This window comes from Frankia sp. CcI49 (genome assembly GCF_001983215.1).
Classification (GTDB): Bacteria; Actinomycetota; Actinomycetes; order Frankiales; family Frankiaceae; genus Parafrankia; species Parafrankia irregularis.
The window spans coordinates 57,672-115,342 of the sequence record NZ_MOWP01000033.1 but is presented as its reverse complement, the minus strand read 5'-3'; the positions used below and the strand labels follow the sequence as shown (position 1 = coordinate 115,342).

Here is a 57,671-nt window from a genome sequence, read left to right as displayed (position 1 = left end):
CTCGCGCTGTGCCCCGGGCCGACCGACACCAGCTTCTTCGACGCCCTCGGGTCGACGATGAGCGCGGGCGGCCGGCTGCGCACCACCGAGGAGGTTGTGACCAGCGCCTTCCGGGCGTTGGAGCGCGGCCAGCCCTACGTGATCGACGGTCGGCTCAACTACCTGACCTCGAACGCGTCCCGCCTGCTGCGCCGCGGGTTCGTCGCGGGGATCACCGCGCGGGTCCTCGGCCCGCAGACCGGCCACGCCTGATTGCGCACGCCTGATTGCGGCACGGCTGACCGCGGCACGGCTGACCGCGGCACGGCTGACCGCGGCACGGCTGACCGCGGCGCGCCGACGCCGCCGTCCGTCCAACGTCAAAGGGCTCGCCGTCCGTCCAGCGTCAAAGTGCTCTGGACAGACGGCGCGTCGGCGAGAGGATGGCAGGCATGGGCGAATACCGGCGCGCGTACGACGACTGGCAGGCCGACCCCGAGGGCTTCTGGGGCGCCGCGGCGGAGGCGGTCACCTGGACCCGCCCGCCGGTCCGGGTCCTCGACGCCGGCACCCCGCCCTTCTACCGCTGGTTTCCCGACGCGGAGCTGAACACCAGCGTGAACGCCCTGGACCGGCACGTCGACGCCGGCCGCGGGGACGCCACCGCACTGGTCTACGACTCGCCCGTGGCGGGCACCACCCGCCGCCTCACCTTCGCCCAGCTCACCGACGAGGTGGCCCGGGCCGCCGGCGCGCTCGCGTCGCTCGGGGTCGGGCGCGGCGACCGGGTCATCATCTACCTGCCCATGATCCCCGAGGCGGTCGTGGCGATGCTGGCCTGTGCCCGGCTCGGTGCGGTCCACTCGGTGGTCTTCGGTGGCTTCGCCGCCCCGGAGCTCGCGGCCCGCATCGACGACGCCCGCCCGGTGGCGATCGTCAGCGCGTCCTGCGGCATCGAGCCGACGCGGCTGGTGCCCTACAAGCCGATGCTGGACGAGGCCATCGCCCTGGCCACCCACAAGCCGGCGGCCTGCGTCATCGTCCAGCGCGAACAGCAGCGCTGCGAGCTGCTCGCCGGTCGGGACCACGACTGGGAGCCGCTCGTCACCGCGGCGCCGCCGCACCCGGCGGTCCCGGTCGCGGCGACGGACCCGCTGTACATCCTTTACACGTCCGGGACGACCGGGCGCCCGAAGGGGATCGTGCGGGACAACGGCGGCCACGCGGTCGCGATGGCCTGGTCGATGCGCAACGTGTACGGCATCGGGCCAGGCGACGTGATGTGGGCCGCCTCCGACATCGGGTGGGCGGTCGGCCACTCGTACACGGTCTACGCGCCGCTGATCGCCGGTGCGACGACCATCCTGTACGAGGGGAAGCCGGTGGGCACCCCCGACGCGGGGGCCTTCTGGCGAGTGATCGCGGAGCACGGGGTGAACATCCTGTTCACCGCGCCCACCGCGATCCGTGCGATCAAGAAGGAGGACCCGGCGGGCACCCTGGCCGGCAGGTACGACCTCGCCTCGCTGCGGGCGCTCTTCCTCGCCGGTGAGCGCCTGGACCCGGCGACGTTCGACTGGGCCACGGCGGTGCTCGGGCTCCCGGTGATCGACAACTGGTGGCAGACCGAGACCGGCTGGGCGATCTGCTCCTCGCCGTTCGGGCTGGAGCGGATGCCGCTCAAGGCCGGGAGCCCGTCCGTCCCGATGCCGGGGTATGACGTCCGGGTGCTCGGCCCGGCGGGCGAGGAGGTCGCCGCCGGGGTCGAGGGCGCCATCTGCCTGCGGCTGCCGCTGCCGCCCGGCACCCTGCCCACGCTGTGGGAGGACGACGACCGCTACGTCGCGTCGTATCTCTCGGCGTTCGCCGGCTACTACCTGACCGGCGACGGCGGCTTCGTGGACGACGACGGTTATCTGTACGTCCTCGGGCGCACCGACGACGTGATCAACGTGGCCGGTCATCGGCTCTCCGCCGGTTCGATGGAGGCGGTGCTCGCCTCGCATCCGGCGGTGGCCGAATGCGCGGTAGTCGGCGTGGCGGACACCTTCAAGGGGCAGGTGCCGCGCGGGCTCGTGGTCATGAAGAGCGGCGTGCAGACCTCCTCGGCGGCGCTGGAGGCCGAGCTCGTGGCGCTGGTCCGCGCCGAGATCGGCCCGGTCGCCGCGCTGCGGCGGGTGGACGTCGTCGCCGCGCTGCCCAAGACCCGGTCCGGCAAGATCCTGCGCCGGACCATGCGTGAGCTGGCGGACGGCCGCTCGCCGGCGGTTCCGTCCACCATCGAGGACGTGGCGGTCCTCGACGCGATCCGCCCGGTGCTGGCCCCCGACTCCTGATCTTGGCCCTGGTCCCGGCCGGCCTGCTCGCGGTGCCGGGACCGCGATCGGAACAGGCCCGGCGACTGGCTGTACTGGGCTGGCCGCATCGGTCCTGCGCCGCTGGAACTCACCCGGTGCCGCGAGTACCGCCCGGATCCGTCGAAGCCGACGGGGTCTCCGCGCGTGGGCGCGCGATCTCCGCACCGATGCGTAGTACTACCAGCGCAAGCGCCAGGGAGGCGATGAGCGTCATTCCGGCCAGCGTGAGCAGGCGGACCGGTGCCTCCACACCCTGCAGAGTGTGGATCTTGTGGCCTGCGTGGATGAAGAACACGACCGGAAGTACTACGAGCACGCTTGACGCCAACAGTGAGAAGGCCTGGATGAACCTGGCCCCGGGCGGGTCGTGGGGATCCGGGAGAACGAACGAGACGATGTGCTGCGGGCGATAGAGCGCGTGCACCCGCGCGACCTCACGGGTTTCCTCGTGCCAGAACCTTCTTCGCAGCAGCTGGCGGTGCTCCAGGTCGAGGTCGAGGCAGGTGAAGGAGGAGCGGACGAAGTTCAGGTACAGATAGGCGCTCGCGACCGGCAGCAGATACCAGGTGTCGCTTGCGACCACCAGCTCGACCAGTGGCAGGTCGAAGCTCCCCTCGGTTGCCTTCTTATCCGCGAGCAACTCGAAGAGCGCGGCACAGACAAACAGCAGCGTAACGGATCTGCTCGCTGTCGCCGCAGCGCGCTCCCACACCGCCCGGACGGCTTCGAGGGTCGCCTCGTCGGAATCCTGGGCCGTCTGGCTCACGTGAGAATCCTTGTCGGGGAGTTCGGGGTGCCCTTCTCCTCGGGGCGCGCCAGAAGTACATATGACCCGCCATCGGCGAGATCGGACGAGCAGCTCAGGAAGAGGTCTCCCTGATTATCCCTGGCGAGGCCGTTGAGCTGGGAGCACGCCCGTCCTACTCTCCACACCTCCGCCTCGCCGGAGGCGCTGACGGTGTATATCATCCCGTCTCCACGTTCGGTGGCGAGTACGGCTGACGGATCGTTGCCAGCGGCGCCGAGATCGCGGATCTCACGCCCGGGCGGCCAGGACAGGACTGTCCTGATCGAGCCGTCGGGTTCGACGAGGTGCAACCGGTCCGTGCCGAGCGGAGTCTTCTCCCTGTTCATCTTGCTGAGCAGCCATATATTGCCGCTCTGGCTGACGGCGAGGCTGAAGACGTGGTCCAGATCCGCATCCGTGGCACTGGTCTCGCCGTCGAACCCGTCGAGAGACTCGTTGGATTCGGGACCCGCGTACATTGTCCCGGCGACCAGTTCGAGAGTACTGGCATAGGGGATCCGTTCCGACCATTCGCCGGTGGTCCGGCGGAGCTTCCAGACCTGGCCCGCCGGCCCCGTCGCGATATACAGATTGTCGTCGGCGTCGACGGCCACATCAGTCGGGGTTCCGATGTCGGCCGTTCTCCGCAGCTGCAGGTTCCTGCCGGGCTCGGCGCCGCGGTCGGTGCAGCCATCGCTCTCCGACGTCCGCCCATCGCCGGCGATGGTGTTCGTGCTCCAGCTCTTCCCGATCTTACGGACGACGCGTACGACGCAGTTCCCGGCATCCGCCACGAAGATCGCGCCGTCGGAGGTGGCCGCCACACCCGTGGGCCCGTTGAGATGGGCCGAGCTGGCTTCCCGCCACGAGCCGGGCTCGCCCTCCGCCAGACCGCGCGAGGGCTCGTCACTGTCCTGGATCCCGATGATCGTCTCGAAGTCCTCCTGCGGAGTCACCCTGATCAGGGTTCCTTTCACCTGATCGGTGAGCAGCAGGTTGCCGCCCGGGTCGACGGCGAGTGCCACCGCTCCGATGAGTCGCACCGACCGGGTGGTGCTCCACGGCTCGGGCCGACCCGGTGGCCAGACCGCGGCCACCAGAGTGATGACGGCGGTGATGACCGCGAGCAGCCCCGTGAGCGTGTAGGCCCACCGCCGGCCGGGGTACGGCTGGAACGCCCGGTCCCCGCTGGCCGGATCAGCCCTCCGCCCGTCCCTTGCCACCCGGACCGTCTCCCTCGTGTCCTGCTCGCGGATTGTCCTGGACAACGGATCCGGTACGGCCCTGTGGAGGTCCGGGACCCGCACCGTGATCCCGGCGGAGTCCGCCCAGTCCGCGCCGAGCGCATCGCCGGCCGCACTCATCAGTTCCTCGGCGAACATTCCTGCCGTGCTCTGACGGTCCCGAGCCTCTTTGCTCAACGCACGAAGGATGACATCCGCGACCGGCGCCGGAGCACCGGACAGGGGAGGTACCGGCCCGAAGACGTGCTCCTCGCTGATTCGCTGGCTCTCGGGTGGTGCGAGAAAGGGCGGCCGACCGGCGAGCAGCTCATAGAGGACGGCACCCAGTGCGTAAACGTCGGTGGCCGGAGCGAGCCGGCCGAGCGTGTACTGCTCGGGTGCCATGTAGGGAGTCGAGCCGATGATTCTGCTGGCCGTGGCATGGGCGGCGGCAAGGACCTTCGCGATCCCGAAATCGGTCAGTTTGGGCGCCCGGTCGGCCGCGAACAGAATGTTCGCCGGCTTGATGTCACGGTGCAGAACTCCGCTGGCGTGCACATCGTCCAGCGCCCAGGCGAGCGCGACCCCGACCGCGCACACCGCTGCCGGGGTGACACTCCCGCGTCGGGACCATTCCCGCAGGCTTCCCCCGGAGAGCAGCTCCATCACGATGTACGCGACGTCGTCCCGCTCCACATAGTCGTAAACTCGGACCACATGCGGATGGTCAACCCCGGCGATCACCCGTGCTTCTCGGGCGAGATCGCCGTCCACGGCGTCATCCAACAGGATGGTCTTGATGGCCACCGGTCGGTCGAGATTTCGATGGCGCCCGGCGACAACAAATCCGAAACGGCCGCTTCCGAGTGGCCTGCCCAGCTGGTAGTTGGGTAGTGCGGCCTGCGCTTGCTCCCGATCAAAAAACAAGTAGCATCCCCCGCACTGGATCGTAGTACAGGGGTGCGGCTTCGGGAACACGCTGAGAACGGTTATTGGTTGGCTGATTCTCCGGCGTGGCGTCATGGGCGGTCGGCCGCGCGAAACCTGGCCGCAGCACGGAACGAACTTGTTGACCGGCCTAGTTGACGGAGCGCTCGGCCACCTGCTCCTGGTGGTCGACGTAGGCGTCGGCGATCAGGTCGAGCTCGTCGAGAGGGTAGTCGAGCTTGCGTCGCATCGTGCGGCGCCCGACGAGCAGCAGCTGAAGCAGGTACTCCGGGACGTCGGCGCGCTGGCACCGCTGGAAGCCCATCGTGTACCAGGTGTGCGCCTCGACGAGCTGGTCGTGCTCCGCCAGGGTCTCGGCAACCGCCGCGTAGACGTCCGGGTCCCTGGGCCGGCTTGCCTTGATCTCGGCCAGCAGAGCTGTGGCCTCGGTGGCGCGCTCGAGCCGCTCGGTGGCGTCGGGCGTGGCGGTGGCGTCGGCGCCGCGGTCCGGCTCGTCGGTGACGGGCGCTGCGGTCGCCGTACTGTCACTGTTCCAACGCAGGAGCGCGTCGTGCAGCCAGACCCTGGGATCGAACTCCTCCCGCCCGCTGTCGCGTGAAGCGACCAGGGCGGCGCGGTAGCAGCGCACGGCCTCGTCCCACCGGCGGGCGAGGCCGTACTGGCCTCCCGCGTGGACCAGCAGCGTCGTGGCGCTGATCTCGCCGTGAAGCGCGGGCTGGCCGGCGAGGTCCTCGAACTCGGCCGCCGCCTGTTCGTGCCGGCCGTCACCCGCGGCACGGATGGTGATGTCGTCGATGTCGTCCTCGGTGAGCACCCGGCCATTCTGCTCCGCCAGCCGGAACGTGGAGCGTGAAGGCCCGCTGTTGCTACCGATGCTGCTGAGCAAGAAGTGAGGATTCTGGCTGCTGCAACAACCGAGATCCGCACTTCTTGCGGATTGTCAGGCGCCGTTTGCGGCTGTTGGTAGGAATTGATGGCGTTGTGTGGCGGTGCGAGATCCTCGGTGGGTCGCCAGGCGGCGGATCCCGGGGCCTAGTCCGGGAGGCGGCGCCGGGCGGCGAAACCGAGGTCGGCCCGGTGGTACCAGGCGAGCTCGGGCTCGCCCTCGATCCAGCAGAGGAGCACGCTCTCGCCGTCGAGGACAGAAGGGAAGTCGATCAGGAGCGGAGCGGCCCCCTTGACCTGGATGCCGTGGGCTGGAAACCAGGCCAGCGCTTCGGACAGCCAGGCCTGCAGGGCCTTCATCTCGGCGAGGCCGCCCTTCGGCGATGACGCGCCTTCGGAGAGGGCCGCGCTGAGCTCCGTGAGATCAGCCCGACGCGCCACGAATTCGGCGGCGCGTTCGTGGATTTCGGGCATCAGGGCACGGGCCTCGTCAACGGAGAAGATCTGGTCCACGTAGCCAAGTCCATCACGTCGCGGCTGGCGCCGAGCCGGTTCGGGGCACTGACCGGCAGGCGCGTCCGGGGGTTGCGGGCGGTGGCGCCGGTCATAGCGCTTCCCGTGGTTCGCCGCGGCCCACCGTGGTCCCTCGTGGTCCGTCGTGCCGGCTGTGGCGAAAGGGCGGGTGCCCGCCGATCCGCCGGAATCAGGCGCGGCGCGCCATCTTCAGGGTCTTCTCCAGGTGTTCCCGGTCGGCCTCGGTGGAGCGGCCGTTCGTGGCCACGGCGGGAATCTGGTGCCCACCGCCGAGCACGAGGTCCGTGGTGTGCCGAAGCCCCATGTCCCGCTGCTCGACGTCGAGGATCGCCTCCTCGACCCGGTACAGCTTCTCGATTTTCGCCACCTTCGCCTCGACCTGCGCCGCGACGATCCGCAGCCGTCGCTCCGCCTTCGCGAGGCGCCGCTCCAGCCGCCGGTCGACGAAGTTGGGCATCGGCTCGTCCCGCTCGGTCGGGTCGTGCAGGGACAGCTCGACGACGACCGCCACGAAGGGGATCAGCGCGGTGAACAGGATCGCGGGCCCGTCGCTTCCGTCGGTCGCCGCGCCCTGGATGCGGACCATGATTCCCGCGATCGACAGCAGCAGGAAGACGATCGAGGTCAGGGCGAGTGCCAGTGCCGAGGACTGGGTGGTGACGAGCTGCTCGCGGGTCTCGGCATCCACCTTCACGGTGCCGGCGTCCGCGGCCTTGAGCAGCTGGACCTGGGCACGGGCCAGGATCGCGCCCTTGATCGCGTGGGCGAGCACCATGCCGGCGATGAAGACCGCGATGCCCAGGATGCCGCCCAGGAACCAGCTGACGCCGTAGTCCGCGGCGTCGGTGAGCACGCCGTAGGCCTCGGCGAAGACGAAGAAGTCGAGGGAGGCGAGCACGGTGAGGACCAGGGTCCGGATCAGCGGGGCGAACGGCATCAGGGGAATGCGCTCCTGGATGCCGACGGTGCGCCAGAGCCGGCCCTGCTCGACCCGGTTCCTGATCAGCTCGGTTCGCCGCTCACGGCGTTCCGCCCGCGAGTCGATCTCCATCCGAAGCTCGGCGATCAGTTCCTCAAGGGTTCTCGCGTCCGCGCGGACGGCCGCTCGGACCTCCTGGACCTCGGCTTCTTCCAGGCTCTTGAGAACCTTCGGCCGCGTCTCGGCCCCCGCCAGCGCGATATCGGCGTCCCCCACCTGCCGGATGAGCTTCTTGGCGAGACGTCCTGGCCGATTTCCCCTGCGCAGCACCTGAGGGTCTCTCTTTCCGTGTCTTCGTGCGGACGGCCTCGGTGGGCTGGACGGCCTCCCAGTTCCGGTCGGCCGCAGAAATCAGAAAAGAAATCAGAAATCAGGCGGAGAGGGCTCGGTGAGCCTGTTTCGTCTCACGGTCCACGGTCAGGCGTGCGGCGAGTCCGGGCCGGCGACGAGAAAGGCTCAGTCGATGGGGCGGGCAAAGGTCCCTCCCACGAAGCAGAGCATGGCGCAGACGATGCCGAGAACGGAGGCGACCATGGCCTCTCGGGCGCCCTCCGTCTCGTCGCCGGCGAAAATCATCGTCAGTACCAGCGTGCCGACCCCGACGACGGCGCCGATAGCGCCGAGCATGAAACGGCGGGCGATGGTCTCCCGGGGCGGCAGGGTGGAGAGCGCGTCAATGGGCGCGATCCGCCCGGCGCGGGCCCGGTTGCCGACCCGGCGGCGGATGTCGCGCAGGCGGAAGGTGTTGCCGGCGATGAAGAAGCTCACCGCGGTGACAATCATCGAGCCGGTCACGGAGACCCGGGCGAACGGCGACGACAGGGTCACCCAGACCCAGACCTCCAGGACCGCGAGCAGGACGACGCAGGTCAGGATGACCACCGTCGACCGCATCAGGGCCGGGCTGAAGTGCTGTTCCTCGGGCTCGAACAGGACGCCCATCGGTCGCCTCCTCGCGGTGGTGGCTGTTCCGGCGGTGGCAGCGGCGGTGGACGTGTTTCCTGCGTTCCCTGCGTTCCCGGCCGTGGTTCCGGTTCCAGGGGCGGCGGCGCGGGAGGACCGGATACCGGCGGTGAACGCGGCGCCGGCCGGGAGCGGCCCGGTCGTGGTTCCGGCGACGAACGCGGCGCCGGCCGGAAGCGGCCCCGTCGAGGCGATCCCGGTGGAGGCGATCCCGGTGGGGAAGGCGGCTCCGCCCGGCATGGTCGCCGCCGTCCGGGCGGCCGGGCCGGTGGCCGGCCCGGTGTCAGCCGCAGTCACTGCTGATCCGTCGGCACAGCTCACCCTTGAGATAGCGGGCGATGTCCTGTTGTGGCTTGGTCGCGGGGCCGGCGTTCACTCCGATGAAGCGGACCTTGCCATCGGTGATGGGGGTCAGCTGCTGGGCCTCGGGGGAGAAGCAGCGCCGCACCATCGCCTCCGCGATCTGCACCGACGCCTTCTTGCCGTCGACGTTGAGGCAGTCGGAGGCCCCGCCGGAGCCCAGCAGGTCGGTCCAGACCACGACGGTCACCGCGCCGATCCTGGCGCCCGGTGCGGCGCGCAGCGTGGCGATCTCGTCGTTCGTCCCGGACAGCAGCTTGGTGACGCTGCCGGTGGGGCTGACCCGTTCACTCTGGACGATGTGGTCGACCTCCTCGGTGAGGGCGTCCACCGCGGCGTTGCGGTCCTTCTCCTCGCGGGTGTCGTTGTTCCGGTCGATCTTGAAGAGCGCTCCGCCGTCGAGGCAGTCCGAGCTGGTCAGGCCCGCGTCTCCGCCGCCGCTGGCGAGCAGGCGGATGTACTGGCCCTCCCGCAGCGCCCCCTCGAAGTAGGGGCGCAGGTTCTCGGAGATCCGGGACGCGCTCTCCGGTGAGTTGTCCGAGATATCCAGATAGATCAGCAGCAGCGGGGCGTCGCTCTTGGGCGGGTCGTCCTGGTAGCTGGTGCAGTCGATGGGGCCGTCGGCCTTCTTGCCGAGCATCGTGTCCATCGTCTGGCAGCCGGCCAGCGCGGGCGCGACGAGCAGCGCCGCGGCGAGCAGGCTGGTCGCCCGCGGCCGGGACGAGCCCGGTAGCCGGGAGGAGCCTCGCGGCCGGGAGAAGCGCAGGCGGGTCATCCCGGTCACCTCAGCACGATCTCGACCCGGCGCCGGCTGGCGTCGGCAACGTTGTCGGCGGCGCCCGCCTCGCCCTTGGCGACGACCTCGAGCATGGCCGCGGGGATGTCCTGACTCGTGAGATAGGTCTGGACGGCGACCGCGCGATCCCGGGAGAGCTCCAGGTTGTGCTCCGTGGAGCCGAGGCCGTCGCTGTAGCCGACGACCTGGACCTTCCCGTCGTGCTCGCGGATCTGGGGCACGATGCCGGCGAGCGCGGTGGCCGCCTCGGGGCGCAGGGCGGCGCTGTTGGCGTCGAAGAGGTAGTCGGCGCTGACCGTGGAGACCCGGCTGCCGTCGGCCTGGGTGATGAAGCTGCTCAGCGGCGGGAGCGGGTCCGCGGACACCGCCGGCGGCACTCTGGTGGCATGCGGGGCGGGGGTGAAGGTGGACGCGGCGGCGTCGTTGGAGCAAGCTGCGGTTAGCCCGAGCAGAGCAGCCAGCGCGAACGGTGCGCATACCGCGAGCCCGGGTAGCCGGCGTCCTGCGGACGCGGCGCGTCCGGCGGTGCGAAGCGCGAGATACACGGTCGGCCCCCAACAGCGAGTGCGGCGCCAACCATAACCGTGTCGATTAGCGCCGCTTCACCCAGGCTTGGGTGTTGTGTCAACAGTGGGGTGAGACCGTTTTGTGTTGACTTCATGGGAGTGCGGCGGGGCTAATCGAAGGCCGGTGCCACCGGTTGCTGAGGTGGGCTCGAGAAAGTTGAGTTTTCCGGTTCGTGGTGTTCTGTCATGTTTTGCGCCGCTCGGGCACTCGGGCGCTCGCGGCGTGACGCCYAGCCATGCCGGTGCGGAACACGGCCCGGAGCCGGCGAGGTGGGCACCTCACCGGCTCCGGGGCCGTGCGACGTCGAGACCAGCGACGTAAGTGTCAGCGACGTCAGGGATCAGCGACGTCGAGACGTGTTGACCGCGAAGACCGCCAACGGCGGAATGATCATCGCGGCCGCGGTCATGCCCAGCGCCACCGGGATGGAGTACAGCCGGACAACCGCGCCGGCCAGGACGAACAGGGTCAGGCACAGTGCCATCGAGATCAGGTACCGGTGCCGTGCCCGCCGGCTCGGGCTCCAGGCCGTCGCCTCGTCGTCCGACCAGGCGGCCCAGATGTCGGGCTGGTCCGACTGCCAGACCGTGCTGTCCGCCGACTGCGCGCGTCGGCGCGAGCGCCGCCGCCCGCTGGTGGCGCCCCGGTGCCCGGGCTCGTCCAGGTTCTCCTGGCCGCCCAGGGTGCCGTCGGCGCTGCCGAAGGGCCCTGAGTCGGCCCCGCGTGGCCCTGAGCTCGCCCCGAACGGCCCGGAGCCCGCCCCGGCGGCCCCGGCGGCCCCGGCGGCCCCGGCGGCTCCGGCCCAGGCATCGGGTGAGCCCGCGCCCGGCGCCGGTGCGCCCGATCCGCCGGCCTGGGCCTGACCCGGGGCCGTGGCATCCGGCCGGCCCGAGCGCCCGGACGGATCCGGGGCTGCCGAGCCCGCCCGCCCGCCGGAACCGGTCCGTCCGCCGGGCGTGCCCCGTCCCTGCGGCGAACGGTTGCCACCGGAACGGCCCGGCTCGTCATAGGCGTCGAGCAGGTGGGCAAGCCACAGATCATGGGCACGCCGCATACCGGGATCAGAAAGCACCCGGTATGCCGCGTTTACCCGAAGGAATGCACGTTGGGATCCGCCGGCATCCGGATGAGCGCGTTTCACCACGCGGCGATAGGCAGCGTGGACTTCCTCGTCCGAAGCCGTTGGTGCGATCCCGAGCACCTCGTACATCGAGGCCCGCAAGTACTGGGCCGACTGGCTTTTTGGCGTATCACGCATGGCGATCACCTCCCGGCGCCCGTGCATTGGGGCGTCGCGTCGACCTGAACCCCACCGTAGGCCGGATCTCGCGGATCGGCCCGTTCCAGTCGCGGTGAGCGACGCCACGGATAGCCCGAAGGTCGGTCGCCGTCAGTGCGGCTTGGCCGTGACGAAGATCGATGTGGAGGGAACGAACTGCCCTCGAAGGGGGCCCCACTGGYCCCACACCTGGTCGTGCCCCTCAGGCCATTCCGGCTCGATGACATCGACTAGTACCAGGCCAGCGGCAACGATCTCCCGGATCCGGTCGCCCATCGTCCGGTGTGCCTCTATATAGAGCGGTTCACCTGCGGCGGAATGCTCCGTATACGCGCGACGATCGAAGTAACTGTGGAAGACGACTAGCCCGTTAGCGTCGGGGGCATCCGGCAGACACCACACGAAGGGGTGGGTGGTGGAGAAGATCCACCGGCCTCCCGGTCGCAGAACCCGGGCGGCCTCCCGCATCAGCGCCAGGCTGTCGGCGACGAACGGGACGGCGCCGAACGCCGAACAGGCGATGTCGATGCTCTCCGAGCGGACCGGGAGAGTGATCGCGTCCGCCTGGACGAGCGGAACCGGCACTCCGGTGTCTTCGTTCAGCCGGCGCGCCTGGGCCAGCTGGCCCGCGGAGAGGTCGGTGGCGATCACGGTCGCGCCCTGGGTGGCCAGCCACCGCGCGCACTGGGCCCCGCCGCAGCCGATCTCCAGCACGACCCGGCCGGAGACGTCGCCCAGCAGCCGTACGTCGGACTCGCGAAGTCCCTCCGGGCACCAGCAGAAGTCGACGTCGCCGAGGAACTCGCCGTGCTCGGCGTAGTAGGCGGGGGCCTCGTTGTCCCAGTAGTGCCGGCTGGCGGCCCTGGCGTCCTCCGAGTCCATCTCGGTGTAGCCGTAGGAGGGGTCGGTCGGAATGGTCACGGCGGCAATGGTCGCACCACCCGGCCGGAGCAGGGCCGCCGCCGGCAGCGGCAGGTGCCGGCCGCGGTCAGGTGCCGGCCGCGGTCAGGTGCCGGCCGCGGTCAGGCGCAGGTGTGGGTGACCGCGGTGCCGATCACTGCCCGGTTCTCCACGATGCTCACCGGGGTGTAGACGACGGTGCCGCTGCCCTCGCGGTCGACCAGGCGCCCCCGCCGGCTCTCACCGACCTCCCTGGCGCGGCCCTTCAGGGAGTCCAGGCCGACCTCGCGGTCAGCCGGACCGAACGGGCCGGTGCCCACCAGGCCGGCCTGCTGCGGCGCCTGTGTGGCGTACACCCGGACGACGCAGCCGGGCACCGTCGTCCAGCGCAGCACCGTTCCGCCGAGGGTGTCGCGGGCCTCCAGGTCCACGACCGCGCGCGGCCGGGCGATGACCTTGGCGGCGACCTCGGTGAAGGTCTCGGGCCGCAGCCCGTCCGACTCCTCGCCGGCGGCGACCCAGACGCGGTACCGGTAGACGGCGCCGGCCTGCACGTCGCTGTCCACGAAGCTGCCCTTGAAACCGCGGTAGCGGCGCATCGCCCCCCGGACGGACGACGTCTCGTCGTGGGTCCGTTCGATGATCACCTCGTCGTGACCGGGCATCAGACGCCACGAGAGGGCCACCGCGTCGTCGGTCATGTCGGCGCGCAGGGCGGTGACCGGGGGAAGCACGGTCCGCATCGGGCTACGGGCCGCCGCGGACCTGGCCGCGCCCGCGCTGCGCGGGCCGACCGCGACCACCTCGTGCCAGACCTGGACGCCCTTGGGGACGCCCGCGTCGAACAGCTCCGTGGCGGAGGTGATCCCGAGGCTGCGCTCCCGGCGGCCGCTGTCGGCCTCGGGGGTGGCGACCACGCGCACCACCCGATAGCTCTCGGCGCCGGGCGAGGCCGTCCAGGCGATCAGCAACGCGCCGTCCTGTTCGACGACGGTCACTTCGGCCGGCGGCGGTGGCGCTCCATCGGCCGGGCTGGGTCTGGCGTCCGGGCTGGGTCTGCTGGCCGTGCTGGGGCTGCCGGCCGTGCTGGGGCTGCCGGTGGGCCGTGGAGCGGAGCTGTCGGCAGGGGCGGTAGGCCGTGAAGCGGGGCGCGCGAGGGTGGTGGGCGCGTCCGGATCCGGCAGGGTCGGTGGGAGCCGTGAGGCCGGGGTGTCGTCGGCTCGGGCGCGCCAGCCCAGACCGTCCACGCGGACCACGGGACCGCCGCTACCTGGCTGCCCAGGCTCGTCCGCCGCCGCCGCCGGTGTCGGTGTCGACTGGCCGGCACCGCCGAGGAGGGCTGTCCCGGTCCGGGAGCCGACGCCGCCCGACAGAGCGCCTAGCGCGATCGTGCCGGTCGCCTCCACGGCCGGCCTCGCGTCGGCGAGCTCGCCGAGCATCGACCGGGCCGCGCCGGCCGGGAGCCGCCGCTGTGGTTCCTTCTCCAACAGGCCGGTCAGGACGCCCGCCAGCGGACCGGCGAGTCGCATGGGTGTCGGCGGATGGAGCAGTACGGACGTCAACATGGCGCCGAAGCTCTCCCGCTCGAACGGGGGATGGCCCTCGACGGCGAAATACAGTGTTCCGCCCAGGCTGAACAGGTCGGCTTCGAACGTGGCCGGAGAGTTGTTCAGCCGTTCCGGCGCCATGTACAGCGGCGTGCCGAGCACTCCGGTCACGGTCAGCGTCGGATCGCCGTCGCCGGTCGCGATACCGAAGTCGGTGAGCACCACCCGTCCGTCCGTGCCGATCAGGATGTTCGACGGCTTCACGTCGCGGTGCACGATCCCGCGGTCGCGGGCGGCGAGCAGCGCGTCGATGACGGCGACGCCGATCTGGGCGACCGCCGGCACCGGCAGCGGCCCGGAGTCACGCACCATCTCGAACAGCGACCGCGACGGCACCAGCTCCATGACGATCCACGGCAGGCCGTTCTCCAGGACGACGTCCAGGATGGTCACCACATGTGGGTGGCCGCGCAGCTTGGCGGCGTGCCGGGCTTCGCGCATCGCGCGTTCCACCCGTTCGGCCCGCTCGTCGCTCGGCACACCGCCGGCGAACTCCATCTCCTTGAGCGCGACCTCGGTCTCCAGGACCTCGTCGAAGGCACGCCAGACCGTCCCCATCGCGCCTGCTCCGAGCCGTGCGACAAGCCGGTAGCGTCCCGCGACGAACCGTGCACGTTCCGGACCGACTGCCACCTGACCCCCTCGGCCCCACACATCACCGTGGCCAGCATCTCAGGCGACTGTTGGCAACGGGACACCGAGGACGGATCGCCGACAACGAGCTTTTCCATCTCACGGTGCGCGGTCAGGCCACCGCAGGTTCGAGCCGACGACGAAAGGGCGCAATCTCCGTCGGTCCACCGCCGGTCCTCCGCCGGATCAGCCGCGCAGAAGCCACAGCTCCACACCGTCGACCTGATTCGGCGGCGTGCCCACGATGCCGGTCATCAGCCTGGACAGCTCGGCGCGCCGCGGCGTCGGCCCCAGGATGACCGCCGCCGGCGCGAGTTGGGCGAACGCGCTGCGCACGGCGGGATCCGCGAGCGCGGCGTCGGCGTCCGCCCGGCCCTGCTCGATGGCCACCAGGGCGCTGTTCAAGGGGTCCGTCCACGCGTTGAACACGGCGCGGCCGTCCGGGCCCGGGATGGTGCAGTAGCAGCCGGGCAGGCGGAAGCGGTAGTGCGCCTCGGCCTGCCACAGCATGGCCTCGGTCCGGGACGGATAGGGGTAGGGCAGCACGAGCGCCGTCGCGTCTTCGGGAACGGCCTCCACCGCGGCACCGGTGAAGAAGGCGGGCGTGACCGCGGCCGTCGTCACGTGGGCGCGTGGCAGCAGCGGCACCACGACGGTCACGGCGGCCAGGACGGCCATGACGAGCCTGGTGCGGCCGGTGCGGCCGGCGAGGGCTGCGCTGATCGTTCCCGGTCGGCCGGCCCCTCGCCACGAGGTTTCCTGACCGGCGGTGCCTCGCCGGGGGGCGCGATGGCGCGGGGCGTGCCGAGTGTGCGGGGCGTGCTGTGTATGCGGGGTACGCCGCGTGTGCGGGGCGTGCCGAGTATGCAGGGCGTGCGGTGCGGACCCTGGCTGCCGGGCGCCGGGGCGTGCGGCCGTGGCGGCCCGGTGCAGGCCGGTCGCGACGACGATCCCCACGAACATCATCAGGTAGAGCGCGAAGCGGGACGGAAGCGCGCTGTTGATGACCGGCGCGTCTTCCAGGGCGAGCCAGGGCAGTGGAATGCCGGTGATCCGGCCGTCCACGTGCAGGTGGCCGCCGAGGGAGAGCACCGCCGTCACCACCGCAAGTGGAGCGAACAGGGCCACAAGAGGATCACGCCGTAGCCGGATGGCCACGGCAGCCGCAACGAGAACCAGCGGGAGGCCGAGGTAGCCGGTGACCTCCACCGCGTTGCCGGTGAACCGCGCGCTGTGCCGCAGCGCGATGTCGGGTGCGACAAGCTGGGCGGGGGTCGGCGTGACGAAGGTCAGCAGGTCCGACACGGCGACGTTGTGTGGCTGGATGTTGCCGTGGACCCGAAGTGGGCCCAGGAACTGGACGGCCAGCGGCCACAGCAGCAGCGCTGCGGCGACGGCCGCGCAGACAGCCAGGCCGCGCGCGAGCGCCCCGGCGCGGGCCCGTGCGACGTCGCGGTGCAGGAGCGCCGCGATGACCAGGCCCGCCCCGCCCATCAGGGCCGACGTCGCCACGATCTCCTCGGAGATCAGGGCCTGGGCGGCGACCGCGAGCCCGAGCAGGGCTCCCGTGCGGACCGGCGGCCGCCCCCGCACCACCAGGTCGTCGAGCAGCGCGAGCAGCAGCGGTGGGAAGACCGCGAAGGTGAGGTGCAGATGGCCGTAGGACTCGCCGATCATGTACGGCCCGAACCCGTAGAGCAGGCCGGCCAGCGCGGCGGCCGGCGCGGACAGCCAGCGCAGCAGCACCCGGAACAGCGTGAACGCCGACAGCGCCGGTGCCAGTGTCAGCAGAAGGTTGAGGGAGACGACCGGGCCGAACAGCGCGGTCACCGGCGCGACGAGCAGCCCGAGGAGCGGAACGGGCGTGCTCCAGAGGATGTTGGTGCCGGTGGGAGCATTCAGATGGGACGTGACGAACGGGTCCAGGCCGGACGTGAGTGCGTGCGGGATCCAGCCGAGATACCACGCGAAAAGCACCGAGTCGCTCTCGCCGTAGAGCACGCCGCCGGGCTCCGCCCACGCCGCCCGGAAGATCAGGACCGCGAGCGCGAGGTACCCGGCGAGAACGGCGAGCGATCTGGGAACCCGGCGCAGGGACCGGCCTGGACCGGCCGCGGATGTCAGAGGGCTGCCGGCCTCGCCGGGCCCGCCCGTCCCAACCGTTCCATCCGTCCCGGCGGGGCCGGCGGGAGGAGCGGCCGGCCGGACCGCCTGGGACGCCGGATCCGCGCAGGTTGCCACACCGTTCCCCCCTCAGCACGGACGGACGTAGCCGATCGCGGGCCGATCTGCGGCTGAAGCGGCATGTCTACACCTGAGGCGCTATGCGCCCTGATCCATCCGATGTACGTGGAATAGACCCTAATGCTTACTGTGGGTCCGATGCGGAGGCGGCTGGTCGCCCTGTTCGTCCCATTCGGCGACGAGTGCCGACCACCTGCGATAGCGCGCGACCGAGTAACGCGGAGAAACCCGGCCGCGCGGGTCGAAGACCGCGACGGGGTACCCGCGCTCGGCCCGGTAACCGCGTTCCGCGATGATCACGCGGCCGCCCAGCCGGGCCACGCCGACCACGCAGGGGTGCCTCGTCCACCGTGGCCGGCGGGCCGCCGCGAGAAGTGCGGAGCTGCGCCAGGCGTAAAGGCCGCACACGCAGTCATCGGCCGGTGTCCGCTCGTGCGGAGCCTGCCGGCCCGTCTCGGTGCGCAGGCAACACGCCTCGGTCAGGCCGTCGGGGCGCCACAGCAGCAGGCCGCTGGGGAACGGTGACCACGGGGTCCAGGCGGGGCGCAGCAGGCCGTCGCCGTCCACGGCCCACTGGCGCCACCCGAGCAGGCTCACGCGGGCGCCGGCTCGACCGCGGGTTCGACGGGTTCGACGGGCTGAGCTGGTTCGGCGGGTTCGGGCCGGGCCGGGACGTGCACGGGAGCCGTCAGCGGCTCCTCGTCTGGAAATCCGATCGGTTCGTCCTCGACGATGCGTTCTGGCTTGCCGACGTCGCCCATTCATGGAACGGTCCCGGGCCGCCACGGTGGGGTCAATGCCCCGATTTGCCCAAGCCGGGCCAGTCCTCGCGGGGAGTGGTCGGCCACCCGTCCGTCCTGTCCGGCTCGGCCGTCCTGCCCCGCTCGTCTGCCCCGGTCGCCCTGACCCCGGTTCACCTTGACCGGTTCGACCGGTTCACGACTTGTTCACCTTGACCCGTTCGCCGTGACCGCCCGTGGGCCGGCTGGCCGTCCTGTGCGCGGGGTCCGCCATAAGGTGCTTGTATGAAGATCCGTATCGGGATCGGCTTCGCCTCGGTGTCCGGCGGGGAGTTCGCCGAGCGTGTCGATGCGATGGAGAAGCTCGGCCTGGATTCGCTCTGGTTGTCCGAGCAGCTCTCCACCGTGGCTGTCGACCCGCTCGCGGGCATGGCCTACGCGCTGGGACGCACCAGCACTCTCAAGGTGGGAACCAGCGTCGCGGTGCTTCCCGGGCGCAATCCCGTGCTGCTCGCCAAGCAGCTCGCGACGATGGCAGCGCTGGCTCCGCGGCGGGTTCTGCCCGTGCTGGGGCTCGGCCCCGCCCGGGCCGCCGACAGGTCCGCGTTCCCGGTGCCCGCCGGGCGTCGGGGGGCGGTGTTCGACGAGGCGCTGCTGCTGGTGCGGCGGCTGCTGGTCGAGGAGTCCGTGACCTTCCACGGTGAGTTCTTCGACGTCACCGATCTCGGTATCGGTGACCGCCCGCCCCGCCCACTCGACATCTGGCTCGGCGGTGCGGCGCCGGCGGCCCTGCGTCGCATCGGCCGCCTCGGCGACGGATGGCTGGCCAGCCTGATCGATCCGGCGGAGGCCGCCGCCGGCATCTCGGCGATCAACGCCGCGGCCGCGGCGGCGGGCCGGGAGATCGACCCCGAGCACTTCGGGCTGAGCCTGCGCGTCACGTTCGGCGAGCTTTCGGCGTCGACCGTGGAGGCACTGCGGGCTCGGCGGCCCGACGGCGACCCGGCCGAGCTCGTGCCGCTGGGCTGGGCCGCGGCGCGGGATCTCATCGCGAGGTATGTGGCGGCCGGGGTGAGCAAGTTCGTCATCTACCCGGCGATCGGGCCGGCCGGCTGGCCGGAGTTCCTCGACGGCTTCGTCCGCGAGCTGGTGCCGCTGCAGACCTGACCTGCCCGGGTGGACCGGGCCGGCTCCGCGAGCGCGGCCGGACCTCCGCGAGCGCGGCCGGGCCTCCGAGATCCCGGTGGCCCGGTGGCCCGGTGGCCCGGCTTGGCGAGTCGCAAGAGTGAACGATTTTGGTCGCTCCAACGACCAAAATCCTCACTTCTTGCGGTTCACCAAGTGCAGTTTGCACCTTTTGAGGTGAATTGCCAGTTCTTCGCGGCGGTGCGGGATCCCAAGATCCTCAGATCTTGCCTGGGAGCAGTGGTCGCCCTCGCGGGTCAGATGACGGTGATTCCGCCGTCGACGACGAGCGTCTGGCCGGTGACGTAGCTGCCGGCGTCGGAGGCGAGGAAGACCAGCGCGGCGGTCAGCTCCTCGACCTCACCGAACCGCCCCGCGAGGATACGTGACTCCCGCTCCTCCACGTAGCCGGGCTGGTAGAGGTCGGTCATCTCCGTCTTGAAGAAGCCGGGCGCCAGGGCGTTGACCCGGATCCCGCGCCGCGCGGTCCACTGCTGGGCCAGGTCGCGGGTCAGGCCGATCAGGCCGGCCTTGCTGGCCGAGTAGGCGGCCTGGGGGAGCCCGCCGCTCTTGAGGCCGAGGACGCTGGAGATGTTCACGATGCTGCTGCCGGGCTGCATGACCCGGCCGGCGGCCTGAGCCATCCAGTAGCAGCCGTTGAGGTTGACGTCGATGACGGAACGGAACTGCTCCGGAGTCTCCCGCGTCGCCGGGGCCGCCCAACCCAGACCTGCGTTGTTGACCAGGATGTCAACCCGCCCAAAGGTGGTAATCGCCTCGTCCACGAGACGTTGACAGGCGGCGGGGTCGGCGACGTCCGTACCGACGCAGACGGCCCGGCGACCTTCCTTCTCCACCAGCGCCGCGGTGGCTGCCAGTCGGTCCGTGCGCCGCGCGCCGAGGGCGAGGTCGGCACCGGCCTCGGCGAGGCCACGGGCGAATCCGACCCCGAGGCCCGAGGAAGCACCGGTGAGCACGGCGACCCTGCCGTCAAGGCGGAATCTGTCCAGCACTGACATGTCAGTTCCTCGCTTCCGGTGTTCGGAGCTGCTCCGCAGCGTGAACGGCACTTCATCGTGTGGTGGGGCCACTGCGTGGAGCCACCGATTCTCGGTGTCCGTGCCGCCCGCGCGCGACTGATTCGTGTACCACCCGCGACCGATCCGAGTACAGGCCGCCGTGGCGGGGCAGAATCCCGGGACGGAAACCGGCCTCATGGTGCGAGTGGACCAGGCGGCCAGCCGGCTACGCCGAACAGCGGTGTCGCGCACCCCAGGGGGCGGTCGGAGGAAAAAGGATCCTGTTCGCCACTTCCCCTTTGTGACGTCACACATCACAATCTGGCCATCATTCTTGGTCGAGTTGGCGGCCGAGTAGGCGTCGGTGGAGGAGGAGCCGTGGAGCAGGCGGAAGGACGTCGACTCGCCACGCGGACGACGTCGGGCAGTCATGTGATCGTGGGCCTTCGCGCCGGAGACGCCGGAGATCTCGCCGATGTCCTGCTGGCGGCGGAGCTCGCGGCACGGATGGGTTCCCGGCTGGTCGTCGTGGCCGTGCGTGACCGGTGGTCGCGGTGGGCCCGCTGGTCCACGGGCATGTACGGGGCGTTCGGGATGGAAGGCGTCGCGTACGCCTCCCGCAACGCCGAGCAGGAGGTCGACGACGAGTTCCAGCAGCGGGTCGCGGACGTCGTCAGCCTCGTCAACGTCGAGTGGACCCTGGAGTGGGTCAGCGGCTCGTGTGAACGTGCCGCGATGCGCTACGCCCGGCGTAACCCGACCGCGCTCGTGATGTTCCGGCCGCCCTCCGGGCGTTGACGGGGGCTGGTGCTGGTGGGCCGGTGGGCTGAGCCGGCCCACCACCGGTTCCCGCCCGGAGGCCGGGCGTGCTCTCCGGTGGACGGCTCAGCGTCCGCCGGAGACGTCCACGATCGCGCCGGTGGTGTAGGAGGCACCGTCCGAGCACAGCCATGCCACGGCGTCGGCGACCTCGTCGGCGGTGCCGGGCCGGCCGGCCGGGATGCTGCTCGCCGCCTGCGCCGGCCGGTCGGGGTCCCCGGTGGTCGCGTGGATGTCGGTGAGAATGATCCCCGGCCGGACCGCGTTCACCCGCACCTTCTCGCCCGCGACCTCCCGGGCCAGGCCGATCGTGAACGTGTCGACCGCGCCCTTGCTGGCCGCGTAGTCGACGTAGACCCCCGGGCTGCCGAGCCGGGACGCCGCGGAGGAGATGTTGACGATCGACCCGCCCGCCCCGCCGTGCCGGGTCGACATCCGGCGCACGGCCTCGCCGGCGCACACGATCACCGAGATCGTGTTGATGGTGAACATGCGGGTCAACCGGTCGACCGTCATCTCGTCCACCCGGGCGGCCCGGTCGGTGACCCCGGCGTTGTTCACCAGGACGGTGAGCTGGCCGAGGCTGTCCGCGGCGGTGAACACCGCGGGGATGCTCGCCGGGTCCTCGACGTCCGCCGCGACGGCGATCGCTCCGGTCGGCGTCCCGGGCAGGCCGTGCGCAGCGTAGAACTCGCGCGTGGCGGCGTCGCAGGCCCGGACGACCTCCGCGGCGGCGTCCTTCTCCTTGCGGTAGGTGAGGCAGACCGTCCACCCGGATCCTGCGAGCAGCCGGGCGGACGCCGCCCCGATCCCTCTGCTCCCACCGGTCACGACAGCCACGCCACGGCCTGCCTTCGGCACTGACCGCTCCGACAGCGTCATCGCATTCCTCCTGGTCCTGGTCCGGCCGTCCTGGTCCGGCCGTCCTGTCCGGCCGTCCGGTCCGGCGGGGGCCCGGCGGTCGGGCCGAGGCCGGGCCAGGCCACCAGCGGCTCGTCTCGGTCGGCACCTCGGTCGGCTTCATCCTCTCTCGGAGCCCGACCCCGGCCACTCGACGGCCCTGGTCAGGGGGTCGGTCAAACGGGACTCAAGGGATCGAACGGGCACCAGGCGGGACCGGGCGGGTGCCGAACCAGGCCCCCCTCAGGCCGCGGGCCGCAGGAGCCTCCGACGCCGGCGCGGAGACTTGCCGGACGCGGCCCGGGATGCCCCGGGTCCGGTCGCGTCCCGTCGCGCCCCGATCGCGGGCGCCTGCGTGGGGACTGACACGGGCACCGATACCGGCACCGAGACCGGCGCTGACACCGGCGCTGACACCGGCACGGCCACGGGTACGGGCACGGGCGCCGACACGGAAGCCGTCGCCGAGGCCACGCCGGCCGGCGGGGTGGGCCAGGCGGGGTGCACCCGAAACGCGAACACATCGCCGACCCGCCCCTTCACCGGGCGCGGGTCCAGCGGGACGACGAGGTCGGCCGGAAGCACGGCCGCCGTCGCCGCGCTGAGGATCGTCGCGCCCGCCTCGGCCATGGTCTGCAGCCGGGCGGCAAGGTTCATCGTGTCGCCGACCAGGGTGTACTCCCGGCGGGCGTCACAGCCCAGCAGCGCCGCGGCCACCTCGCCCGTGGAGACGCCGACGCCCAGCCCGAAAGGCTCCAGGCCGCCGCGCCTGGCCCACTGCTCGTTCAGGGCGTCCTGGCGGCGGTGCATGGCCTGGGCGGCGTGCACCGCCCGCTCCCGGTGATCGCTGGTCGGATTCGGCGCGCCGAAGACGGCGACGACCGCGTCGCCGGCGTACTGCAGGACGCTGCCGCCCTCGTCGAGGATCGCCGCGTTCATCTCACGTCGGTGCTCGTCGAGCTGGTGCGCGAGCACCATCGGGTCCGTGCGCTGCGCGATGCCCGAGTAGCCGCGGATGTCCGACATCAGGACGGTGACGTCGAGGCGTTCCGCGCGACTGGCGGCCGTCGCGTCGTCGCGCAGCTTCTCCGCCAGGCCACTGGGCAGCAGCCGCGCGAGCTCGGCGTCCTGCTCCTCTCGTTTCATCAGCGCCTCGTGCAGCATGCGCAGTCGGCGTAGCGCCCCGGCCTGCCCCGCACTCGCGCCCTGGGCGAGCCGGAGCAGCAGGGTGTCGATCGCCGCGTTGACCGCGGCGGGGGTGTCGCCGTGACGTGCCGCGATCGCGGCGACGGGCCGCCCGTGGGCGACGTCGCGCAGCAGTTCCTCCTGCTCCGGGCTGAGCGTCCCGGACTCGCGCACCGGTGTCATGACGGCCGCGACGATGTCGGGGTCCAGCAGGGAGCCACCGGTGGCCACCTCGCGGATGGCCCGGGCCAGCAGATCGGGGTCGGCGACCCGTTCCTTCAGGAGGTAGGCATAGCCGGACGCACCGTCCCGAAGCAGCGCGATCGCGTAGTCGGGCTCGTCGTACTGGGAGAGGAGCACGATGCCCGTGGCCGGGTTCGCCGCGCGGATGAGCTGGGCTGCGCGTACCCCTTCGTCGGTGAAGTCCGGCGGCATGCGGATGTCGGTCACGACCACCTCGGGACGCAGCCGGCCGGCGGCCCGCACGAGTTCGTCGTGATCGGCGGCGACTCCGATGACCGAGATGTCCGCGACCTGGGAAAGCAGCGCCCGGACACCCTCGCGGACGATGAGGTTGTCGTCCGCGAGCAGTACGGTGATACGCGTCGTCCGGACTGTGTTGATGTTTTTCGTGTCGCCGTTCGCTGTGGTGATGTCCGCTGGCCTGGTAGCGCCGGCTGCTGCTGTCGCCGCTGTCGCCGCTGTTGCCGCTGTCGCCGCTGTTGCTGTCGCCGCGGCCGCCGTCCGGACGCCGGCGCCCGGGCCGTCGCCGCGGGCCGGGTGGTCGCGCCCGGTGGTGTGGTCGCGCCCGGTGTGGTCGTTCCCCGTGGTGTGGTCGTTCGTGGTGTGGCTGGTTGTACTGTCGCCCGCCCTGCGGTTGCGCGCCATGGCAATATTCAGCCGATTCGGCACCGTCGGCGCCAGCAGGCTGGGGTCACCCCGGCGGGGGTGCTGGCACCACCTTCGTGGGGCGGACTGGCCTCACCGCTCGCTGCACACTGCTTACCGCTCCCCGCTGGTCCCGGGTAGCCGGTCGCAGGTCGTGGTCGCCGCTGGCCGTGGCCGTGCGGCGTCCGGCACCTGGCAGGCTAGATCGTATGTTCCTTATAAGGATTCCGTTTCAATCCGTACGAGGTCGATCCTGGTAAGCGGCGCGGGCTAACATGCGTCATTGCGTGACACATCGTTCACAGTCTGGGAGTTGTCGTTGGCGGGATATGCCGACGTCCCGCCTGGCAGTCTGCTGGATGCCGCGCCGGACGCGATCGTCGGTGTTCGCCCGGATGGCCGCATCGTCCTGGTGAATGCCCAGGCCGAGTGGCTGTTCGGGTACAGCCGCGAGGAGCTGGTCGGTCAGCCGGTGGAGATCCTCGTTCCCGAGGTGTTCCGCGCGGCCCATCCGGCTCGGCGGGGCGCCTATCTGGCGGATCCGCGGCCACGGCCGATGGGCGCGGGGATGGAGCTCGCGGCCCTTCGCCGGGATGGGACCCAGTTCCCGGCCGAGATCTCGCTCTCGGCCGTCCAGACCGCCGACGGCACGTTCGTCACGGCAGCGATCCGTGATGTGACAAGTCGTAAGCGTGCCGAGGCGATGTTCCGGGGCCTGCTGGAAGCGGCGCCGGACGCGATCGTCGGTGTGCGTCCGGATGGCCGCATCGCGTTGGTGAACGCGCAGGCCGAGCGGCTGTTCGGGTACGGCCGCGACGAGCTGGTCGGCCAGTCGGTCGAGATCCTCGTGCCGGAGTCGGCCCGGCACCTGCACCCACGCCACCGCGAGCGTTATTTCAGCGATCCGCGGCCACGCCCGATGGGCGCGGGCATGCAGCTCGCCGCGCGGCGCCGGGACGGCACGGAGTTCCCGGCCGAGATCTCGCTGTCCGCGCTGGAGACCGACGACGGGCTGCTCGTCTCCGCCGCGATCCGTGACGTCACCGACCGGCTGGAAGCGCAGGCGGAGCGGGAGCGGCTACGGGCCCAGGCCGAGCGGGAGCGGCTGGAGGTGCAGCTTCACCAGTCGCAGCGGCTGGAGAGCCTGGGCCAGCTCGCGGGCGGGGTGGCGCACGACTTCAACAACCTGCTCGCGGTCATCATCAACTACACCACCTTCGTGGGTGAGGTCGTCACTGACGCCGCGAAGATCCAGGGCGGCCGCTGGGAGTCCGCCCGGCAGGACATCGAGCAGATCCAACGGGCCGCCGACCGGGCCGCGCAGCTGACCCATCAGCTCCTCGCCTTCGGCCGGCGTGAGGTCGTGCAGCCCAGGCCGCTCGACCTCAACGGGGTCGTGCACGACATGGAGCAGCTGCTGCGCCGCACCCTCGGCGAGCACGTGGAGCTGCACACCTCCGCGTACCCCGACCTGTGGCCCGTGCTGGCCGACGTCGGCCAGATCGAGCAGGTTCTGGTCAACCTCGCGGTCAACGCCCGGGACGCCATGCCCGGTGGCGGCACGCTCACCATCGACACGGCGAACGTGCGGGTCGACGAGGAGGCGGCCGCCACCCATCCGGGCTCGCGCCCCGGGCGTTTCGTGCATCTGAGGGTGAGCGACAGCGGCACGGGCATGCGCCCGGACGTGGTCACGCGGGCCTTCGAGCCGTTCTTCACCACCAAGGCGAAGGGCGAGGGCTCCGGGCTGGGCCTCGCGACCGTCTACGGCATCATCACCCAGGCGGGCGGCCACGTGGAGATCATCTCGACGGTCGACGTCGGCACCACCGTCAGCGCGATGCTGCCGGCGATCGAGGGCGCGGTACCGGCGATCGAGGAGGTCGCGGCGGCCGGTGAGCTGTTCGGCGGCGAGACGATCATGGTCGTGGAGGACGAGTCCGCGATGCGCGAGCTCACCCGGCGCATCCTCGCCCGCAACGGCTATCGGGTGATCACGGCCCGCAGCGGGCCCGAGGCGATCACGATGGCCCAGCAGCTGACGGTCGACATCCACCTGCTGCTGACGGATGTCGTCATGCCGCAGGTGCTGGGCAGGGAGGTGGCGGAGCGGATCTGCCTCGGGCGCCCGAGCCTGCGGGTGCTTTACATGTCCGGGTACGCCTATCCCGCACTCGCCCAGAACGGAACGCTCGCTCCCGGGCTCGCCCTGCTCACCAAGCCGTTCTCGGAGCGGGTGCTGCTGTCCAAGGTGCGCGAGGTGCTCGACGCCGCCCCGACGCCCCGGCCCGCGCTGGGCCAGGCCCCGACACAGGCGGGCCCGTACCCGCTCCCGTGGTCGGCTGACGGCGGCGGCTGAACCGGGCCTGCCGCTGCCGCTGCTGCCGCTATCGCTGCCGGTTGCCGCGCCGCGGCAACCGCACCGCGGCCGACCACGCGCCGGTCGCGGGGTCCGTCCGCAGCTCGGCGCCCAACAGCTGCGCGATCGGCGCGAGTCGCTCCCGCCAGCTCGCCGCGTTGTCCCGCGTGGCCAGTGGGCCGTCCTCGTCGTCGGCGCCGGCGGGCCGCACCTGGTCGTCGGCCTCGGCCGTGAGATCCGGGGCGAAGGGCTGAACCGTGTCGGCATACGCGACCCGCAGCGCCAGGTCGATGCCCTCGGGCCTCGCCCGCACCGACACGAGGGCACGCGCGGCCTGGTGTATCGGATCGCTCTCCTGAAGGAGCAACTGAACGGCGGCGAGCAGAACGGCGACCTCTCCCAGCACCGGCGGGGCGGAATCGAGGTCCAGGCTGATGTACAGCCTTTCCACGAGCACCCCCTCGACCCGTTGGGTCAGGCCGAGCTCGAGCATCTGCCGTGGGCTGCTACCCGGACGGAACGGCGACGGCGGCCGGTGCAACGTGGCCGCGGTGTCACGCAGCCTGGTCTCGATCTGAGTGACCCGTTCGGCCAGGTCCTCGGTCAGGTTGCGGCGCAGGCTCGCCAGCGACAGCAGGATGCCGGTGAGCTCCTGCATCGGGCCGTCGTGCAGGGCGTCGGTCAGCGCCCGGCTCTCGCGTTCCYGTAAGGCGATCATGAGGAACATGAGGCGTTCGGTTGCGTGGGCCGGCCCGACTGGTCTCGGCTGGCTCACCCGGTGCGCCCGGGGCGTACACCGTCCCACGGGCCGTTCTCGGCGGGGCGGTGGCCGGCAAGTCGGTTGACCGCGTCGAGGAGGTCGTCCGCCCGGAAGGGCTTGAGGAGAACCGCCACCTCGTCCGGTGTGGGGTCGGCGACGGCGCCGGTGAGCACGAGGCAGCGCCGGGAGACGAGCGGGTCCTGCGCACGGAGCAGGGCGAACAGCTCGGTGCCTCGTTCCGGGCCGAGCCGGGTGTCGATGATGATTGCGTCGAACTCCAGCGGCCGCAGTGCGAGGGCCTCGGCGATGCCGGCGGCAGTGTCCACCGCCCAGCCGCCGTCGGCCAGCACCCGCGCCGCGAGGACCCGGATCATCTCCTGATCGTCCACCACAAGCGCCCGAGGCCGGACGTGCCGGGGCGCCTCACCACTACATGGGTTCCGCACGCGCCACCTCGGTCGCCCTCAACCAGGACCTCATCGCCGCCTGTCAGCCGAACGGCGACACCATACGGCACGACCCTGATGCTGGATGGCGCAACCACGAGGTCTCGTGTCGCGATGTGCCAGCATTGGTCACCATACGTGCTCGACACCTGCTCCGGGAAGCGGGCTGCCTGCGCTGCCGACACCGTCCCGGCTGACTGTGTCGTTTGTGTGGTCCGTTCGCGTCATCGGATGCCCGGGATCCGGCGAGCGCGCGGGATCCGCCGGGTCCGCGAGGGCGATCCGGCCGGCGCGGTTGCGGCGCGCGGGAGGTGCGAGCGGTGCGGCCGGGGGGCCGCCGCCGGCCCGCTTCGCCTCGTACATGGCGGCGTCGGCCAGCCCGACGACGGCCTGCGGGTCGGCCACCCCGCGGGAGAGCGCGACGCCGACGGTGGCGCCCACCGACACCAGCTGCCCGTCCGCGAGGATGGGCCGGCGTAGCGCCGAGGTGATCCGATCCGCGGCGTGCCAGGCCACCGTCTCCACGTCCAGTCCACCGGTGGGCGCGGTGGACCCGGTCAGGACGGCGACGAACTCGTCACCGCCCACGCGGAACACCGCTCCCCGCTCGGGCCGGTACCAGGCCCGCCCCGCGATGCCGCACAGCCAGGACGACGGCCGGCGCAACCGGCGTCGTCCTTCGTCGTTCCGCTCACCGCCCCCGAGGCCCAGGGCGGCTCCGCCGGACCCGTCGCCCGCGCCGACCACCGACTGCGTGCCATCCGGCGACTGCGCGCCATCCAGTGACACCGTGCCTGCCAGTGGCAGCGCGCCATCCAGCGACAGCGACTGCGTGGTGTCCGCGGCGCAGCCACACGCGGCATCTCCAGCGGCGTCGTCGTCGCGGCTGTCGCCCTCGTGATCGATGCCGGTGTCGGTGTCGCCCTCGGAGGTGAGGATCCGCCGGATTCGCGCCGCGGCCACGCGCAGCACGTGGTCACCGACCGCGTGTCCGAAGGTGTCATTGATGGGTTTGAACCTGTCGAGATCGACGAGCAGGATCGCGAAGGCCGCCTGGTCGCGCGAGATCGTCTCCAGGTGCTCCGCGAGCGCCGCCCGGTTGGGCAGGCCGGTGAGCGGGTCGTGGCGGGCTCGTCGACGCAGCTGTTCGGTGAGACCCCGCCACTGCCCGATCTCCCGGCAGGTCAGGACGGGAACATGCGGCTGCCCCGCCGAGGCCGGCATCTCCCAGGCCGCGGCCTCGATGTCGAACCAGCGGTAGGCGCCGTCCTGCGTCTTGAGCCGGACATCCTGTAGCGATGGTCCGTCCAGCGGTGCGTTCAGGAGCATGCGTACGGCGGGCCGGTCGTCGGGGTGCACGTAGCACAGCAGGTCATGGCCGACCATCGTCGCTCCGTCCCGGCCCAGCAGGTTGCCGACCGCCGCGCTGGCGAAGGCGAGCCGCCCGCCGCGGTCGAGCAGGATGACGATGTCGCTCGCCTCGTGCAGGAGGACGCCGAGCTCGTCGAGGTCCTGGCGGATGGCGCGCTCCTGCCGCCGGTTGGAGACCGCGAGCCCGATGATCGTCACACCGATGATGCCGAAGAGCAGCCCGTTGCCGACTGGACGATGCTCCCGCACACTCTGCTCGACCACGTCGGCGGTCTGGTCGAGCAGCACGTAACCGCCGCCTTTGATCGCGGCCACGACGGCGATCGTGTCGGGTCCGCTGCGCGAGTGCACCTGCCTGGGCTTGCCGTTGCGGATGCCGACAAGCTCGGCCGGGTCGACCAGGACGCGGCCCACCAGAGTCCCGTCCCAGGCCAGGACCGCCTGGCCGTTCTGGTCGAGGATCGAGATGCCGCCCTGGCCGAGGTCACTGGACAGTCCGTCGGTCGTGCGAAGGATCCGGGCCGCCGGCAGGATGTTCGTCGGGCACATCATGAGCTGAGCGGCCGTCACGCCGTCCCGCAGGATCGGGGTGACGGCGCAGATTCGGGCACCGCCCGCGACCGGCAGCAGCGGAGTCAGCGCCCCGCCCTGACTRGAGCGGGCCCACAGCGGGTTGTCCGGAGGAATCGGCACCTCCGCCCCGGGTGGCTCGACCGCCATCGGCCTGCCGGTCCGATCGACCACGGCGAGAAGTGCGCTGGGGCCGGCGATCGGCGTCGCGGCCATGGTTCGCAGGGCTTCGGCGAGGGCGGCGTGGTTGTCGAGGTCCCACGGAAACTCCGAGACGGCACCGGTAAGCCGAGCGGGGTCGCTGACAGCGTGCGCGTACTCGGCGAAGTGCTCGACGAGCGCCGCGCCGGCCGCCAGTCGCTGCCGTTGGGCCCGGTCGCCCGCGGAGGCTTCCACGGACAGGCCGGTGGCCGCCGTGCCCAGCAGGACCACGAGCACCGTCGCGGAAGGGAAGACGGCGGTCAGCCGCCGCTGACGCCTGCCGCCCGGCCGGTACGGCGCGGCCCCGCGGCGGCCGCGGCCGCCGCGGCCCGCCCGTCCACGCCACCGTCGCGAGATCGCCCTTTCGCCGCCTGTCGGCGCTGGGACCGCTCGCGACGCTGCGGAGCTTCCCGGGGCCGACTGCGCTGTCCGTGCCGGGCTCGCTGGCTCCTGCTCCGTCCGATGCCGGCCCGTGATCGGGCCCCCGTCGACGCTCTCGCCGGCGCCTGCGCCGACGCCCGCGTCGACCGTGGCATCGCCGTTCACGCTCGTGTGGCCGTTCACGCTCGTGTGGCTGTTCGCGCCCATGCGGCTGTTTACGATCGCGTGGCTGTTTGCGCTCGTGTGGCTGTTCACGCCCGTGCCGCGGTCCGTGGTGTGGGCCTCGGCCCCGACCTCGGCCCCTGCCTCGGCGACGCTGAGCGCGTGGCAGCCGCGGCCCGCGGCCTTGGCTCGGTACATCGCCTCGTCCGCGGTCCGGACCAGGTGTTCCGGTGGACACGCGGCGCGGGTGACGCCGACTCCGATGCTGGCATCGACAGTGACCTCGGCCGTGTCCAGCGCGATCGGTTCACGCAGCACCGCGCCGATGCGCTCGGCGAGCTCGGCGGCGCTCTCCTCGCCGACGCCGGGGAGGACGACACCGAACTCGTCGCCACCGAAGCGGCAGGGCGTGGGTGTGCCGGCGGCCATCGGCGGCACGGCATCGGCCGCGGGGGCCGCCGCCTTCGCACCCGCGACAGGTACGGCGGCGAGCACGGCGGTGAGCCGCTCGGCCACGACGGTCAGTACCCGGTCGCCGGCGGCATGCCCGTAGTTGTCATTGATCGGCTTGAAATGGTCCAGGTCGATGAACAGCACGGAGACGGGCCCGGCCGGTTCCCGGTCGGCGAGTGCGGTGGCGAGGCGATCATCGAAGGTCGCCCGGTTCGCCAGGCCCGTGAGCGGGTCGTGCTCGGCCTGGAACCCGAGCTCGTCGAGCAGAACCCGCCGCCGCTCGATCGAGTGGCAGGTGAGGACCACCCGTCCTGGACGAACCGTGTCGGCGAGCCGCCGCGCCGACACATCGAACCAGTGCTCGCCGCCGGTGCTGGACAACAGCCGGACGTTCATCACCGTCGAGGGATGCGCCTCGGACAGCACCGCGGCGACCCGGGACATGTCGGCGCGGTGAACCAGCGCCGAAAGCTGCCGCCCGCGAAGCTCGGCGGGGTCGTGCCCCAGCCGGGACAGCACCGCCGGGCTCACGAACTCCAGGAGGCCGTCCGCCGAGACGGTCATCACGATGTCGCGGCTGGCGGCGAGCAGGGAGCGTAGATCGTCACGCCGGCGCAGGGCGCGCGTCTGCTCGTGCAGACCGACGGCGGCAATCGAGAGGACGGCGACGACCGTCACCACCAGCAGGGTGACCATGCGGTGGGAGTGCTGGGTCCGCAGCTGCGCGTATAACTGGCCGGTCGGCTGGGCGAGGTAGGTGAAGTACCCGGTGGTCGGCTGGGCCGCGGCGATGTGGGTGTAGCCGTTCTCACCGCCGGTGGTCCAGATCGTGGGCTCGCCGGCCGAGCGTCGAGTGTCGCCGAGCCGCACCGGGTCGAGCACCCGGGTTCCGATCAGCGCTCTGTCCGTGGAGACCAGCGCGACGCCGTTCGGATCGACTGTCGATACGGAGCCCTTGCCGGGCAGGCGCAGCAGCGCGCCCAGCGCGGTGCCGAGCTGGGCGCCGGATTCCTCGGAGGAGACGCTGACGAGGACGGCCCAGGGGCTGGCCCCGCCCACCGGGACGACAGTGGCCCGCACGACCAGCCCGTTCAGCCTGAACACCGGTGACACCGCGTTGCCGCCGCGCCAGGCGGCCGCCCATGCGGGCCCGAGGTCCGTGACGTCGAGGGTCTCGTGCGCCGGCCTGATCGTGAGGGGAGCCCCGGACCGGTCGATCAACGCGACCAACAGGGTGGTGTCGCCGCTGGTGGTGAACTGGAACCTGGCTGCCAACTGGTTGTTGAGACCGGAGTTGCCGCGCTCGAATGCCGTGCTGTCGACCAGGGCGCGCAGGCCGGCCGGGTCGTCGGTGCCGGCTTCCCAGCTCGCCAGGTTCCTGATCAGATTCGCGCGGCCCGTGAGGCGGGTGCTCTCGGCGCCGTCGAGCCAGCGCCCGCCGACGACCAGTGCGACCGCGCTCAGCACGAGGATCGCGAAGACGCCGCTCAGGAGGGGTGAACAGGCAAGCCGGACCGGGTTATGGAACCACAACCGCCGCCTGACCGGTGGCCAGGCGTGTTCGTCGGTCGCCATCGGGCGCCGCCGGCGGGCCATCGTCATCAGTCGGTTTCCGTTCCACCATCTCGCCGTCGGCATGACGGCCTCGTGCCGGAACCGACCTGGACCGTGGTATTGCCGCGGTCTGTGCAATCCCGGCAGGAAGAGCATACGAGTGTGCGTCTCGAGACTTTCGCCGGCCGGTAGGTCGCCGCGTTCTTTCGTCACCGGTGCCCGGCCGGACGAATTGCCGGTGGCCAGGAATCCGCCAGGTCATGTGTGTAGCACGGAGCCATTTCGGCCGATGATCGTTGCGCGGTCAAACTGGCGCGTGGCCGCTGATCACTGCGGGACCACGGCTGCCAATCCGTCGGTGGTGCGAGTGATGGCCCGGATGGCGGGCCGTAGGCCACTCTCGCGGCAGGGGGATGCCGTGGCTTCCGGGTGCCCCGCAGTGGTCTCTCCATGCCGGAAGGTAGCCGGGCGCCGGCCGCTTCGCAGCACGTAGCGATCATGCGGAAGCGTAGCGGTGGCAAGGTCGGACAGTCGTTGCCGCCGGGTCTCGGACGGTCGCACGCTCCGTAGTCTCGATCATGTCCTCGATCGGGATGGTGGGAGGGCGTCGCTTCCGGTGATCCGACTTGTGGTCGAGCGAACGTGCTGGTCCTCGTCTTGTCTGTGTGGAGGGCGGCAGGTTGTCGTGTGGTTTGGCTGGCATGACACAGCGCTACTGGTGCGCAGTGGGCACAGTAGAAAGGGCTGTCGGGGTGACGAGCCCGTGGGATTACGCGCGGATCGGCGGATGGTCGGTGTGGTAGAAAGGGCGTGACTCAAAGCCGCTGGTTCCAGCCGGTGTCAAATCGATTGCCGGGCCCCGGCCGGGATGGTGGGGGTGCGGTGATGGTCATGGCTGTCTGGCGTCGGGCTGTTCCGGGTGCGTCTCGCTACCGGCTCAGTCCTGAATCCTCCGTGTCCGGAACGATTTCTCGTTAAAGGGTTTCGCTGGGCGTCCGTACCTGTCGGTTCGGGTCCGCGTGCGCCGCGCCCGGTTACGGTATGCAGTAGCCTGATCGTGCTGGCCGCTCCGGGCTGAATTCTGCCCGCGTCGTGGTTCAGGGGCGTGGGCGATGGTTCACTCTCTCCGTGCCCTACCGTCGCCCTGCCGTTGTGGATGACCGGCTCGCCGCGGCCCGTGAGCGGTTGGTCGCGGCGGCCACGGATCTCGTCGCCGAAGCCGGTTGGGCCGGCGCCTCCGTCACGGCGGTCGCGGCAGCGGCAGGCATGTCGGTCGGTTCCGTCTACCAGCATTTTCCGTCCAAGTCGGAGCTGGTGTGCGAGGTCTTCCGGCGAGCCGCGGCGCAGGAGGTGGAGCTCATCCGTGCGGTGGCCGGCGAGCCCAGCCCGGCGCGGGGCGTCGGCCTCGCCGCCGCCGCGGGAGATCCGGTGGATCGCCTCGTGCTGGCGGTCGCCCTGTTCACCCGGCGGGTGCTGGCGCGTCGAGGGCTGGTCCACGCGCTGCTCGTCGCGCCGTCGGATTCCGCGCTGGAGGCGCAGCGGCGCGACTTCCGCAGGCGCTACCGGGATGTCTTCGCGGCTCTGATCCGCGCGGGGGTCGAGGCGGGGATGCTGCCCACCCAGGATCCGGTGGTCGCCGCGGCGGCCCTGACCGGTGCGATCGGTGAGGTGCTCGCCGGCCCGGTCCCGATGGCCCATGACCTGCCTCGCGATGGCAGGGAGGCCGAACCGGTGGTGCGGGAGGTCGTCGAGATGGCGCTGAGGTGCGTGGGTGCGCGCCCGATGGTCCGTGGCTGGAGCGTTGCCGAGGGAATCGGCTGACGTCGCCCGGCTGACGTCGCCTGGATGATGGCTCCCGGTGATGCTCCTGCGGGTGCACCCACTGGCGCTCGCGCCGGCCGAGGCCGGCAGCGGGTGCGCGGTCGGCAGCGGATGCGCGGTCGGCAGGCGAAGATGTCCCGGTAGCGATCGCGGGCCGGGGCTCGTCCGTCAACGGTGCCCGGGCAGACCGGGAGGTCCGACAGATGACGACGTTTGGTGGCGGTCCGACCCACCGGGTGACGAACCAGCCGCCTCCGCTGGTCGGCCACGACGTCGCCGACGACATCCCGCTGCTGGCGGCGCTGGTCCGTGAGGGTGCCGGCGATCAGGTGGAGGAGCTGCACCGGCTCGGCCGGCTCGCGGGCGGCGCCGAGGCACAGTCCTGGGGTGACGAGGCGAACCGCCATCCACCGGTGCTGCGGACCCACGACCGGTACGGCAACCGGATCGACGAGGTCGACTTCCATCCGGCCTGGCATGAGCTGCTCACCGTGGCGGTGCGGGCCGGGCTGGCCGGGTCCGCGTGGGCCGCCGACCGGCCCGGCGCGCATGTGGCACGGGCGGCCGGGATTCTCGTGTGGGGCCAGGTCGAGCATGGCCACCTCTGCCCGGTCTCGATGACCTACGCCGCGGTGCCGGTCGTGCGGACGGCACCGGACCTCGCCGCGGCCTATCTGCCCGGTCTGACGAGCTCCGTCTACGATCCCGGCCTGCGTCGGCCGGAGAGCAAGCGTGGCCTGCTGGCCGGCATGGGGATGACCGAGAAGCAGGGTGGCTCGGACGTCCGGGCCAACGAGACCAGGGCGACCCCGGTCGGGGGCGGGGCGTACCTGCTGCGAGGGCACAAGTGGTTCACCAGCGCGCCCATGAACGACGTCTTCCTGGTGCTGGCCCAGGCCCCTGGCGGGCTGTCGTGCCTGCTGGTGCCCCGGGTGCTTCCGGACGGGAGCCGTAACCCGTTCCTCATCCAGCGGCTCAAGGACAAGCTCGGCAACCGCAGCAACGCCAGCGCCGAGCCGGAGTTCGACGGGACGCTGGCCCACCTTGTCGGGGAGGAGGGCCGGGGTGTGCGGGCGATCATCGACATGGTCGCGCTCACCAGGCTCGACTCCGCGATCGGGACGGCTTCGGGCATGCGGGCGGCCCTGGTGGCCGCGGCACATCACGTGCGCCACCGCTCGGCGTTCGGGTCGCTGCTCGTCGACAAGCCGCTGATGCGCAACGTGCTGGCCGACCTGGCACTGGAATCCGAGGCAGCGGTCACGCTCGTGATGCGGGTGGCCGGCGCGGTGGACCGGGCCGAGCAGGGCGACGAGGGCGAGCGGGCGTTCCGTCGTCTCGCGACCGGGCTCGCCAAGTACTGGCTGTGCAAGCGTCAGCCGGCCATGGTCGCCGAGGCGCTCGAATGCCTCGGAGGCAACGGCTACGTGGAGGATTCGGGGCTGCCGCGGCTCTACCGCGAAGCGCCGCTGAACGGTATCTGGGAGGGCTCGGGCAACGTCAACGCCCTGGATGTGCTGCGCGCCCTCGGCCGCGAGCCGGCCAGCCTCGCCGCCTATGCGGCCGAGATCGACGCGGCGGCCGGCGGGAACCGCCACCTCGACGACGCCTGGCGCCGGCTGCGCCACGACCTGGACGCCCTCCTCGCCGCCGACGAGCCGGTCGAGCTGGAGCTGGTCGCTCGCCGGCTGGTCGAGCGGATGGCCCTGCTCCTGCAGGGCGCGCTGCTGGTGCGGCACGCCCCGCCGGCGGTGGCGGACGCGTTCTGCGTGGCCCGGGTGGGGGGTGACGCCGGCCTGGCCTTCGGCACCCTTCCGCCAGGTCTCGATCTCGACGGCATCCTGCGGCGGATCCCGCACGGTGCTGTCTGAGCGCAGTCCTCGCGGCCTGCGGTGATCGGTTGCGCGCGGCGCGACGGCGATCAGACGAGTACGGAGAGTTGCACGGACGGGTGTGACGCCAGCCCGATGTGACCTTGGTAGGTACGTCCGGTCCTATCCTGACTCTGGACAGTTTGCTGCGGTTCGAGTTTCGCACTGCTGGAAGCGCACTGTGGTTATGGCGTAGCGGAAGGTGGCGGTCGGCCTCTTAGGCTGAGCCCGTTGCCTGCCTCCGGGGGTGTGATGATCGTCTTCTTTCTTGCCGTGGCGGGCCTGGTGGTCTTCGCGGGCCTTTTTGGGCTCGTGCGCGGCGTCGCTGAATGGGCCTGGATACGTAACCGCCGGACCGCCGGGATCGTCACCGGTGCCGGTCTCGCCGCGGTGCTCGCGCTGAGCGCCATCGCGGTGCGCTTCGGTGGATCGGGCGAGTCCGTGGCGGCAGCCCGCCGGAGCACCCCGGACGACCCGGGCGCGGGCAGCGGCGCCGCCGACGCGTCGACGTCCCCGCGGCCGGCGCCGCAGGCCACCGCCAGGTCACAACCAGCGTCGGCCGGCCCGGACCCCGAGGACGATCCCGACCTCAAGCAGAGGGCCTCCGACGGCCCTGGCGGATCTGGGAGCGGCACCTCCTCCGGTGGGGTCGCCGCACCGCGCGGCGGCGCAACCGGCGGCAGCCCGCGGCCGGCGTCCACACCCGGAGGGTCGACCTGGCCTCGCTCGTCCACACCGACGAGCGTGACCGGCATCCCGGGGCTGGAGTACCCGTCCCCGACCGCGACCCGCACCTACCCGCCGACCACCGGTGCCGGGACGACCGCCGGTGGGGGGACAGCGTCACCGTCGCCCTCGACATCCTCGTCCCGCTCTCCGCGGCCGACGACGGGAACGAGCCGGACGCCGGGCGGTGCGGCATCCAGAACGACCTCGACGCCGACGCCCTCCACGAAGCCGCGGGCGACGGCCTCCGCGAGCCCGCGTGCCACGCCGTCCGCGAGTGTCCGACCTCGCGCCACGGCATCGCCGACGTCGAAGCCGGCGACCAGAACCACCTCCGGGCCGGCCTCGACGTCGACAACCCGGCCGACGACGACCCGGCCGTCGGCCCCTGCCTCGGCGGTCTCGTCCGACCCGACCTCGGCGACAGCGAGCCCTTCACCGGCACGAATGCCGACGTTCCCCTGGTGGCCCACCACCACGGCAGCGGTCGCGGCAGGGACGATCGGTTCCGCGGAGTCGGCGGGAGGCGATCGACTCGGCGCGCTTGCCACGCAGGTCCGGCGGTCGGTCGACCGGCTCGCCCGCGCAAAGCCGATCACCGGGAAGCCCTCGTCGCGGTCAGCGCGCTCGCCACTCGCCGCCCGCACCTCGGCTCAGGCAAACCAGAGCAGCACCGCGAAGCCGGCTCAGAAGCCTGTGGTGTCCAGGCCTGCCGCGTCCGAGTCCGGGGCGTCGAAGCCGGTGGCGTCCAAGCCTGGGGCATCGAAGCCTGGGGCATCGAAGCCCGCGGCGGCCAAGCCGGTGACTCAGAAGCCGTCGAAGCCTGCAGGGGCAAAGCCCGTGACTCAGAAGCCTGTTGTCTCGAAGCCGACGGCGTCCAAGCCTGGGGCATCGAAGCCATCGGCTCAGAAACCTACTGCGTCGAGGTCGGCTGGTCAGAAGCCGGCTGGGTCGAAGCCAACTGGGTCGAAGCCTGCTGGGTCGAAACCGGCTCAGAAGCCTGCCGCGTCGAAGCCCGCGGCTCGGAAGTGAGGCGGTGAGTGAGGTCGGTGCCGAGCCATCGTCGGGCAGGCCTCGAGACGCCGACACACCTGAAATTGAGACCGTCCTGCTACCCTGAGTGAGGTACGTTCCCGCGGACATCGGATCGGTGGCTGGGGGGACGCATGCGGGAAAGCGTGACGTCGCAGGGCAAGCCGTGATCGCCCTGATCAGCGGCGTGCTCGCGGCCCTTGCCATGATCGCGCTGGTGGTCGGGATCGTCGGCCTGCTCCGCGGCCGGATCGGCTTCCTGGGCATCGACGATCGCCCGATGGCGGGCCTGCTGACGGCGGCCAGCTTCACGGTCGCCGTGGCGACCTTCGGCGTGCTCGCCACGGGCGGAGATCAGCCGGACGCGACGGTGACCGCCCGGCCGCTCGGAACGGACCCCAGCCTCTCCGACGGACACCCGACGGACGGGCGCACCGGCGACCTGGGGAGCGGACTGCCGCGCGCGGCGGTCCGGCAGTTCCCCGCGCCGTTCGGCTCCGGCGGCCCGGGCTCCTACGCACAGCCGGTCGTCCCGCCGTGGCCGACGATGCCAGGGTCGACAGCGCAGGGGCAGGTGCTGCCCGGGCAGGTGCTGCCTGGTCAGGTGCTGCCTGGTCAGGTGCTGCCTGGCCAGGCGTCCCCAGGGCCGGCGTTTCCAGGGGATGGGCTCCCGGCCGGTGTCCGACCCGGCCAGGACCTGGCGGGCCCGGGTGCTCTGGTGCCGCCGGGCCTTGTCCCGGGTGGAGCGGCCCCTGGCCTTCACGGGATCACGCCGTGGCCGTCGTCGTCGCCGTCGCCCGCGGCACCGGACCGCACGGACGCCGCGGGATCGGGATCTCTGTCGACCGGTGACTCGGCTGGCACGACGGGATCGTCCACCGGCGGTGCGGACCTGAGCCCGGACCGAGGCGAAGCGGCTCAGGGCGGCCAGGCTCGCGACACGGGTGGCTCGCCACGCGGCAACCCACGGGTGCCACCGGCGGAGGGCCGCAACGGTGGCTGCTACGGCACGGACGACGGTGGCCTGGGCGTTGGGCTGCCGGACGTGTCGGTCTGGGACATCCTCGCCGGCCTCGCCGAGGCCTGCCCGTGAACGGTGACCTGGGACGTCCGGTGGTGGCCCGGGACGTCCTCTGAGGGCGCCGGTGGCGACGCCGGCGTCCTGTATCCGGCAGCGACCGACGGGTAGGCGACGGGTACAGGACGCGGGGTCTCAGCCGAGGTCCTGCGACACCGTGGCTCGGGACTCGACGAGAGCGGTGATGGCGGCCAGGTTGGCCGTCGCCCACGTGTCCAGCTGGGCGGGCAGCTCGGGAAGCGTGGAATCAAGCACGAAGACGCCACGGGTCGGGCACGATGCGCCGATCTCCACCAGCAGCGGACGCAGGTGCACCTCCACCGCCAGCGCGTGCTCGGGAGCCCCGGCGACGAGCACGGGCACGGTTGGTACCCCGCCGAGCTCGCCCTGCCCGATCTGGTCGAGCAGCAGCTTGAGGAGCCCCGTGTAGGTGGCCTTGAAGGTCGGGGTCGCCACGACCAGGGCGTCCGCCGTCCGCATCGAGGCGACGGCTTCCTTCACCGCCGGGTCACCCCAGCCCAGCAGCCCCGGACCCAGTGCGCTGACCTCGATCACCTCGGTCACGACGTCGCCCTCGGCCGGGATCGCGGCGGCCACCCGGGCGGCGACGGCCTCGGCCACCGTGCGGGTGCGCGAGTTCGGCTTGGGGTTGCCGACGACACTGAGAACTCGACGCTGCGGCATGACAGGGCCCTCCTGTGAGTTTTCGTGACTGTCGCTTCAGGAGCGTGCCAGGAACTGGCCGTAGGCGCCGCGGAAGTAGAGCAATGGCTCGCCGGTTGCGGCGGCGCCGAGCCGTTCGACCAGACCGAGAGTGATCACGTGGTCGCCGGCGTCGTATTCGCGGTGCAACGTGCACTCCATCCAGGCAAGTGCGCCGTCGAGCACGGGGGCCCCGTTCTCAGCCGGCGTCCAGCTGATTCCGCTCCACTTGTCGGTGCCACTCCTGGAGAACTGTGCGGACACCGCCTCCTGGCTGTTGTCGAGAACGTTCACGCAGAAGTGCCCGGCGGCCCGGATTCTCGGGTAGCTGGTGGACGTCCGCGCGGGCAGGAACATGACCAGTGGGGGAGTGAGCGATGCGCTGCTGAACGACTGACAGGTCATGCCGACGGGTTCGGAGCCGTCCATCGCCGTGACAATCACGATTCCGGAGCAGAAATGCCCGAGAACAGCACGGAAGTCCGCGCTCTCGGTCGCGGTGAAAACGCTCCGCGGGGTGGCCGCCGCGCCCTCCTCCGAGGGCTGGCGTTGCGCGATCACGTCACACGTTGCCTGGGTCATCGGTGCCTCCGCGGGGTCGGGCCGGCCGGACGCCGATCAGGGGAGACCGGAGGCGAACCGGCGAGTGGTGCCRCACCGCGCCCGAGCGCCGCCGCAGGAGATCGGACGGGTCGCTCGTCGCGCGATGTTCGTACGCTCACGCGCGGAAGTGTCCTGGTTGTTACGTCGTCGTGGTGGGCCCGTTGCGCTGGCTGGCAGCGTGAGTGTCYGCTGACCGGGCAGTGGGACTCGGTGAAATCCGGTGCATTCCGCTGGCGGGGCGGGAGCTGTCGACGCGGGCGTGGAGCGACGCCAGGTGCGCTGTCACCTGATCGGGCGCGGCGGCGTGGTCGTCGAGTGGCTTCTCGGGCATCAGCCCGGAGATCGTCCGCACTCGGCAGGCTACTCTTACGTAAGGGTAGAGTTAGTCCTGTATCTCCCCGGCGGAGGCGGCCCGCGAGTGGCGCCCAGGGAGGAATTCGATCGATGGTTGATCCCCGGCGGACAGGTCCGCGGAGCCTCGAGGAGCTGGCCGGTGCCGCGGCGATGACCGAGGTGCCGGCGGCCGGCCTGTGCCGAGATCTTGCCCTCGCCCATGAACGGGCGGGCGATGCCGCCGCCGCGGTGCGCTGGGCGCTCGCGATGACCGATGCCGGGGGCGATCTCACCTGCTGGTCGGCGGCCGCCGGTGTGCTGCGCCGGGCCCTTCCCGCAGCGGGTCTCACGTTGCGGCCGGCCAGAGTCGCGGTGCTCGGCAGCTACACCACGGCACAGTTCGCGGCGTTGCTGCCCCTGGCCGCGGCGCGCGCGGGGGTCGCGGTCGAGGTGTACGAGTGCGGCTACGGCCAGTACCGGCAGGAGGTTCTGGACCCCGCCAGCGGCCTGCACCGTTTCGGGCCGGACGTCGTGATCCTCGCGGTGCACGCGGGCGACACGGCCCTGCCGTCGTTCGCGCGCGACCCCGAGCAGGCCGTCGCCGTCGAGGCGGCGCGGTGGACGTCGTTGTGGCAGATCATCACCCACCGCCTCGGGGCAGCGGTCATCCAGCACACCTTCGTGGTGCCCGAGACCGAACCGTTCGGCCACCTTGCCAGGCAGGCATCGGGCGCCCGATCGTCGTTGCTCGCGGCCGTCAACGTGGCGCTCGGCCAGGCCGCCGCGGGCGTCGGAGGCGGCGCGAGCGGGAGCCGCGGGAGCAACGGGGACGCCGGAGGCAGCGGGGACATCGGAGGCAGCGGGGACATCGGGGGCAGTGGGGGCATCGGGGCCGGCTCGGGCCAGGTCTCCTTCGTGGACTGCGAGCGCCTGGCGGCGACGGTGGGCAAGCGCAGCTGGTTCGACCCGCGGTACTGGCATCGATCCAGGCAGGCGGTCTCCCTCGCGCACGTACCCGCGCTGGCCCGACACACCGCCGCGGTGCTGGGTGCCCAGCTCGGCACCAGCCGCAAGTGCCTCGTGCTCGACCTGGACAACACCCTGTGGGGCGGAGTGCTCGGCGAGGACGGTCTCGCGGGCATCGCGTTGGGCGACGGCCCGGCCGGCGAGGCCTTCAGCGAGTTTCAGGAGTACATCGCCCTGCTGCGTGAACGCGGCGTGGTCCTTGCCGTGTGCTCGAAGAACAATGACGCGGATGCCCGGGCGGCTTTCGACCGACATCCCGCCATGCGGCTGCGCCTCGACGACATCGCGATGTTCAGCGCGTCCTGGGATGACAAGCCCACGCAGATCCGGCGTATCGCCCAGACACTGGGCATCGGGCTGGACTCCCTGGTTTTCGTCGACGACAACCCGGCCGAGCGTGAGGTGGTGCGCCAGCTCGTTCCCGAGGTCGACGTGATCGCACTGCCGAAGGACCCGCACGAGTATGTGCGGGCGCTCGCCGACTACCCGTTCTTCGAGCCGGGTGCGCTGACCGCGGAGGACTCAGCCCGCACCGAGCAGTACCGGGCCAGGGCCCGCGCCGTCGAGCTCGAAGCCTCCGCGTCGTCGCTGGAGGAGTTCCACCGCGGGCTCGAGATGGTCGCGACCGTGGTTCCGCTCGATGAGCTGACCCTGCCCCGGGTCGTCCAGCTCATCGGGAAGACCAACCAGTTCAACCTGACGACCCGGCGGCGCGGGGCGGCCGAGGTCGCCGAGCTCGCGGCCGATCCGGCAACCGTGATCATCTGCGTGCGGCTGGCCGACCGTTTCGCTGATCACGGCCTGGTCGCGGTGGTGATCGCCAGTCGGGTGGCCGCCGTCGTGGCCGACGCCGACGCCGAGGCCGTGGCCGACGCCGAGGCCGAGGCAGCCGCGGGCCTCGTCGCCGGTACCGCGGTGCTGGATGTCGACACCTGGCTGATGAGCTGCCGGGTCATCGGCCGCACGCTGGAGTGCGAGCTCGCCGAGCTGATCGTCGCGGAGGCTCGGCGCCTCGGCTGCACGGCTGTGCGCGGTCACTACCTTCCGACCGCCAAGAACTCGCTGGTGGCGGATCTGTACGCCCGGTTGGGCTTCCAGCGCGTGGGGGCCGCCCACGGCGGCGCCGACGGTTCCACTCGTTGGCTGCTGCCGGTGGTGCTCGCCCCTGAACGGCCAGGCCTCATCCGGGTCGTCGACACCCGCCGGCACCAGCCGGGCCCGAATGAATCCAGGCCGCCCGAGCCCCGTTCGGGGGAGGTCGGCCATCCAGACGCGGGGACATCCGCACGGACGATGCAGGAGGTGGCCGGCTGATGGTGCAGGAGCGCCTCGAGCGGGTCTTCCAGGAGATCTTCAGCGACCATGCCCTGGTCGTCTCCGACACCACGACGGCGGATGACGTACCCGGCTGGGACTCGCTGGCGCACATCAACCTGATCTACGCGCTGGAGACCGAGTTCGACGTGCGGATTCCCGACGAGCGACTCGCCTCCTTCGCGAACGTCGGCGAGCTGCGCGCGTGTATCGAGGAGCTCAGCGGTGCTCGGTGAGTCGGTCGGCACCGAGTCGGTCGGCACGGTGGCCACCGGGACGTCCAATGACTCCCGGCCCGCCGTCTCGCTCCGCGAACAGCTCCGCGAGGACAGGGCTGTCCACTACGGCTCGTGGCTGCATCCGGGCTTTCAGGTGCTCGCGGTGCACCGGTTCGGGCGATGGAGCCTGGAACGGGGGGGATTGGTCGGCCGGGTTGGCCTGATCGCCTTCAAGGCGGTGAACAACATCGTCATCCGCAACGTGTACGGCACCGAGATCTCCGTCGACGCCCGCATCGGACGTCGTGTGTTGATCGGGCACCACCAGGCCGTGATGATCCCGCGGTACTGCGTGGTCGGCGATGACACCATCATTCGTCACGGCGTGACCATCGGGTATGCGCGGACGAATGCCCCGCCCGCGGATGTTCCGAGGATCGGTGCGCGGGTGGACATCGCTCCGGGCGTGCACCTGATCGGTCCGATCGCGATCGGTGACGACACCCGGATCGGGCCCGGCTCCATCGTGACGACGGATGTCCCCGCCGGCTCCACCGTCTTCGCCGCACCCGCCAGGATCATGCGCCCGCCTGCCCCGCCTGCCCCGCCTGCCCCGCCTGCCCCGCCTGCCCCGCCTGCCCCGGGCCGGTGACGAATGTCGGACCATCCGGGCCGGATCACCCGGCCCGGATGATCCGGCCCGCCCCACGGCGGATCCCGGTGTGATCCGCAGGCCGGCTCCGGCCTGTTCCCGGCGCCGGCGCCGGGTGCTGAGGCGGCACTCGGTGGCCAGCGTAGATTCCGGCGTTTCTCCGGCTACATCTCGAAGGTTCTACCGGATTTGTGTCCGAGGTGTGCCAGGATCGCTCCAGTCGTGATGCAGGATATTGGCTGTCCAGTCCGGAGGGTTCTGGTGTGGGTGGCGTGCAAAAGATGACCACCTGAGCGTATGGTGTGCATTCGCGGTTGTACGGTGAGCCTTCCGCGTGCATTCGTCAGCCCACGGACAAGCCCCGATGGAGCGGCCTTGCGGAGGTCGCCGCCAGGGTAGGTGTGTCAATGAGCCCTTTCCGTCGTCGGATCCGAGCCGCAACAACACCACCCGATAAACGTGAGATGGAAAAGGCTCAATAAGGGAGGTGTTGGGGAAGGCCTGCCGGAAAACAAGCTGAGTGGTCCGGGCTGCAGTTGCCTGCGAATGATCAGGTCAATCGGTTAGGTTGATCGGCCATCCGCTACCGTGCCGCCGTGTCTTTGAGTTCGCTATCTCAGCATTCCGTGGGTCCACCGTCCGTTCCGGCCGCACTGCCGACGCCTCCGCCCATTCGCGCGGACACGCACTCGCTGCTCGACGGGGCCGCCGCCCCGAGGGGCTGGTTGGTTGACGCCCTGACCGGCTCACCGGTGCTGGCCCTGTTCGTCCTGCTGCTCGTTCTCGCGGTGATCGCGCTGACTGTCGCCTGGTGCGCCCGGGTGGCCGAGGCGAGGCCCTGGCGGCAGGCCCGCGCCGGCATGGACCGCGACGCAGCCATGGGCCGTGACGTCGACCGCGACACCGGCCTCAATGCCGGCCTCAAAGCCGACCGCAACGCCAACCCATGGCGGGACTACACGGCGACCGGCGCCCATTCCCGGGCCTGGGCCACGAGGCCGGCCCAGTCGGCTCCGCGACGCCGGGCCCGAGTCGCCAGCGACATGATCCCGTTGGTCAGCCAGGCGGTGGGCCGCACGGCCGAGGTGGCCAGTGCTCGGGTTGCCAGCGTCTGAGCCTCGTCCAGCGCGTCGGCGTGCATGGCGGCGGAGGCCTGGTAGAGGCGCACCGCGGCCAGTGCTCCGGGTGCGCGTGAGCGGTCGAACAGGGCGGCGGCGTTGGAAAGGCGGCGGCGCCCTTCCGACAGCGCTCCCGCCCCCACGAGCGCCGCGCCACCGAAGGTCGGCAGGTAGCCCGGATGCAGGCCGTCGAGTGCGTAGCCCTGGGCCGCGGGCGCCGCTCCGCGAGCGAGGCTCTCGGCTTCTCGTATCACTTCCATCACCCGGTCCGCGGGCTCGCCGCGACCGGCGCGGATGTTGGCCTCGGTCGTCATGGCCAGGATCGCGGTGTGGGAGTGGGGAGCGGTGGCCCGCGCGGCCATCGCGAGCGACAGCCCGTCGTCGGCACTGTCGAAGGTGTAGGCGGCCAGTTCGGCCAGGACGACTCCGGCGTGGGCGGCGGTCGGCGCGTCACCCACGTGGCGGGCCAGCACGAGGGCTGTGCGGGCCGACACCACCGCGCGCCCGGAGAGCCCGTTGTCTCCCTGCGCGACTGCCGACATGACGAGAACCCTGCTGTGAGTACGGCGCCAGTCCCTGCGGATCGCCGCGGGCTGGCGCCGTCCTGACATCGCTTCGGTGTGCCGGGAGATCACATCGAGCCGGTCGACCAGATCCGCGGGCGCCATCGTCTCCCAGCGGCGGGCCATGGTGGCGAGCCCGGTCTCTATCCGGCCGAGAGTGTCCTGGCTTCGGTCGTCCGGGGCGATCATGAGACGTGATCCGCCCAGCGCGAGCGCGGCTGTGGCCGCGCAAGTGGCAACGACCAGCCGTCTGTCCGCCGCTTCGTCCATCCCCAACTCCTGGGCGTCGTTGTCCGGTCACGGCGGCAGAAGCCCGGATGATCCGGACGTAATCTCATGATTGGACCTTTTCCGTCGTCTACGCGGACCTGCGGCATCCCTGACCGTGCACCGTGAGGTGGAAAAGGTTCATCAGTCTCCGGAAAGAGATGATCGCGACGCTGCTCTGACGGTAGCGATTTCGCGCCGCTCTGTCGTCGTCCTGGTCGGATCTCGGGACTTTCGTCATATGGCGTCTGCCTTGTCGAAACCTTGCCATCTTGACGTGTGAGTGTGGATGCGTTTTCTCGTGGTTGTGTCGGGTGTGGTCGGCGGATGCGCCGGTTTCGCCTGACTTGCCGGTCACCCCGCGTGGAGCGCCTGCTCCAGATCGGTCAGCAGGTCGTCGACCGCCTCGATGCCCACCGAGAGCCGGACGAGATCGTCGGGCACAGCCAGCGGTGATCCGGCGACGGAGGCGTGGGTCATGCTCGCCGGATGCTCGATGAGCGACTCGACTCCGCCCAGCGACTCGGCGAGGGTGAACAGCCGGGTCGCCGCGCACACCGCCAGCGCTCCCGCCGCACCCGCCGCGAGCTGGAACGAGACCATGCCGCCGAAGTCGCGCATCTGCTTCGCGGCGACGTCGTGGCCGGGATGCCCGGGCAGGCCCGGGTAGTGGACCGCGTGTACCGCTGGATGGGCGGACAGCAGCGCGGCGACCTCGCGGGCGTTCGCGCAGTGCCGGTCCATCCGTACCGGCAGGGTCTTGACGCCGCGCAGGACGAGCCAGGCGTCGAACGGGCCGGGCACCGCGCCGGCCGCGTTCTGGATGAAACGGACCCGCCGCGCGAGCTCGGCCGAGGCGGTCACCACCGCGCCACCCACGACATCGCTGTGCCCGCCCAGGTACTTGGTCGTCGAGTGGACGACCACATCCGCTCCCAGCGTCAGCGGCTGGCACAGGTACGGCGAGGCGAAGGTGTTGTCGACGACAAGCAGCGCATCCGCCCCGTGGGCGATGCTGGCGAGCGCCGCGATGTCCGCGATGGCCAGCAGCGGGTTCGTCGGCGTCTCACACCACACCAGTGCCGTGGAGCCCGGTCGGATCGCGGCGCTCGCGGCGGCCGGATCACTGAGATCGGCGGCGGTGTGCTCCACGCCCCACTCGGCCAGCACCCGGGCGAACAGGCGATAGGTGCCGCCGTAGGCGTCGGCCGGGATGACGACGTGGCTGCCCGGCCGGCAGACCGTGCGCAGCAGGGCGTCCGAGGCGGCCAGCCCGGAGGCGAAGGCAAGGGCTTCGGCGCCACGTTCGAGCGCGGCGAGGCTGGTCTCCAGCGCTGCGCGGGTCGGGTTGCCTGAGCGGGCGTACTCGAAGCCGGCGCGAAGCCCGCCGACGCCGTCCTGGGCGAAGGTCGAGGCGGTGTGGATGGGGACCACCACCGCTCCGGTCGCCGGGTCCGGCTCCTGGCCGGCGTGCACCGCCAGGGTCTCGAACTCCGCGTTCAATCCGTTCGATCCCGCGTTCCGATCAGCCATGGCGCTCACCTTCGCACGGGGTGGCCGCGGGGCCGGGGACATCACCGGTTCGACCGAGTCGCGCGAAGTCCGCGATCGAGGGCCGGCGGATGAGGCCGAGGGCCGGCGGACTACCGGACGGCGAGAAAGCCCAGCAGGTCGGCCCGGGTGAGGATCCCGCTGGGGTTGCCTTCGTCGAGGACGAGTGCCGCCGGGTCCTCGCCGAGGGCCGACACGAGCACCGAGAGCGGCTCGCCGGCGCCGACGGTCGGCAGTGGTGCGGACATGTGGTCGACGACGAGGGCGTCGACGGCCGCGCGGTCGGCGAAGACGGCCTCAAGCAGGTCGCGCTCGACCACGGCCCCGGCCACCTCCGCGGCCCGGACCGGGGGTTCGTGGCGCACCACCGGCATCTGCGAGACCCCGAACTCGCGCAGGTAGGAGATGGCGGCGCCGACCGTCTCGCCGGGATGAACATGGACGAGGTTGGGCGGGGCGGAGGTCTGCGCGTTCTTGTGCGCGAGCACGGCGGCGACGGTCGGCTCGTTCGAGGGCGGGTCGAGGAAGCCGTTGTCGTACATCCACTCGTCGTTGAAGATTTTGGAGAGATACCCGCGGCCGGAGTCGGGCAGCAGTACCACCACACAGCCGTCCGCGGTCGCGGCGGCGTCGAGTTCGCGGGCGACCCGGATCGCCGCGACGACCGCCAGCCCGCAGGAACCACCGACGAGGATTCCAGCCCGGCGGGCGAGCTCCCTGGTCATCAGGAAGGAGTCGCGGTCGCTCACCGCCTCCACCCGGTCGACCACGGACTTGTCGTACGTCGCGGGCCAGATGTCCTCACCGACCCCTTCGACGAGGTACGGCCGGCCGCTGCCGCCGGAGTAGACCGAGCCCTCCGGATCGGCGCCGATCACCTGGACGGTGCCGCCGCTGACCCGCTTGAGGTAGCGGCCGATCCCGCTGATCGTGCCACCGGTGCCGATGCCGGCCACGAAATGGGTGACCCGGCCGTCGGTGGCACGCCAGATCTCCGGACCGGTGGTGGCCTCATGCGCCGCCGGGTTCTGCGGGTTGGAGTACTGGTCGGGGCTCCAGGCCCCGGGCGTCTCCCGCTCGAGCCGGCGCGCGACCGAGTAGTAGGAGCGGGGATCCTCGGGCGCGACGGCCGTCGGGCAGACGATCACCTCGGCGCCATAGGCCCGTAGAACGGCCTGCTTCTCCTCGCTGATCTTGTCAGGCATCGTGAAGACGCACCGGTAGCCGCGCCGCGCCGCGAGCATTGCGAGGCCGACGCCGGTGTTGCCGCTGGTCGGCTCGACGATCGTCCCGCCGGGACCGAGCCGGCCCTCCCGCTCGGCGGCGGCGACCATGGACAGGGCGATGCGGTCCTTCACGGAGCCGCCCGGGTTGAGGTACTCCAGCTTGCCGAGCACGGGGGTCGTGGTCTCGGCGATCGTCGGGGTCAGCCGCACCAGCGGCGTGCCACCGACCAGATCGGTGATGTCGTCGTACACGTCCATGGCCAGCCCCTCACCGAGGATCCGCGCCGACCGTTCGGGCGATCGTTCGGATAACCGATCGTCACCGAAGGTGACCCGGACGACGCTACCGGTGGCCTCCCCGATGCGCCRTCCGGACGCCGTCCGACACGGTAAGTCGCCGGAGACACCGGTAGGCCGGTGCCGGGCATGGCCGGGTGCGTACGGCTTAGGTGCGTACGGCTTCCACGCCGGCCGTCATACCGTTGACGATCGCCACGTTGTCCCGGATCGTCGCGTCGTCCCGGGCGACGAAGTGCGCCCGGTCGGTCACCTGTCGCTGGTTCTCCATGTAGTACCGCATGAACGCGGCCACACCGGGCTTGCGCAGCGACTCCTTGGACGCATAGATGTAGAGCGGCTTGCACAGCGGCAGGTACATTCCCGTGCCGGCGGTGAGCGCGTTCGGCTCCACACAGCCGAAGCCGCTGTCGATCTGGATCGCGCGCACCTCGTCGGCGGCTGACAGGAAGTTCGCGTAGTCCATGAAGCCGATCGCGCCCTGGACGTACTCGACGTCCTCGGCGACCTCCTCCAGCTCGACCTCCTGGTACTGACGGGTGTTGTCGGACGATCCGGTCATGCTGGCGAGGAACACCTTGGCGTGCACGGTCTGCGGGCCGGGGCCGACCAGCCGCACGGGCACGTTCGGGAACGCGGGGTCGACCTGGTTCCAGCTGGTCACGGTGGAATCCCGCTTCCAGATCTCGCCGACCTGCGCGACGGTGAGGCATTTGACCCAGGTGTTCGCCTTGGGCACCACGATCGGCAGCAGATGGTGCGCGATCTCGAAGCCGACCACCTTGTCCTTGCAGGCCGGATCGGACAGCGCGAACGACGCCCCGGCGATGTCGGCCTGGCCGGAGCAGAGCTTCGCGAGGCCGTCGTCGGTGTCGGTGGCGCTGACCTGGACCGTGACGCCCTTCTGTACCTCGCGGAACATCGCATAGGCCGTGCCGGTGATCGGTGCGACCTCGGCCGAACCGGTCGAGATCACGGTGTTCGCCCCGGGTTCGGCGGTGGTTGTCGGCGCGGTGGCGTATTCGGCGCTGAGGTCGGCGGCTTCCTCGGCGTTGCGCATCTGGTCCGCCGGGAGCTGCGGGTGCTGGTCGATCGTCGACTTCGGCAGCGAGCCGGTGTCGGCGGCGGTGATGGCCGCGGGCTCCTCGTCGCCGTCGGCGAGGACCAGGCCGAGGGTCACGCTGCCGGCGACGAAGACGATGAGGGCGGCGGCAGCGGCGATCAGCTTCCGCGTCGATCCGAACGGGCCGGCGGGACCCGCGGGCCGTACCGTTCGCGACCCGTCCCCGGCGCCGGCCCGCGCGACGAGCGGGCTGGCCGTCGCGCCGCCGTCGGCGAGTGCCGTGAGCGCGGTGACCGGTGCCGGTGCGGACGCCCCGATCCCGGCCCCGATCGCTGCGCCTGTCCCGGCGTCACCGCCGGCTGCGACAGCGCCGGGCGGGGTGTCCACCGGTGAGCTGATGGTGGGCGGCCGGCTGATCGGCGGGATGCTCGGTGGCGGCGTCGTGACGTAGGCCGCCGGGCCGAGCACGACGGTCTGGGAACTTGCCGGCTCCGTCGGGTTCTCGGCCGCCGCCAACAGCGCGGCACCCAGCGCGAGGTCGGATTCGGCCTGGATCTCGCACCGTGTCGTCGCGCCCACCGACTCGGACAGCAGCCGCCCGACCAGCGGGATGCGTGCGCCGGGGCCACGCAGGATCACCAGTGACAGGTCTTCGGGCGCGGCCGGGACCGAGCGCAGCGCCCGGGCGAGGGCACGCACGGAGTCCTCGATCATCGGGCGGACGAGGTTCTCGTACTCCGCCCGGGTGACCGGCACGCTGATCGCGGTGCCGGTACCGGATTCCGCGGCGCCGACCTCGATGCTGGTGCTCTCCTCGGCGATCAGCTCCTCGCGGGCCGCCGCGCAGGCGGCGAGCAGCCCGTCAGCCGGTGCCGATGGCGTGCTGCCCGGCGCCGGTGGCGTGGCGGCCGGCGGTGTGGACGTGGCCGTCGTCGGCGTGATGGCCGCCTGCGACGCGGCCGCGGCCTGCGCCAGGACGTGGGTGCGCAGCAGCTCGTCGAGCATGGTCGTGGTGGTGTCGGCGAGCCCGACCGGCCCACCTGTGACCAGGACACCGGCGGGCATCGCCGCGTACACGGCGGCCTCGAACCAGTTCGCGCCGAGATCGAAGCTTCCGGCGTGGTGACCGGGCATCGCCCGGCCTGACCGGTCGAGCAGCGCGGCGAACGCGTCGGTCGTCGAACGGGCGAGGATGGGGATGTCGGCCTCGACCCGGGCCAGTGCGTCGGCGAGGGCCTCCCGGCGCCGCCCCGGCCAGCTTCCCGGGGCGATCACGACGGCAAGCTCGGGCGGTCCGCCGCGCACCGCGGTGACCTGCTCCACCAGCCAGGACAGATATCGCGCCACGAGCGCGGATGCGCTGTAGCCGACCCCACCCACCAGAATCGGGGTGGGGTCCCCGAGGCGCTCGACGAAACGTTGCGCGAACTGGGCCGGATCAGTTCGGGCAAGTCTGGCCGCTGCCAGGCCACCGCCGCCGACCGAGCCGCCCGGGCCGAGATGGAGAACTGTCGGCACGGTTACCGAGGCCCCGATCGGAACGAGGCTGGGCCAGCCCGCGTCGGCGACCGCGACAGTTGTTTCAGATGCCCCCAGATGGATGCCCAGCTGGTACCCCACGATTTCCCCCCTGGTGTTACCTGGCGCAGCGCGAAGATGGTACCCAAGGGGGATTGTGTGTAGGAAGTGGAGCCTCGCGGGATTTGGGTAAATTCATGGCGCAGGGGAACCGGGTCGGTCGGCGCCGCCGTGGCCGGTAGCGCGCTGTTACCGGCCGAAGGACGCGCCGTAATGGTCCTGGTCGCCGTCCTCGATGCGGACGATGTCCTTTCCGAGGGGAAGCAGCGATATCGGGATGAGCTTGAAGTTGGCCAAACCCAACGGGATGCCAATGATCGTCAGGCAGAGTGCGACCCCGGTTGTCAGATGGCCGAGTGCCAGCCACCAGCCGGCAAAGAGGATCCACAGGATGTTGCCGATCAGTGAGGCGTTTCCAGCTGTCGGCTTGTCGACAACCCGACGCCCGAACGGCCACAGTGCGTAGTTGGCCATACGCAGTGAGGCGATGCCGAACGGAATCGTGATGATGAGGATGAAGCAGATCAAGGCTGCGAGCGTGTAACCGATCGCCAGCCAGACTCCGCACAGCACCAGCCAGATCACGTTGAGTATGATTCGCACCCCTACCGCCGCCTCTCTGCTCCGCCCGCCGCGGGAACCCGTGGGAGTTGACCGGCGCCGCGGGCGTCAGTGTCCGGATGTCGGCGCTGTCGCTGGATTGCGGCGGGGCCGCCGGGAAGTCCGGTGTTGATGGTGAACCAGTTTCGGTGGCTCCGACCGGCCCGGACATCCTTCCCCGGATGGACCTGCCCGGATGGGTCCTCGGCCACCAGTTACGCATTACCACGGTCACCAGGGTTGGGTGCCGCTATGATTGGCCGCGGCGACCGCCCGGCAGTAGCCACGGGGCCGCTCTTTCCGTCTCCTTCATGCCTTTCCGGTGTGCCGTCCGGCGTCTCGGGTGCCGGGTGAGGTGGCACTCCTCACAGGCAAAGCGTGGTGGTGCCGGCCTCATGGTGCTTTCGGGCGTGGTCGCGGTGGCTGGATGCCCCGTTCCTGGGTCGTCAAACGATGGCGGCCTGGCAATCGTGGCGCTGGCGCGTATGGGCTGCCGCCCGCCCGGGCCGCGCAGACTGGAGTACGGTTTGCGGCGTTGGCGAAAATGGACTGTTTTGCCCAAATGATAACGCGATGTGAGTACACGGTTTCAGTGAATGAGTGGCGACGCGGAAGCGGTACTCCACGGGCGGGACTGAGGTATCCGGTGACGATCGAGACCGAGACGGCGGACCTGGCGGACCGATGGTTCGCCGAGATCACCGCGGTCGATCTCCTGCCGCTCGCCGCCGCGGACGCCCGCGCCTGGCTCGCGGGCCTCGCTGCCGAGCTGCTCCGGGCGGTGCGTGGCGAGTCCTGCCAGCCCGAGGTCGGCTATGACGTCGGTGCCAGGCTTGCGTACGGCCAGGTGGCGTCCGGCGAGGCCCTGGGGCGCACGGTGGCCCTGCTGGGGCGCCACCTGGCCCAACCGTACGGGGCACCGGCGCGGAGCCTGCCGAACGAGCGGATCATGGACCTGCTCGGTGAGCTCGTCCGGGGCCACACGGAGTCGCTGCGTGAGCGCGCCCGGGACGGTCAGGCCGCGCTGCGTCGCGCCGACCGTGGGGCCCTGGTTCGTGCCGAGCGGGAACGCCGCATTTCCCAGAGCAGGCTCAACGCCATCGTGAACGGCGCCGCGCTGGGTGTGCTCGTGGTCGACCGCGCCAGCCGGATACTCGAGGCGAGTGACGTCGCCCTGGACATTCTCGGCCTGTCCACGCATCGCCCGCCGGTGTCATGGCCGCTGGACGAGATCGTCCATCCGGCGGATCGGGAAATGGTCGCCCGGCTGTGGCAGGAGGCTCGGCACGGCCGTTCCCGGGGGGAATGCCGCATTCTCCGGCCGGACGGGACGCCGATGTGGATTGTGATGACCCTGTCGACCACGCAGGCCGGAGCCGGCGCGGGTGGGTGGTTCGGCGTCGCGACGATCGAGGACATCACCGAGCGCCACCGCCTGCAGGAAGAGGTTCGTTTTCATGCCCGGCACGACCCGCTGACGGGGCTGGCGAACCGGGCGGCGTTCCTCGACCGGCTGGAGACCGCGTTCCGGGAGGCCGGGCCCTCGGCGCGGATCGGCCTGTGCTTCCTTGACATCGACCGGTTCAAAATGATCAACGAGGGTTTCGGGTACGAGGCGGGTGACCAGCTCCTGGTCGAGGTCGCCCGCCGCCTGGCCCGGGTCGTCGCCGCGCCCGGGCCGGTGCCCACCGTGGCGCGGATGGGCGGGGACGAGTTCGTCATTCTCGTGCCCGACAGCGCCGGGCTCGACGAGATCACCGGTATCGCCCGCCGGTGCCTGGCCGCGCTGCGTGACCCCATCCGCGTGGATGAACGTGATCTTCCGATCACCTGCAGCATCGGCGTCGTCGAGATGGCCGTCGCCGACACCCGTCCCGGCGACTTGGTCGCCGCGGCCGACGCCTCCCTGACCTGGGCGAAGCGCGGTGGCAAGAACCAGTGGACGGCCTTCGACCCGGACCGGGGAACCCGGGAGGCCACCCGGGGGCTGCTGTCCCGCTCGATGAGCCCGGGCCTGGCCAGGGGCGAGTTCTCCCTGGCCTACCAGCCGATCGTCGACCTTCGCGATGCCACGATGGCTGGCGCCGAGGCACTGCTGCGATGGGACCATCCGCACCTGGGCCCCACCCGCCCGGGGGAGTTCATCGACCTGGCGGAGGACTCCGGCTTCATCGTCGAGCTCGGGCAGTGGGTGCTCGAACGCGCCTGTGAGGTCGCGCGGGACTGGCCCGCGCACATGTTCGTCAGCGTGAACCTCTCCGGCCGCCAGCTGCGGGAGCCGGGCCTGGTCAAGGTGGTCGAGCGCATCCTGGCCCGGACCGGGCTCCCCGCGCAGCGCCTCCAGCTGGAGCTGACGGAGAGCGTCCTGATGGATTCCGGGGGCAGGCAGGTCGGCGCACTGCATGAGCTGAACGCGCTCGGTGTCCGCATAGTCATCGACGACTTCGGCACCGGCTGGTCGAACTTCGCCTACCTTTCGACGATGCCGGTGCGTGGCCTGAAGCTCGCCGGCCTGTTCGTCGCGAAGCTCGGCAAGGGCACCGAACCCGGCCGGGACGACCATCTCGTCGAGGCGATCGTGGAGTTCGCGCGCAAGCTCCGGCTTTCGGTGACCGCCGAAGGCATCGAGACCTCCGAACAGGCGGCCGCGCTGCGTGCGTTCGGCGCGGATCTCGGCCAGGGCCACCTGTTCGGCGAGCCGGTGTCGGCGGGCAAGTTCGCCGCGACGACGCTGCCGCGCGCCTGCGCCGCGAGCTGACAGCGGGGGCGTCGCCGATCCGGCGTGATGTCGGATTCTCGCTGGACCTGGCCGGTCCCGCACGCGAATCCTGGACAGGTGCCCGCCACCGACGAGCTGCCTGACACCGGAGAACCCGGCGAGCTGGCCCACGCCGGCGAGCTGGCTCACGCCGGAAAGCCCGGCGAGCTGGCCCACGCCGGCGAGCTGCCGGACGCCGCCGCGGCCACGGTGTGGAGCCTGGACGGTCTCGACTCGGCCGCGCCGCATCGTGATCCCGAGCTCTGCGCGCGTGCCGTGCGGTCCCGCGACGCCCGTTTCGACGGGTGGTTCTTCGTCGCGGTCACCTCCACCGGCATCTACTGCCGCCCCAGCTGCCCGGCGAGAGCGCCGCGGGTCGAGAACATGCGTTTCCACCCGACCGCGGCTTCAGCCCAGCGTGCCGGCTTCCGCGCCTGCAAGCGGTGCCGGCCCGACGCGAGCCCCGGCTCGCCCGCCTGGAACCATCGCGCCGATGTGGTCGCCCGGGCCATGCGGCTGATCGCCGACGGCGTCGTCGACCGGGCCGGTGTGCCGGGGCTCGCCGCCCGGCTCGGGTACAGCCCCCGCCAGCTCGAGCGGCAGCTGCTGGCCGAGCTCGGTGCCGGCCCGCTCGCCCTCGCCCGCGCCCAGCGTGCGCAGACCGCCCGGCTGCTGCTGGAGACCACGACCATGAGCATGGGGGACGTCGCGACGGCCGCCGGGTTCCGCAGCATCCGTGCCTTCAACGGCACGGTGCGCGAGATCTTCGCCCTCGCTCCGGGCGACCTGCGGCGGCGGGCGCTGTCGGGCCCGGCTGTGCCTGCTCGGGCCGTGCCTGCTCGGGCTGTGCCTGCTCGGGCTGTGCCCGCGGCATCGGCCGGTGGTTCGGCCGATGGTTCGGACCTCATTGCGACGATCACGGTCAGGCTGCCGTTCCGAGCCCCGCTGCACCCGGACAGCCTGTTCGGGCATCTTGTCGCAACCGCGGTACCCGGCGTCGAGGAATGGCGGGACGGGGCCTACCGGCGGACTCTGCGGACCCCGCACGGGCACGCCATCGTCGCGTTGCGCCCGCTGCCCGACCACATCGCCTGCCGGCTCGCGCTCAGCGACATACGGGATCTCGGTTTCGTCATCGCGCGCTGCCGCCGCCTGCTCGACCTGGACGCCGATCCGACGGCGGTCGACGCGCACCTGCGCACCGACCCGCACCTGGCCCCGCTCGTCGCGCGGGCCCCGGGACGGCGGATTCCCCGGACCGTCGATCCGGCCGAGCTCGCGCTGCGCGCGGTCCTCGGGCAGCAGGTTTCGGTCGCCGCGGCGCGCACCCACGCGGGCCGCCTCGTCCGGGCCGCCGGGCCGCCGATCCATGATCCGGATGGCGGTCTCACCCATCTGTGGCCGACGGTCGCCGAACTGGCGGACGGGCCGGCTCCGGCGGTGCCGGCCGGGCGCAGGCGGGCCTTCACGGCTCTGGTCACGGCGCTGGTTTCCGGGGAAGCCGAGCTCGACGAGGGCGGTGACTGGTCACGGACCCGATCGGCCCTGGCGGGCCTGCCCGGCATCGGCCCCTGGACGATTGAGACCATCGCCATGCGCGCGCTCGGTGACCCGGACGCATTCGTGCTCGAAGACCTGGGTGTACGGCGCGGGGCGGAACGGATCGGCCTGCCGGCCACCCCGGCCGCGCTGCTGCGGCGAGCCGCGGCCTGGCGCCCCTGGCGGGCGTACGCCGTCCAGTACCTCTGGGCGGCGCTGGACCATCCGATCAACCTGATGCCGCCGAGGGAAGGGGACCATTCGTGATCGGTGACACGCACGTATCAGAGCATTCACTTCAGGTGATGTCTCGGGCCAGGGCTTCGCGGCCGAACGCCTCCGGGCGCATCCATACAGTCGTGGACAGCCCGATCGGTCCGATCACCCTGGTGGGCCGGGACGGCGCGATCGTCGGCCTCTTCATGGACGGCGGGCGTCACGTGCCCGACCCGGCCTGGTTCGGCGACCGGGACGACTCCGCGTTCGCAGCGGCGGCCGATCAGCTCGCCGAGTACTTCGCCGGCCGGCGGACGACCTTCGACCTGCCGCTGCGGCCAGCCGGTACGGAGTTCCAACGCGAGGTGTGGTCGGCACTGCGCGACATCCCGTACGCCCAGACCATCTCCTACGGGGAGCTCGCCCGCAGGATCGGCCAGCCGCGGGCGTCCCGCGCTGTCGGGCTCGCCAACGGCAGGAATCCGATCAGCATCATCGTGCCCTGCCATCGAGTGATCGGCGCGAACGGCAGCCTGACCGGGTACGGCGGTGGCCTGGAACGCAAGCGCCATCTGCTGGCCCTGGAGCAGCGGTCCGCAGGGATCTCGCTCCTTTAGCCCAGCCCGCCAGCCCAGCGACTGCCGCCGGCGGCCCTGGGCTGCCTGGTAGCCCACCGAGCGGCCCGAGACTGTGCCGGATGGCCCGGGACGGCCGCCGGATCGACGGTCCGCGGGCCGGCCGGCGTCGACCCGCGCCCCACCCCCCCGGCCGGCCGGGCGGTGTCAGCGCCTCATCGTGGCCGACCGCGGCGCCGCTTCTCCCGCCCGACCAGGATGTCAGGCCCCAGATCGTCGGGCGGGACCTCGGTTCCGGGCAGGCGCCGAGGTGACGCGGGTGCCGGCCGGTAGCGGGTCAGCGCCGCGAGTGAGTAGCTCGTGGACGGCGTCGGTACCACCGGGTTCACCGAGGCCGCTCGATGCCCGGGCGGCAGTGCCTCGCCGGACCCCGCGGGTGAGCCGGAGCGGCGGCGTTGCGCGGCCCGGTAGGCCTGCCTGCGGGCGATGGGCGCGGTGACCGGGTCGATCGAACTGGCGTCGGAGCCGGCGGCTGGGGTCGGATCGGTCTGGACTCTGCCGCCCGAGGCCGAGCCCGAAGTCGTCGCTCGCCGTCGCGTGCGGTTGGGCGGCGCGGGCTGATCGGCCCGCGCGGTGGTGCCGAACCAGTCGAAGGACCGACCGCGGCCCCTCAGCGCGGTGTTCTCCGCCTGGACGATGACCAGCAGCGCGGTCGCGAAGGCCGCTCGGGTGCGGGCCTCGTCGAGCTGCCGTGAGAGCTCCGCGACGTACGCTGCGTCGATCACGGGCTCCTCGGCCTCCGGCGCGGGTTGCCCGTCGGGCGCAACGGTCTGGCCGAACGCCTCGACATGGAGCAGGCGCAGGTGCTCCAGAAGCTCGGAACGCTCCGTGCCGGTGCCGGTGCCGGTGC

Annotated in this window: 43 protein-coding genes (2 of these 43 cut by a window edge); 14 read left to right on the top strand and 29 right to left on the bottom strand. The window is 71.5% G+C overall.

The annotated features are described in order from the left end of the window. Positions 1-252, top strand: the 3' end of a protein-coding gene (locus CcI49_RS29965) for an SDR family oxidoreductase (RefSeq protein WP_076832022.1). 543 nt of this gene lie to the left of the window's left edge; only the last 252 of its 795 coding nucleotides appear in the window; the start codon falls outside the window, past its left edge; it ends in the stop codon at positions 250-252. 179 nt (positions 253-431) lie between these two features. Further along, the gene (locus CcI49_RS29960; protein WP_076832019.1) at positions 432-2,315 is read left to right on the top strand and encodes an AMP-binding protein; all 1,884 of its coding nucleotides are present in this window, start codon (positions 432-434) and stop codon (positions 2,313-2,315) included. A 109-nt stretch (positions 2,316-2,424) separates the two neighbouring features. Here CcI49_RS29960 and CcI49_RS29955 read toward each other — a convergent pair whose 3' ends face one another. The 14 genes from CcI49_RS29955 to CcI49_RS42755 form a co-directional block, all read right to left on the bottom strand. Continuing rightward, complete coding sequence (locus CcI49_RS29955) at positions 2,425-3,102, bottom strand: hypothetical protein (protein WP_076832016.1); 678 nt, start codon at positions 3,100-3,102, stop codon at positions 2,425-2,427. Next, positions 3,099-5,369, bottom strand: coding sequence for a serine/threonine-protein kinase (locus CcI49_RS29950; RefSeq protein WP_083749806.1), 2,271 nt, complete (start codon positions 5,367-5,369; stop codon positions 3,099-3,101). The genes CcI49_RS29955 and CcI49_RS29950 overlap by 4 nt, the downstream gene beginning before the upstream one ends. A gap of 55 nt (positions 5,370-5,424) precedes the next feature. Continuing rightward, entirely contained in the window at positions 5,425-6,108 is a 684-nt protein-coding gene (locus CcI49_RS29945; protein ID WP_054568234.1) for a hypothetical protein, read from the bottom strand. A gap of 218 nt (positions 6,109-6,326) precedes the next feature. Continuing rightward, positions 6,327-6,692: a DUF2203 domain-containing protein gene (locus tag CcI49_RS29940; RefSeq protein ID WP_006540000.1), complete on the bottom strand. Its 366-nt coding sequence runs from the start codon at positions 6,690-6,692 to the stop codon at positions 6,327-6,329. Positions 6,693-6,882: 190 nt separating this feature from the next. Then, on the bottom strand, positions 6,883-7,962 hold the full coding sequence (locus CcI49_RS29935) for a hypothetical protein (protein ID WP_006540001.1): 1,080 nt from the start codon (positions 7,960-7,962) through the stop codon (positions 6,883-6,885). 186 nt (positions 7,963-8,148) lie between these two features. Further along, entirely contained in the window at positions 8,149-8,952 is an 804-nt protein-coding gene (locus CcI49_RS43705; RefSeq protein ID WP_235498102.1) for a hypothetical protein, read from the bottom strand. Further along, on the bottom strand, positions 8,939-9,790 hold the full coding sequence (locus CcI49_RS29925; protein WP_076832114.1) for a hypothetical protein: 852 nt from the start codon (positions 9,788-9,790) through the stop codon (positions 8,939-8,941). The genes CcI49_RS43705 and CcI49_RS29925 overlap by 14 nt, the downstream gene beginning before the upstream one ends. 5 nt (positions 9,791-9,795) lie before the next feature. After that, positions 9,796-10,356, bottom strand: coding sequence for an OmpA family protein (locus tag CcI49_RS29920; protein ID WP_054568232.1), 561 nt, complete (start codon positions 10,354-10,356; stop codon positions 9,796-9,798). A 362-nt stretch (positions 10,357-10,718) separates the two neighbouring features. Next, complete coding sequence (locus CcI49_RS29915; protein ID WP_241840324.1) at positions 10,719-11,588, bottom strand: DnaJ domain-containing protein; 870 nt, start codon at positions 11,586-11,588, stop codon at positions 10,719-10,721. 180 nt (positions 11,589-11,768) lie between these two features. Continuing rightward, positions 11,769-12,539: a class I SAM-dependent methyltransferase gene (locus CcI49_RS29910; RefSeq protein WP_076832106.1), complete on the bottom strand. Its 771-nt coding sequence runs from the start codon at positions 12,537-12,539 to the stop codon at positions 11,769-11,771. Positions 12,540-12,679: 140 nt separating this feature from the next. Continuing rightward, complete coding sequence (locus CcI49_RS29905) at positions 12,680-14,797, bottom strand: protein kinase (RefSeq protein ID WP_076832010.1); 2,118 nt, start codon at positions 14,795-14,797, stop codon at positions 12,680-12,682. A 186-nt stretch (positions 14,798-14,983) separates the two neighbouring features. After that, positions 14,984-16,921, bottom strand: a complete 1,938-nt coding sequence (locus tag CcI49_RS43700) for a hypothetical protein (RefSeq protein WP_076832103.1) — start codon at positions 16,919-16,921, stop codon at positions 14,984-14,986. Positions 16,922-17,158: 237 nt separating this feature from the next. Then, entirely contained in the window at positions 17,159-17,638 is a 480-nt protein-coding gene (locus CcI49_RS29895; RefSeq protein ID WP_054568230.1) for a hypothetical protein, read from the bottom strand. Beyond that, positions 17,635-17,802, bottom strand: coding sequence for a hypothetical protein (locus CcI49_RS42755; RefSeq protein ID WP_198955674.1), 168 nt, complete (start codon positions 17,800-17,802; stop codon positions 17,635-17,637). Before CcI49_RS42755 ends, CcI49_RS29895 begins: the two co-directional genes overlap by 4 nt. A 264-nt stretch (positions 17,803-18,066) precedes the next feature. Between CcI49_RS42755 and CcI49_RS29890 the strand changes: the two genes are divergently transcribed. Further along, positions 18,067-18,948, top strand: coding sequence for a TIGR03854 family LLM class F420-dependent oxidoreductase (locus CcI49_RS29890; RefSeq protein ID WP_054568229.1), 882 nt, complete (start codon positions 18,067-18,069; stop codon positions 18,946-18,948). 275 nt (positions 18,949-19,223) lie between these two features. On the opposite strand, the gene CcI49_RS29885 is transcribed toward CcI49_RS29890, so the two are convergent. Continuing rightward, positions 19,224-19,985, bottom strand: a complete 762-nt coding sequence (locus CcI49_RS29885) for an SDR family oxidoreductase (RefSeq protein ID WP_054568228.1) — start codon at positions 19,983-19,985, stop codon at positions 19,224-19,226. A 378-nt stretch (positions 19,986-20,363) separates the two neighbouring features. On the opposite strand from CcI49_RS29885, the gene CcI49_RS29880 reads away from it, so the two are divergent. Continuing rightward, a complete protein-coding gene (locus CcI49_RS29880) occupies positions 20,364-20,783 on the top strand; it encodes a hypothetical protein (protein WP_006540014.1) in 420 nt (139 codons plus the stop codon). Positions 20,784-20,870: 87 nt separating this feature from the next. Here the strand turns inward: CcI49_RS29880 and CcI49_RS29875 are convergent, their stop codons facing one another. Beyond that, positions 20,871-21,686, bottom strand: a complete 816-nt coding sequence (locus tag CcI49_RS29875) for an SDR family oxidoreductase (RefSeq protein ID WP_054568227.1) — start codon at positions 21,684-21,686, stop codon at positions 20,871-20,873. Between the two features lie 261 nt (positions 21,687-21,947). Then, complete coding sequence (locus tag CcI49_RS29870) at positions 21,948-23,777, bottom strand: adenylate/guanylate cyclase domain-containing protein (RefSeq protein WP_083749802.1); 1,830 nt, start codon at positions 23,775-23,777, stop codon at positions 21,948-21,950. Between the two features lie 319 nt (positions 23,778-24,096). On the opposite strand from CcI49_RS29870, the gene CcI49_RS29865 reads away from it, so the two are divergent. Next, a complete protein-coding gene (locus tag CcI49_RS29865) occupies positions 24,097-26,136 on the top strand; it encodes a PAS domain-containing hybrid sensor histidine kinase/response regulator (protein WP_054568568.1) in 2,040 nt (679 codons plus the stop codon). 28 nt (positions 26,137-26,164) lie between these two features. On the opposite strand, the gene CcI49_RS29860 is transcribed toward CcI49_RS29865, so the two are convergent. The 3 genes from CcI49_RS29860 to CcI49_RS29850 form a co-directional block, all read right to left on the bottom strand. Further along, positions 26,165-26,854, bottom strand: coding sequence for a hypothetical protein (locus tag CcI49_RS29860; protein WP_241840316.1), 690 nt, complete (start codon positions 26,852-26,854; stop codon positions 26,165-26,167). Between the two features lie 53 nt (positions 26,855-26,907). After that, the gene (locus CcI49_RS29855) at positions 26,908-27,285 is read right to left on the bottom strand and encodes a response regulator (protein ID WP_241840315.1); all 378 of its coding nucleotides are present in this window, start codon (positions 27,283-27,285) and stop codon (positions 26,908-26,910) included. A 186-nt stretch (positions 27,286-27,471) separates the two neighbouring features. After that, positions 27,472-32,118, bottom strand: coding sequence for a diguanylate cyclase (locus CcI49_RS29850; protein WP_076831999.1), 4,647 nt, complete (start codon positions 32,116-32,118; stop codon positions 27,472-27,474). A gap of 1,044 nt (positions 32,119-33,162) precedes the next feature. Between CcI49_RS29850 and CcI49_RS29845 the strand changes: the two genes are divergently transcribed. Both CcI49_RS29845 and CcI49_RS29840 read left to right on the top strand, forming a co-directional pair. Next, on the top strand, positions 33,163-33,855 hold the full coding sequence (locus CcI49_RS29845) for a TetR/AcrR family transcriptional regulator (protein ID WP_076831996.1): 693 nt from the start codon (positions 33,163-33,165) through the stop codon (positions 33,853-33,855). A 203-nt stretch (positions 33,856-34,058) separates the two neighbouring features. Then, on the top strand, positions 34,059-35,726 hold the full coding sequence (locus CcI49_RS29840) for an acyl-CoA dehydrogenase family protein (RefSeq protein WP_076831992.1): 1,668 nt from the start codon (positions 34,059-34,061) through the stop codon (positions 35,724-35,726). A gap of 794 nt (positions 35,727-36,520) precedes the next feature. On the opposite strand, the gene CcI49_RS29835 is transcribed toward CcI49_RS29840, so the two are convergent. After that, entirely contained in the window at positions 36,521-37,099 is a 579-nt protein-coding gene (locus CcI49_RS29835) for a hypothetical protein (RefSeq protein ID WP_054568221.1), read from the bottom strand. Positions 37,100-37,650: 551 nt separating this feature from the next. Here CcI49_RS29835 and CcI49_RS29830 point away from each other — a divergent pair. Beyond that, positions 37,651-38,577 carry a hypothetical protein gene (locus CcI49_RS29830; RefSeq protein WP_054568220.1) on the top strand — a complete coding sequence of 309 codons (927 nt, stop codon included), beginning with the start codon at positions 37,651-37,653 and terminating at the stop codon, positions 38,575-38,577. 120 nt (positions 38,578-38,697) lie between these two features. Here CcI49_RS29830 and CcI49_RS29825 read toward each other — a convergent pair whose 3' ends face one another. Then, a complete protein-coding gene (locus CcI49_RS29825) occupies positions 38,698-39,246 on the bottom strand; it encodes an NAD(P)H-dependent oxidoreductase (RefSeq protein ID WP_006540025.1) in 549 nt (182 codons plus the stop codon). A 36-nt stretch (positions 39,247-39,282) separates the two neighbouring features. Further along, positions 39,283-39,846: a flavin reductase family protein gene (locus tag CcI49_RS29820; RefSeq protein ID WP_054568219.1), complete on the bottom strand. Its 564-nt coding sequence runs from the start codon at positions 39,844-39,846 to the stop codon at positions 39,283-39,285. A 465-nt stretch (positions 39,847-40,311) separates the two neighbouring features. Here CcI49_RS29820 and CcI49_RS29815 point away from each other — a divergent pair, with 465 nt between their 5' ends. From CcI49_RS29815 to CcI49_RS29805, 3 genes are read left to right on the top strand one after another with little or no spacing between them, the layout of a single operon-like run. Further along, the gene (locus CcI49_RS29815; RefSeq protein WP_054568218.1) at positions 40,312-42,540 is read left to right on the top strand and encodes an HAD-IIIC family phosphatase; all 2,229 of its coding nucleotides are present in this window, start codon (positions 40,312-40,314) and stop codon (positions 42,538-42,540) included. Next, positions 42,540-42,776, top strand: a complete 237-nt coding sequence (locus tag CcI49_RS29810; protein ID WP_054568217.1) for an acyl carrier protein — start codon at positions 42,540-42,542, stop codon at positions 42,774-42,776. The genes CcI49_RS29815 and CcI49_RS29810 overlap by 1 nt, the downstream gene beginning before the upstream one ends. Then, a complete protein-coding gene (locus CcI49_RS29805; RefSeq protein WP_241840314.1) occupies positions 42,766-43,410 on the top strand; it encodes a transferase in 645 nt (214 codons plus the stop codon). The genes CcI49_RS29810 and CcI49_RS29805 overlap by 11 nt, the downstream gene beginning before the upstream one ends. 955 nt (positions 43,411-44,365) lie before the next feature. On the opposite strand, the gene CcI49_RS29800 is transcribed toward CcI49_RS29805, so the two are convergent. The 5 genes from CcI49_RS29800 to CcI49_RS29780 form a co-directional block, all read right to left on the bottom strand. Beyond that, positions 44,366-45,361: a hypothetical protein gene (locus CcI49_RS29800; RefSeq protein WP_054568216.1), complete on the bottom strand. Its 996-nt coding sequence runs from the start codon at positions 45,359-45,361 to the stop codon at positions 44,366-44,368. Between the two features lie 351 nt (positions 45,362-45,712). Beyond that, entirely contained in the window at positions 45,713-46,891 is a 1,179-nt protein-coding gene (locus CcI49_RS29795) for a cystathionine gamma-synthase (RefSeq protein ID WP_054568215.1), read from the bottom strand. Between the two features lie 110 nt (positions 46,892-47,001). Beyond that, positions 47,002-48,393, bottom strand: a complete 1,392-nt coding sequence (locus CcI49_RS29790) for a cystathionine beta-synthase (RefSeq protein WP_054568214.1) — start codon at positions 48,391-48,393, stop codon at positions 47,002-47,004. A gap of 187 nt (positions 48,394-48,580) precedes the next feature. Then, positions 48,581-51,115 (bottom strand): substrate-binding domain-containing protein, encoded by a 2,535-nt coding sequence (locus CcI49_RS29785; protein WP_076831989.1) that lies wholly within the window; start codon positions 51,113-51,115, stop codon positions 48,581-48,583. A gap of 147 nt (positions 51,116-51,262) precedes the next feature. Continuing rightward, positions 51,263-51,676, bottom strand: coding sequence for a YccF domain-containing protein (locus CcI49_RS29780; protein ID WP_054568212.1), 414 nt, complete (start codon positions 51,674-51,676; stop codon positions 51,263-51,265). Between the two features lie 643 nt (positions 51,677-52,319). Here CcI49_RS29780 and CcI49_RS29775 point away from each other — a divergent pair. The 3 genes from CcI49_RS29775 (at position 52,320) to CcI49_RS29765 (ending at position 56,803) form a co-directional block, all read left to right on the top strand. Continuing rightward, positions 52,320-54,431 (top strand): EAL domain-containing protein, encoded by a 2,112-nt coding sequence (locus CcI49_RS29775; RefSeq protein WP_076831986.1) that lies wholly within the window; start codon positions 52,320-52,322, stop codon positions 54,429-54,431. A 210-nt stretch (positions 54,432-54,641) separates the two neighbouring features. Further along, positions 54,642-56,237, top strand: a complete 1,596-nt coding sequence (locus CcI49_RS29770; protein WP_347280150.1) for an AlkA N-terminal domain-containing protein — start codon at positions 54,642-54,644, stop codon at positions 56,235-56,237. Positions 56,238-56,275: 38 nt separating this feature from the next. Next, the gene (locus tag CcI49_RS29765; protein WP_054568210.1) at positions 56,276-56,803 is read left to right on the top strand and encodes a methylated-DNA--[protein]-cysteine S-methyltransferase; all 528 of its coding nucleotides are present in this window, start codon (positions 56,276-56,278) and stop codon (positions 56,801-56,803) included. Between the two features lie 173 nt (positions 56,804-56,976). Here the strand turns inward: CcI49_RS29765 and CcI49_RS29760 are convergent, their stop codons facing one another. Further along, positions 56,977-57,671, bottom strand: partial view of a hypothetical protein gene (locus CcI49_RS29760; RefSeq protein ID WP_241840313.1) — the 3' portion only. It continues 148 nt past the right edge of the window; 695 of the gene's 843 nt are visible here — the last part of the coding sequence; its start codon lies off the right edge, out of view; its stop codon occupies positions 56,977-56,979.

What these genes read in the sequence shown, in the direction of transcription:
- CcI49_RS29890 (WP_054568229.1), top strand. Translation starts at nt 18,067, where the DNA reads ATGAAGATCCGTATCGGGATCGGCTTCGCCTCGGTGTCCGGCGGGGAG.
- CcI49_RS29885 (WP_054568228.1), bottom strand. Translation starts at nt 19,985, where the DNA reads ATGTCAGTGCTGGACAGATTCCGCCTTGACGGCAGGGTCGCCGTGCTC.
- CcI49_RS42755 (WP_198955674.1), bottom strand. Translation starts at nt 17,802, where the DNA reads ATGGGCGACGTCGGCAAGCCAGAACGCATCGTCGAGGACGAACCGATC.
- CcI49_RS29800 (WP_054568216.1), bottom strand. Translation starts at nt 45,361, where the DNA reads ATGGACGAAGCGGCGGACAGACGGCTGGTCGTTGCCACTTGCGCGGCC.
- CcI49_RS29790 (WP_054568214.1), bottom strand. Translation starts at nt 48,393, where the DNA reads ATGGACGTGTACGACGACATCACCGATCTGGTCGGTGGCACGCCGCTG.
- CcI49_RS29870 (WP_083749802.1), bottom strand. Translation starts at nt 23,777, where the DNA reads ATGGCGCGCAACCGCAGGGCGGGCGACAGTACAACCAGCCACACCACG.
- CcI49_RS29950 (WP_083749806.1), bottom strand. Translation starts at nt 5,369, where the DNA reads ATGACGCCACGCCGGAGAATCAGCCAACCAATAACCGTTCTCAGCGTG.
- CcI49_RS29815 (WP_054568218.1), top strand. Translation starts at nt 40,312, where the DNA reads ATGGTTGATCCCCGGCGGACAGGTCCGCGGAGCCTCGAGGAGCTGGCC.
- CcI49_RS29825 (WP_006540025.1), bottom strand. Translation starts at nt 39,246, where the DNA reads ATGCCGCAGCGTCGAGTTCTCAGTGTCGTCGGCAACCCCAAGCCGAAC.
- CcI49_RS29795 (WP_054568215.1), bottom strand. Translation starts at nt 46,891, where the DNA reads ATGGCTGATCGGAACGCGGGATCGAACGGATTGAACGCGGAGTTCGAG.
- CcI49_RS29840 (WP_076831992.1), top strand. Translation starts at nt 34,059, where the DNA reads ATGACGACGTTTGGTGGCGGTCCGACCCACCGGGTGACGAACCAGCCG.
- CcI49_RS29875 (WP_054568227.1), bottom strand. Translation starts at nt 21,686, where the DNA reads ATGACGCTGTCGGAGCGGTCAGTGCCGAAGGCAGGCCGTGGCGTGGCT.
- CcI49_RS29820 (WP_054568219.1), bottom strand. Translation starts at nt 39,846, where the DNA reads ATGACCCAGGCAACGTGTGACGTGATCGCGCAACGCCAGCCCTCGGAG.
- CcI49_RS29765 (WP_054568210.1), top strand. Translation starts at nt 56,276, where the DNA reads ATGTCTCGGGCCAGGGCTTCGCGGCCGAACGCCTCCGGGCGCATCCAT.
- CcI49_RS29810 (WP_054568217.1), top strand. Translation starts at nt 42,540, where the DNA reads ATGGTGCAGGAGCGCCTCGAGCGGGTCTTCCAGGAGATCTTCAGCGAC.
- CcI49_RS29925 (WP_076832114.1), bottom strand. Translation starts at nt 9,790, where the DNA reads ATGACCCGCCTGCGCTTCTCCCGGCCGCGAGGCTCCTCCCGGCTACCG.
- CcI49_RS29915 (WP_241840324.1), bottom strand. Translation starts at nt 11,588, where the DNA reads ATGTACGAGGTGCTCGGGATCGCACCAACGGCTTCGGACGAGGAAGTC.
- CcI49_RS29960 (WP_076832019.1), top strand. Translation starts at nt 432, where the DNA reads ATGGGCGAATACCGGCGCGCGTACGACGACTGGCAGGCCGACCCCGAG.